The sequence below is a fragment of the Antrihabitans spumae genome (assembly GCF_043944905.1).
Lineage (GTDB): Bacteria > Actinomycetota > Actinomycetes > Mycobacteriales > Mycobacteriaceae > Antrihabitans > Antrihabitans spumae.
In genome coordinates, this window is the sequence record NZ_JBIMSN010000029.1 from 1 (window position 1) to 56,812 (window position 56,812).

The 56,812-nt window shown below is 63.4% G+C and carries 54 protein-coding genes and 4 tRNA genes (1 of these 58 cut by a window edge); 20 read left to right on the plus strand and 38 right to left on the minus strand.

Annotation, left to right across the window (positions count from 1 at the left end; genetic code table 11):
• Positions 1–698 precede the first annotated feature (698 nt).
• From ACHIRB_RS07565 to ACHIRB_RS07585, 5 genes are all read right to left on the minus strand, one after another.
• Positions 699–775 (minus strand) — tRNA-Phe (locus ACHIRB_RS07565).
• Positions 776–829: 54 nt separating this feature from the next.
• Positions 830–903, minus strand: a tRNA-Asp gene (locus tag ACHIRB_RS07570).
• Positions 904–985: 82 nt separating this feature from the next.
• Positions 986–1,058, minus strand: a tRNA-Glu gene (locus ACHIRB_RS07575).
• A 94-nt stretch (positions 1,059–1,152) separates the two neighbouring features.
• A complete protein-coding gene (locus tag ACHIRB_RS07580; RefSeq protein WP_395124680.1) occupies positions 1,153–1,818 on the minus strand; it encodes a TetR family transcriptional regulator in 666 nt (221 codons plus the stop codon).
• A 401-nt stretch (positions 1,819–2,219) separates the two neighbouring features.
• Positions 2,220–3,230: an SDR family NAD(P)-dependent oxidoreductase gene (locus ACHIRB_RS07585; protein ID WP_395124679.1), complete on the minus strand. Its 1,011-nt coding sequence runs from the start codon at positions 3,228–3,230 to the stop codon at positions 2,220–2,222.
• A gap of 134 nt (positions 3,231–3,364) precedes the next feature.
• Between ACHIRB_RS07585 and ACHIRB_RS07590 the strand changes: the two genes are divergently transcribed.
• Positions 3,365–3,440 (plus strand) — tRNA-Lys (locus tag ACHIRB_RS07590).
• A gap of 23 nt (positions 3,441–3,463) precedes the next feature.
• Here ACHIRB_RS07590 and ACHIRB_RS07595 read toward each other — a convergent pair.
• Together ACHIRB_RS07595 and ACHIRB_RS07600 are read right to left on the minus strand one after the other, a co-directional pair.
• Entirely contained in the window at positions 3,464–3,832 is a 369-nt protein-coding gene (locus ACHIRB_RS07595) for an MmcQ/YjbR family DNA-binding protein (RefSeq protein WP_395124678.1), read from the minus strand.
• Between the two features lie 17 nt (positions 3,833–3,849).
• Positions 3,850–4,107 carry an acyl-CoA-binding protein gene (locus tag ACHIRB_RS07600; RefSeq protein ID WP_199705246.1) on the minus strand — a complete coding sequence of 86 codons (258 nt, stop codon included), beginning with the start codon at positions 4,105–4,107 and terminating at the stop codon, positions 3,850–3,852.
• Positions 4,108–4,268: 161 nt separating this feature from the next.
• Here ACHIRB_RS07600 and ACHIRB_RS07605 point away from each other — a divergent pair, with 161 nt between their 5' ends.
• The 5 genes from ACHIRB_RS07605 to phoU all read left to right on the plus strand — a co-directional run bounded on the left by ACHIRB_RS07605 (position 4,269) and on the right by phoU (position 10,474).
• On the plus strand, positions 4,269–4,886 hold the full coding sequence (locus ACHIRB_RS07605) for a DUF937 domain-containing protein (protein ID WP_395124677.1): 618 nt from the start codon (positions 4,269–4,271) through the stop codon (positions 4,884–4,886).
• A 258-nt stretch (positions 4,887–5,144) separates the two neighbouring features.
• Positions 5,145–6,101, plus strand: a complete 957-nt coding sequence (locus tag ACHIRB_RS07610) for an acyl-ACP desaturase (RefSeq protein ID WP_395112481.1) — start codon at positions 5,145–5,147, stop codon at positions 6,099–6,101.
• An 82-nt stretch (positions 6,102–6,183) separates the two neighbouring features.
• Positions 6,184–7,338 (plus strand): tRNA dihydrouridine synthase DusB, encoded by a 1,155-nt coding sequence (dusB, locus tag ACHIRB_RS07615; protein ID WP_395124676.1) that lies wholly within the window; start codon positions 6,184–6,186, stop codon positions 7,336–7,338.
• Positions 7,339–7,813: 475 nt separating this feature from the next.
• Positions 7,814–9,712: an LCP family protein gene (locus tag ACHIRB_RS07620; RefSeq protein WP_417282117.1), complete on the plus strand. Its 1,899-nt coding sequence runs from the start codon at positions 7,814–7,816 to the stop codon at positions 9,710–9,712.
• A gap of 78 nt (positions 9,713–9,790) precedes the next feature.
• A complete protein-coding gene (phoU, locus tag ACHIRB_RS07625) occupies positions 9,791–10,474 on the plus strand; it encodes a phosphate signaling complex protein PhoU (RefSeq protein WP_395124674.1) in 684 nt (227 codons plus the stop codon).
• Between the two features lie 169 nt (positions 10,475–10,643).
• Here phoU and pstB read toward each other — a convergent pair whose 3' ends face one another.
• The 6 genes from pstB to ACHIRB_RS07655 all read right to left on the minus strand — a co-directional run bounded on the left by pstB (position 10,644) and on the right by ACHIRB_RS07655 (position 16,534).
• Entirely contained in the window at positions 10,644–11,420 is a 777-nt protein-coding gene (gene pstB / locus ACHIRB_RS07630; protein WP_199705240.1) for a phosphate ABC transporter ATP-binding protein PstB, read from the minus strand.
• A 52-nt stretch (positions 11,421–11,472) separates the two neighbouring features.
• Positions 11,473–12,381 (minus strand): phosphate ABC transporter permease PstA, encoded by a 909-nt coding sequence (gene pstA / locus ACHIRB_RS07635; RefSeq protein WP_395112476.1) that lies wholly within the window; start codon positions 12,379–12,381, stop codon positions 11,473–11,475.
• Between the two features lie 3 nt (positions 12,382–12,384).
• On the minus strand, positions 12,385–13,431 hold the full coding sequence (gene pstC, locus ACHIRB_RS07640; protein WP_395112474.1) for a phosphate ABC transporter permease subunit PstC: 1,047 nt from the start codon (positions 13,429–13,431) through the stop codon (positions 12,385–12,387).
• A gap of 82 nt (positions 13,432–13,513) precedes the next feature.
• Positions 13,514–14,611 carry a phosphate ABC transporter substrate-binding protein PstS gene (pstS, locus tag ACHIRB_RS07645; RefSeq protein WP_395112472.1) on the minus strand — a complete coding sequence of 366 codons (1,098 nt, stop codon included), beginning with the start codon at positions 14,609–14,611 and terminating at the stop codon, positions 13,514–13,516.
• Between the two features lie 255 nt (positions 14,612–14,866).
• Positions 14,867–15,763 (minus strand): mycothiol synthase, encoded by an 897-nt coding sequence (gene mshD / locus ACHIRB_RS07650; RefSeq protein ID WP_395112470.1) that lies wholly within the window; start codon positions 15,761–15,763, stop codon positions 14,867–14,869.
• The gene (locus tag ACHIRB_RS07655) at positions 15,764–16,534 is read right to left on the minus strand and encodes a winged helix-turn-helix transcriptional regulator (RefSeq protein WP_199705231.1); all 771 of its coding nucleotides are present in this window, start codon (positions 16,532–16,534) and stop codon (positions 15,764–15,766) included.
• 172 nt (positions 16,535–16,706) lie between these two features.
• Between ACHIRB_RS07655 and ACHIRB_RS07660 the strand changes: the two genes are divergently transcribed.
• From ACHIRB_RS07660 to ACHIRB_RS07685, 6 genes are all read left to right on the plus strand, one after another.
• The gene (locus ACHIRB_RS07660) at positions 16,707–17,486 is read left to right on the plus strand and encodes an LmeA family phospholipid-binding protein (RefSeq protein ID WP_395112468.1); all 780 of its coding nucleotides are present in this window, start codon (positions 16,707–16,709) and stop codon (positions 17,484–17,486) included.
• Complete coding sequence (locus tag ACHIRB_RS07665) at positions 17,483–17,920, plus strand: thioredoxin family protein (RefSeq protein WP_395112466.1); 438 nt, start codon at positions 17,483–17,485, stop codon at positions 17,918–17,920. The genes ACHIRB_RS07660 and ACHIRB_RS07665 overlap by 4 nt, the downstream gene beginning before the upstream one ends.
• Before the next feature lie 294 nt (positions 17,921–18,214).
• Complete coding sequence (locus tag ACHIRB_RS07670; RefSeq protein ID WP_395112464.1) at positions 18,215–18,700, plus strand: DUF4395 domain-containing protein; 486 nt, start codon at positions 18,215–18,217, stop codon at positions 18,698–18,700.
• An 80-nt stretch (positions 18,701–18,780) separates the two neighbouring features.
• Complete coding sequence (locus ACHIRB_RS07675) at positions 18,781–19,614, plus strand: sulfurtransferase (protein WP_199705224.1); 834 nt, start codon at positions 18,781–18,783, stop codon at positions 19,612–19,614.
• Positions 19,615–19,616: 2 nt separating this feature from the next.
• Entirely contained in the window at positions 19,617–19,922 is a 306-nt protein-coding gene (locus ACHIRB_RS07680) for a DUF1416 domain-containing protein (RefSeq protein WP_199705222.1), read from the plus strand.
• A 195-nt stretch (positions 19,923–20,117) separates the two neighbouring features.
• Positions 20,118–20,798 (plus strand): heme-binding beta-barrel domain-containing protein, encoded by a 681-nt coding sequence (locus ACHIRB_RS07685; protein WP_395112462.1) that lies wholly within the window; start codon positions 20,118–20,120, stop codon positions 20,796–20,798.
• Here the strand turns inward: ACHIRB_RS07685 and ACHIRB_RS07690 are convergent.
• The 7 genes from ACHIRB_RS07690 to ACHIRB_RS07720 form a co-directional block, all read right to left on the minus strand.
• Positions 20,795–21,646: an SDR family NAD(P)-dependent oxidoreductase gene (locus tag ACHIRB_RS07690; protein WP_395112460.1), complete on the minus strand. Its 852-nt coding sequence runs from the start codon at positions 21,644–21,646 to the stop codon at positions 20,795–20,797. The two genes, ACHIRB_RS07685 and ACHIRB_RS07690, sit on opposite strands and share 4 nt — an antisense overlap.
• Before the next feature lie 57 nt (positions 21,647–21,703).
• Positions 21,704–22,444: a Clp protease N-terminal domain-containing protein gene (locus ACHIRB_RS07695; RefSeq protein WP_395112458.1), complete on the minus strand. Its 741-nt coding sequence runs from the start codon at positions 22,442–22,444 to the stop codon at positions 21,704–21,706.
• A gap of 234 nt (positions 22,445–22,678) precedes the next feature.
• A complete protein-coding gene (gene cydC / locus ACHIRB_RS07700) occupies positions 22,679–24,439 on the minus strand; it encodes a thiol reductant ABC exporter subunit CydC (protein ID WP_395112456.1) in 1,761 nt (586 codons plus the stop codon).
• Position 24,440: 1 nt separating this feature from the next.
• Positions 24,441–26,120, minus strand: coding sequence for a thiol reductant ABC exporter subunit CydD (gene cydD / locus ACHIRB_RS07705; protein WP_395112539.1), 1,680 nt, complete (start codon positions 26,118–26,120; stop codon positions 24,441–24,443).
• 20 nt (positions 26,121–26,140) lie between these two features.
• Positions 26,141–27,166: a cytochrome d ubiquinol oxidase subunit II gene (cydB, locus tag ACHIRB_RS07710; protein ID WP_395112454.1), complete on the minus strand. Its 1,026-nt coding sequence runs from the start codon at positions 27,164–27,166 to the stop codon at positions 26,141–26,143.
• A 35-nt stretch (positions 27,167–27,201) separates the two neighbouring features.
• Positions 27,202–28,656 carry a cytochrome ubiquinol oxidase subunit I gene (locus ACHIRB_RS07715; protein ID WP_199705215.1) on the minus strand — a complete coding sequence of 485 codons (1,455 nt, stop codon included), beginning with the start codon at positions 28,654–28,656 and terminating at the stop codon, positions 27,202–27,204.
• A 105-nt stretch (positions 28,657–28,761) separates the two neighbouring features.
• A complete protein-coding gene (locus ACHIRB_RS07720; protein WP_395124672.1) occupies positions 28,762–29,625 on the minus strand; it encodes an aminodeoxychorismate lyase in 864 nt (287 codons plus the stop codon).
• Between the two features lie 123 nt (positions 29,626–29,748).
• Here ACHIRB_RS07720 and ACHIRB_RS07725 point away from each other — a divergent pair, with 123 nt between their 5' ends.
• From ACHIRB_RS07725 to ACHIRB_RS07745, 5 genes are all read left to right on the plus strand, one after another.
• Positions 29,749–30,813 carry an alpha/beta hydrolase gene (locus ACHIRB_RS07725; RefSeq protein ID WP_199705213.1) on the plus strand — a complete coding sequence of 355 codons (1,065 nt, stop codon included), beginning with the start codon at positions 29,749–29,751 and terminating at the stop codon, positions 30,811–30,813.
• Positions 30,814–30,902: 89 nt separating this feature from the next.
• Positions 30,903–32,030 (plus strand): CAF17-like 4Fe-4S cluster assembly/insertion protein YgfZ, encoded by a 1,128-nt coding sequence (gene ygfZ / locus ACHIRB_RS07730; protein WP_395124671.1) that lies wholly within the window; start codon positions 30,903–30,905, stop codon positions 32,028–32,030.
• A complete protein-coding gene (locus ACHIRB_RS07735; RefSeq protein WP_395124670.1) occupies positions 32,027–32,704 on the plus strand; it encodes an MOSC domain-containing protein in 678 nt (225 codons plus the stop codon). The genes ygfZ and ACHIRB_RS07735 overlap by 4 nt, the downstream gene beginning before the upstream one ends.
• On the plus strand, positions 32,701–33,660 hold the full coding sequence (locus tag ACHIRB_RS07740) for an asparaginase (protein WP_395124669.1): 960 nt from the start codon (positions 32,701–32,703) through the stop codon (positions 33,658–33,660). The genes ACHIRB_RS07735 and ACHIRB_RS07740 overlap by 4 nt, the downstream gene beginning before the upstream one ends.
• Before the next feature lie 142 nt (positions 33,661–33,802).
• A complete protein-coding gene (locus tag ACHIRB_RS07745) occupies positions 33,803–34,012 on the plus strand; it encodes a DUF3073 domain-containing protein (protein WP_199705207.1) in 210 nt (69 codons plus the stop codon).
• A gap of 113 nt (positions 34,013–34,125) precedes the next feature.
• Here ACHIRB_RS07745 and purM read toward each other — a convergent pair whose 3' ends face one another.
• Both purM and ACHIRB_RS07755 read right to left on the minus strand, forming a co-directional pair.
• Positions 34,126–35,223: a phosphoribosylformylglycinamidine cyclo-ligase gene (purM, locus tag ACHIRB_RS07750; RefSeq protein WP_395112442.1), complete on the minus strand. Its 1,098-nt coding sequence runs from the start codon at positions 35,221–35,223 to the stop codon at positions 34,126–34,128.
• A gap of 154 nt (positions 35,224–35,377) precedes the next feature.
• A complete protein-coding gene (locus ACHIRB_RS07755) occupies positions 35,378–36,385 on the minus strand; it encodes an oxygenase MpaB family protein (protein ID WP_395127657.1) in 1,008 nt (335 codons plus the stop codon).
• 9 nt (positions 36,386–36,394) lie between these two features.
• Between ACHIRB_RS07755 and ACHIRB_RS07760 the strand changes: the two genes are divergently transcribed.
• Entirely contained in the window at positions 36,395–37,045 is a 651-nt protein-coding gene (locus ACHIRB_RS07760; protein WP_395124667.1) for a TetR/AcrR family transcriptional regulator, read from the plus strand.
• Positions 37,046–37,049: 4 nt separating this feature from the next.
• Here the strand turns inward: ACHIRB_RS07760 and ACHIRB_RS07765 are convergent, their stop codons facing one another.
• The 5 genes from ACHIRB_RS07765 to purF all read right to left on the minus strand — a co-directional run bounded on the left by ACHIRB_RS07765 (position 37,050) and on the right by purF (position 44,170).
• Entirely contained in the window at positions 37,050–38,711 is a 1,662-nt protein-coding gene (locus tag ACHIRB_RS07765; protein ID WP_395124666.1) for an ABC transporter ATP-binding protein, read from the minus strand.
• Complete coding sequence (locus ACHIRB_RS07770) at positions 38,708–39,670, minus strand: ABC transporter permease (RefSeq protein WP_395112434.1); 963 nt, start codon at positions 39,668–39,670, stop codon at positions 38,708–38,710. Before ACHIRB_RS07770 ends, ACHIRB_RS07765 begins: the two co-directional genes overlap by 4 nt.
• Positions 39,670–40,770, minus strand: coding sequence for an ABC transporter permease (locus ACHIRB_RS07775; RefSeq protein WP_395124684.1), 1,101 nt, complete (start codon positions 40,768–40,770; stop codon positions 39,670–39,672). Before ACHIRB_RS07775 ends, ACHIRB_RS07770 begins: the two co-directional genes overlap by 1 nt.
• A 12-nt stretch (positions 40,771–40,782) precedes the next feature.
• Positions 40,783–42,354, minus strand: a complete 1,572-nt coding sequence (locus tag ACHIRB_RS07780) for an ABC transporter substrate-binding protein (RefSeq protein ID WP_395124665.1) — start codon at positions 42,352–42,354, stop codon at positions 40,783–40,785.
• Between the two features lie 250 nt (positions 42,355–42,604).
• Positions 42,605–44,170 (minus strand): amidophosphoribosyltransferase, encoded by a 1,566-nt coding sequence (gene purF, locus ACHIRB_RS07785; RefSeq protein WP_199705196.1) that lies wholly within the window; start codon positions 44,168–44,170, stop codon positions 42,605–42,607.
• Between the two features lie 195 nt (positions 44,171–44,365).
• Here purF and ACHIRB_RS07790 point away from each other — a divergent pair, with 195 nt between their 5' ends.
• Positions 44,366–45,691, plus strand: a complete 1,326-nt coding sequence (locus ACHIRB_RS07790; protein ID WP_395124664.1) for a YhgE/Pip domain-containing protein — start codon at positions 44,366–44,368, stop codon at positions 45,689–45,691.
• On the opposite strand, the gene ACHIRB_RS07795 is transcribed toward ACHIRB_RS07790, so the two are convergent.
• The 10 genes from ACHIRB_RS07795 to ACHIRB_RS07840 all read right to left on the minus strand — a co-directional run bounded on the left by ACHIRB_RS07795 (position 45,688) and on the right by ACHIRB_RS07840 (position 55,356).
• Positions 45,688–46,080, minus strand: coding sequence for a sterol carrier family protein (locus tag ACHIRB_RS07795; RefSeq protein WP_395112429.1), 393 nt, complete (start codon positions 46,078–46,080; stop codon positions 45,688–45,690). The genes ACHIRB_RS07790 and ACHIRB_RS07795 overlap by 4 nt on opposite strands.
• Positions 46,077–46,724: a CPBP family intramembrane glutamic endopeptidase gene (locus ACHIRB_RS07800; RefSeq protein WP_395124663.1), complete on the minus strand. Its 648-nt coding sequence runs from the start codon at positions 46,722–46,724 to the stop codon at positions 46,077–46,079. Before ACHIRB_RS07800 ends, ACHIRB_RS07795 begins: the two co-directional genes overlap by 4 nt.
• On the minus strand, positions 46,721–48,391 hold the full coding sequence (locus tag ACHIRB_RS07805) for an alpha/beta hydrolase (protein WP_395124683.1): 1,671 nt from the start codon (positions 48,389–48,391) through the stop codon (positions 46,721–46,723). Before ACHIRB_RS07805 ends, ACHIRB_RS07800 begins: the two co-directional genes overlap by 4 nt.
• 142 nt (positions 48,392–48,533) lie before the next feature.
• Positions 48,534–50,828 carry a phosphoribosylformylglycinamidine synthase subunit PurL gene (purL, locus tag ACHIRB_RS07810; RefSeq protein WP_395124662.1) on the minus strand — a complete coding sequence of 765 codons (2,295 nt, stop codon included), beginning with the start codon at positions 50,826–50,828 and terminating at the stop codon, positions 48,534–48,536.
• A 184-nt stretch (positions 50,829–51,012) separates the two neighbouring features.
• Complete coding sequence (locus ACHIRB_RS07815; RefSeq protein ID WP_395124661.1) at positions 51,013–51,597, minus strand: hypothetical protein; 585 nt, start codon at positions 51,595–51,597, stop codon at positions 51,013–51,015.
• Complete coding sequence (locus ACHIRB_RS07820) at positions 51,590–52,123, minus strand: hypothetical protein (RefSeq protein ID WP_395124660.1); 534 nt, start codon at positions 52,121–52,123, stop codon at positions 51,590–51,592. Before ACHIRB_RS07820 ends, ACHIRB_RS07815 begins: the two co-directional genes overlap by 8 nt.
• Complete coding sequence (locus tag ACHIRB_RS07825; protein ID WP_395124659.1) at positions 52,120–52,929, minus strand: hypothetical protein; 810 nt, start codon at positions 52,927–52,929, stop codon at positions 52,120–52,122. The genes ACHIRB_RS07820 and ACHIRB_RS07825 overlap by 4 nt, the downstream gene beginning before the upstream one ends.
• A gap of 72 nt (positions 52,930–53,001) precedes the next feature.
• Positions 53,002–53,319 carry a hypothetical protein gene (locus tag ACHIRB_RS07830; RefSeq protein ID WP_395124658.1) on the minus strand — a complete coding sequence of 106 codons (318 nt, stop codon included), beginning with the start codon at positions 53,317–53,319 and terminating at the stop codon, positions 53,002–53,004.
• On the minus strand, positions 53,312–53,953 hold the full coding sequence (locus tag ACHIRB_RS07835; protein WP_395124657.1) for a hypothetical protein: 642 nt from the start codon (positions 53,951–53,953) through the stop codon (positions 53,312–53,314). The genes ACHIRB_RS07830 and ACHIRB_RS07835 overlap by 8 nt, the downstream gene beginning before the upstream one ends.
• Before the next feature lie 119 nt (positions 53,954–54,072).
• Positions 54,073–55,356 (minus strand): M18 family aminopeptidase, encoded by a 1,284-nt coding sequence (locus ACHIRB_RS07840; protein WP_395124656.1) that lies wholly within the window; start codon positions 55,354–55,356, stop codon positions 54,073–54,075.
• 115 nt (positions 55,357–55,471) lie between these two features.
• On the opposite strand from ACHIRB_RS07840, the gene ACHIRB_RS07845 reads away from it, so the two are divergent.
• Complete coding sequence (locus ACHIRB_RS07845; RefSeq protein WP_199705179.1) at positions 55,472–55,756, plus strand: YiaA/YiaB family inner membrane protein; 285 nt, start codon at positions 55,472–55,474, stop codon at positions 55,754–55,756.
• On the opposite strand, the gene ACHIRB_RS07850 is transcribed toward ACHIRB_RS07845, so the two are convergent.
• A protein-coding gene (locus tag ACHIRB_RS07850; RefSeq protein WP_395124654.1) for an MFS transporter crosses the window boundary here: on the minus strand, positions 55,737–56,812 show its 3' portion. 142 nt of this gene lie beyond the right edge of the window; 1,076 of the gene's 1,218 nt are visible here — the last part of the coding sequence; its start codon lies beyond the right edge, outside the window — the gene reads right to left on this strand; it ends in the stop codon at positions 55,737–55,739. The genes ACHIRB_RS07845 and ACHIRB_RS07850 overlap by 20 nt on opposite strands.

Consider the following 56,812-nt stretch of genomic DNA (forward strand, 5'->3'; position numbering starts at 1 on the left):
GGTGGTCCCATGCACCTGGCAGAAATCAGCTCACAGTGGTCCCATGCTCATGGCAGACGACAGAGAAGCCTCCGCGGCTAACGGGACACTGCCCGAGGTGATTTCGACGGCTGCCGGATCGGCCCCAGCCAGATCGACGGAGCCGGTTCGGACCGAGCCGGTCAGCCAAAAGGCTGGCCCGATCTTCTGGTGCAAACTCAGCCCGAAGACCCCACACCGGTCAGTGCAAACCCGATTTCGACTGACCCTTGATAAGTCGCTCATCCAGTCTCCGTCAGAGACCGGCCGAGGAGCTGTACTGCCTTTCGGTCGTCCGCAGGTTCTCAACGTGCGCGCCGAGCGTACTGCGGGTGTCAGTCGCGCGCCTGAATGCGCCTGATCGAAGGCACCGACCTCGAGACAGTGCTCGCCGAGAAGGGGCCGATGCTTCCGCCCTACGCCGTGTCGCCAAAGGAGTTCCGGGCGCCCGCCCTGTACCTCCGCCTCGAGCAAGACTACAAATCGCCCGAAACTGCGAAACTTCACCGTGTTTCTGGGCAGCCAGGTTGAACTGAGCGTCCGCCCGGAAGCAACGACGAAACCCAAGGTCAGAGCCGTGGAAGCGGATTTCATGCGGCCAAATGCAGCCATTTTCGGGGGGTGGAAACGGCTAGAGGATCATGCCCGACGGGCGGAAACGCTGTGACCTGCGGAAATACTGGTGGCCAGGGCCGGGATCGAACCGGCGACCTTCCGCTTTTCAGGCGGACGCTCGTACCAACTGAGCTACCTGGCCGAACGGCACCGGAACTTCAATGCCAATCGCGTTGCGATGTGACTCGCGATATTGCGACCCTGACGGGACTCGAACCCGCGACCTCCGCCGTGACAGGGCGGCGCGCTAACCAACTGCGCCACAGGGCCTTACATGTACTGCAATACTTCGGAACTTCTCCGAGTTCACTGTCACCGTAAACTCGGGCACAACATCAAAACCGGTCGAACGTACCCCCTACGGGATTCGAACCCGCGCTACCGCCTTGAAAGGGCGGCGTCCTAGGCCGCTAGACGAAGGGGGCCCGCCGGATTTCTCCGGTTCAGTACCTCCAACGGCGTTCCGTTGGGAGCTGGGATAGCTTAGGACAGAACTTGCCGAAATCCCAAACCCGCTGGCTAAGCCTCTAATTTGAGGTCTTCGGGGGATGCAGAGGTCTGCCATCCGACGGCCCGCCACTTAGCGAGCCACTCCGGCGTTGCCATTGCCTCGAGCACCACTTCGAGTGCCTCTTCGAAGCGAGGACGGATTTGCGCGGGCTCGGCGAGCAGGTCCGCCAGATACCGCTGACCGGCCAATGCCGCGGACAGCACGCGCGTGAACTTTGCCGGGTCGGCATCGGCGCGCAGCTGGCCAGCCTTCTCGGCTCGCGTCGCGAGCTCGTTCGCTGCTTTACCGAGGACAGTTCCGCCGCTCGCTTCGATCTCCCCGTAGAACTCCGGTTCGATGATCAGCCGAAATTCGGCTTGGACGATGACGTCCGCTTCGAAGCGCATTGCGATTTCGTCGTTCATGCCGTGCAGACTTTCGTACGGGTCGAGCTCAGCTCGAAGCATCCACCGACTGGTCGTCGCCCTGTACCGCTCGAGCGCGGACTCCATCACGGCTCGGGCGAGATCTTCCTTGGAATCGAAGTGGAAATACATCGCACCTTTTGTGGCATGCGAGCCCTCTAAAATCCGGTTGAGGGAGGCGGCCGCATACCCGCTCTTGCCGAACTCGACAGCGGCCGACCCTATTATCGCCGCGCGGGTACGGCGCGCCCGTTCTTGCTGCCGTGCCATGCGCCCATCGCCTCCGAAGCAGGCGCGACCCCGATTTTCCATCGGCCACAAAACCGAACGGAAGTCGCGTTGTTAGTGTGCTTACAAGCTTAAAGTTGGTTTTGCCTATAAAACAATTACATTCGGTCCGAAACTGCAACATTAACCCGAAACACACCGAGTGGTATAGTTTTGCCTGCTCGGGTGCGCTGCAGGGGGTGCGCACCCGAGCTTTCTTGTGCCTGGAACTGCTCCTCCCGATACGCCCTGCTCGAGTTACGCAGCGACAATAACGCTCGGATGCGCGCCGGGAAACTCGACACTTCAACCAAATCGCACCCGGAGACGGCGCCGGTTCCCAAACAGAAAGCGGCGCCGCCTCGGAAATTTCCGACACGGCGCCGCCAGCAATTTTCCAGCTTCTACCAGTGAGTTCCCGGAGTTATGTCGACGAACAGCCGCTGACCGACCGATTCCTCCGCCGGCGCCTCTGGTGTCGACCCAGGCGTCTGCGCCGCCTGCGAGTCCGCGAACATCTTGAAGCCACGGTTTCGGACCATGTCCATGATCTCCGGCGTGATCGAATCTGCGAGGGAGGCCACTCGCCCGAAGGCGGGACTGTAGCGACGCGGCCGCTCGACAATGGCGTCGCAGATCACGTGACCTGCCTCTTCCGGGCTCAACGTCGGGAAGTTGTCGTACAGCGTGGTCGGCGCGATCATCGGCGTGCGAACCAGCGGCATGTGCACAGTGGTGAACCGAACGCCCTCGTCCTGCGTCTCGGCCTGGAACGCGTCCGAAGCGGTATCCAATGCAGCCTTCGACGCGATGTAGGCCGCGAAGCGTGGCACCTTTGTCTGCACACCGATCGACGAAATGTTGATGACCTGCCCGAACTGTCGTTCCCGCATGCCGGGTAGCAAACCGAGCATCAGCCGCAGCGGCGCGAAGTAGTTCAACTGCATCGTGCGCTCGAAATCATGGAATCGGTCATAGGACAGCGTCAGCGAACGCCGTATCGAGCGACCCGCGTTGTTGACCAGAATGTCGACCTTGCCGTAGCGAGCCAGCACGTTGGACACAAGCGCATCGATCGCAAGGAGGTCGGTCAGGTCACACGGGTGCACGTGCGCAGTGCCACCGAGCGCGGTTACCTCGTCCGCGGTTTCCCGCAATTTCTCCTCGCCGCGTGCGACCAAGACGACTGTGCCGCCCGCTGCACCGATCTCCAACGCTGCTGCCTTGCCGATGCCGGACGATGCTCCGGTGATCAGCACGATCCGGCCGCTGAGCATTTTTTCCAGACTCGGCTTCGGGCTGAAGAAGCGGGCGACGCCACCAGGTGTGGTGCGCGACGTCGGCTTGGTCAGTGCCTTGTTGACGGCCCCGATCGGTCTTCCGACAACCGAGCCGACCGTTTTGAGCGGATTCATATTCGTTTTTCCCATCCGAGGTGCCCCCGCTAGAGTGTTCCCCGTCACACTAGCCGCGTTGTCTCGGGCGCGAAACCAAATGCGTCCGGGTCCTGTTCGGTCCCGCTGCGGACTCCGTTAAACTGACCGACCGCGCCCCTTTAGCTCAGTTGGTAGAGCTACGGACTTTTAATCCGCAGGTCCTCGGTTCGAGCCCGAGAGGGGGCACCATCTTCTTCGCAACGCCGGTCGAGTCAGGCCGAATCTTGTTCCTCGACAACACGAGCCAGCTTGCGTGGCGCGACGAGGGTGTACGACGTCCGGACCCACTCGCGTAGTTGCGCCCAGCGTTCCTCGTCGGCGTCTTCGGCCATGCGGAGATTCACCCAGCCGTGGCGACCCAAGCCGTAGCCTGCCGGCTCGGCCGTCGGTTCGGTCGCGACCACCGCCACGGCCTCGTCCTTGGTCAACTTGAACGACAATCCGACGGCATCGAGATCACTGAAGACGAAGTTCTTGCCGCGCACCCGAAACGTCGGATGCCCGCCCCACTCTTCGATGTCGACGCGCACGGCTTCGGGCAACTCGGCTGCGATGGCTTCGAGCCGCTCCATATTCGTCATCGGAGACCCCGAAGATTTCAGCCAAGCAAGCGCGTGACGAGGTCGACGTAGCGCTGCTTCGCGTCGTCGGTGCTCGTGCCCTTCAGCTTGTCCCACGCGTCGTACTTCGCGCGGTTGACCATGTCCAGCCGACCGGGACGCTTGCCGTCGACGTCACCTTTCGAAGCCTGCTTGAACAACGAGTAGAGGCTGAGCAGGTCGTCGTTGCTCGGCTTGGACGTGAGCTTCTTGACGTCTTCCTGAGCCTGCGTGAACGACTGATCGAGATCCGACATTTTTCTGCACTCCCGGCGATGAATATGCGATGGACGAACTACTGCGAACTCGGCGCAATCCTAGTCCGCACGCCAGGAACCCTCCCGCAAACCAACTTGGGTCATTATTGTCAGCGCCACGGGGCGTTTGACGATAAATGCCCATGAGTAGGCGGGCCCGCATGGCATCACTCGAAGACCTCATGTCTCAGATTCCGATCAGTCAGATCGCTGCACAGCTCGGCGTCGACGAGCAGACCGCAACCAACGCGGTCAAGACCGTCGTCCCGACACTGGTCGGCGGACTGCAGGCGAACACTCAGGATCCGAAGGGCGCGGAGTCGCTGGAATCGGCACTCAACCAGCACGGCGATCTGCTCGACGGTGGAGTCGACATCGACAAGGTCGACGTCGCCGACGGCAACAAGATCGTCAGCAACATCTTCGGAAGTACCCAGAACCAGGTCGTCAGCACTCTCGGCGGTGCACCGGGCGGTGTAGGTGGCGACCTCATCAAGCAGCTGCTGCCGATCCTCGCTCCGATCGTCCTCGCCTACGTCGCCAAGCAACTCACCGGCGGTGGCAGCGCGGCCGCACCGCAGGCTCAGGCACAGGCCCCGGCAGCGACGGGTGGCGGCGCCCTCGGCGATCTGCTCGGCGGACTGCTCAAGGGCGCAACGAGCGGCGGTGGCGGTGCAGCAGGCGGCCTCGGCGGCGTCCTCGGTGGTCTGCTCGGCGGTAACGCCGGCGGCGCGATCGGCGACGTTCTCGGTGGACTGCTCGGCGCAGGCAAGAGATAGCGGTCCTGTAGCGAACACGTTTTCCGGCGGCCGCGGGCAACTTCTGCCGCGGCTGCCGGAGCCGTACACTGGACGTCGCGTGCTGATCCAGGGCCGCCGATCTAGTGCGTGAAATGCACGCACGATGGGCCAGCGACTAGCGCTGACCTGTGCTGGTTGCGTTTCACAACCGACCTACGGTCGCGTAGGCTGACCTAAAATGCGCCAGCCCAGCATGGGCCAAGAAGTACGAAATCTGCGATTTATGAGGGGCAAGTAATGGCGAGGGAACTGACTCAGCTAGAGCTGCTGACGGAGTTGCAACCCGTCGCAGAAGAGAACGTCAACCGACACATCTCCATGGCCAAGGAATGGCATCCCCACGACTACGTGCCGTGGGACGAAGGCCGAAACTTCGCAGCAATGGGTGGTGTCGACTGGGATCTCGAGCAGTCACATCTCGACGAGGTTGCCCGCGCGGCAATGATCACAAACCTGCTGACCGAGGACAATCTGCCCTCGTACCACCGTGAGATCGCCGAGAACTTCTCGATGGACGGCGCCTGGGGTACCTGGGTCGGCCGCTGGACCGCGGAAGAGAACCGCCACGGCATCGTGATGCGCGACTACCTCGTCGTCACCCGTTCGGTCGATCCCGTCGCGCTCGAGCAGGCTCGCATGGAACACATGACCAACGGATTCGCCTCGCCCGCCGAGGTCGACGCAGGTCTGCTGCACTCGGTTGCGTACGTGACCTTCCAGGAGCTCGCGACTCGCGTCAGCCACCGCAACACCGGCAAGGCCTGCAACGATCCGATCGCCGATCGCATGCTGCAGCGCATCGCGGCCGACGAGAACCTGCACATGATCTTCTACCGCAACATCTGTGCGGCAGCGATGGATCTTGCACCGGACCAGGCGCTCAACGCGATCAACCTGATCGTGCAGAACTTCCAGATGCCGGGCGCTGGTATGCCGAACTTCCGTCGCAACGGCGTGCTGATGGCCAAGCACGGGATCTACGATCTGCGCCAGCACCTCGAAGAGGTCATCTGGCCCGTGCTGCGCAAGTGGAACGTCTTCGAGCGCAACGACTTCAGCGCCGAAGGTGAGAACACCCGAGAGTCCCTCGCAGCCTTCCTCGAGAAGCTGGAAGGTCAGGTCCGCAAGTTCGAAGAGCAGCGCGACCGCCTGCTTGCCCGCGAGGCGAAGCTGCGCGAACAGCGCGCATCCTGACCCACACGATTGACGACTGTGCCCGGCGCCGACCATCGGTGCCGGGCACAGTTCGTTAGCCCCTAGTACCTCCGAGGTTGCCGTGAATAACCCTGCTACGCCGTTGCGCATCGGCTCGCTCGAGCTCGCAAGTCCCGTCGTGCTCGCACCGATGGCCGGCATCACCAACGTCGCGTTTCGCACCCTGTGCCGTGAGCTCGAGATCGCCCGAGCCGGGAGTGTGTCCGGTCTCTACGTCTGCGAGATGGTGACCGCCCGTGCGCTCGTCGAACGTCAGCCTGCGACGTTGCACATGACGACCTTCGGCCCGACCGAGACGCCGCGCTCGTTGCAGCTGTACACGGTCGACCCCGAGACGACCTACCGCGCGGCGAAGATGATCGTCGACGAGAACATGGCCGACCACATCGACATGAACTTCGGCTGCCCGGTCCCGAAGGTCACCCGCAAGGGCGGCGGTGCCGCACTGCCCTACAAGCGGACTCTGTTCGGCCGGATCGTCGCTGCGGCGGTCCGCGCGACCGAGGGCACCGACGTCCCTGTCACCGTCAAGTTCCGCGTCGGAATCGACGACGCCAACCACACTCATCTCGACGCGGGTCGAATCGCGGCCGCCGAGGGTGCCGCCGCCGTTGCGTTGCATGCGCGGACCGCGGCTCAGCGGTACTCGGGTTCCGCGGATTGGAACGAGATCGCCCGTTTGAAGGAACATGTGACGGATGTCCCAGTGCTCGGTAACGGGGACATCTTCGCCGCTGCCGACGCGGTCAGGATGATGGCGGAGACCGGTTGCGACGGCGTTGTCGTCGGTCGCGGTTGCCTCGGCAGGCCGTGGTTGTTCGCGGAGCTGAGCGCCGCACTCGCGGGCAGACCCGAACCGGTTCCGCCGACGCTCGGCGAAGTGGCCGTCATCGTTGCCCGCCACGCAGAGCTGCTCGCAGACCACCACGGGGAAGACAAAGGCCTTCGTGAGCTGCGTAAACACGTGTCCTGGTACCTGCGTGGATTCCCAGCGGGATCAGATCTGCGCGTTGCACTCGCACTCGTGTCGAGCCTGGCCGAACTCGACGACCTACTTGCTCAGCTCGACCCGACCATCGCGTTCCCCAAGGACGCCGAGGGTCCACGTGGACGTCAAGGATCACCCGGAAACGTTGCGCTACCCGAGGGTTGGCTCGACGATCCAGAGGACTGTCTGGTGCCCGCCGGCGCGGATTTGATGCACAGTGGCGGATAGCACAATGTAGTAGCTGGCCAATAGCCGGTTGCAATCCGATCTTCACAAGTCGGACGTGACTTCGTGCCACCCGCGTTGCTGGAGTGGACCACGGTCGCCGAGTAACTATCATTGCTGAAATCGTCGGGGACGATTGCCTGTCGTCCGGGACGACGAGCAATACAGATCAATCGAGAGGCGCGGTGTATCGGTGGGTGACAGCCAGACGCCAGGCGACCCCACGCCTGACGGTCGAGCACCCTGGGAGCGGTACTTCAACGAGTCCGGCCAGCCGATCGATACCGACTCACCCCGTGGCCGTTCCACTCGCCGACGCGGATCCAACGAGCGGCCGTGGTGGTCGGCGCTCAAGCGCGAAAACAAGAGCTCCGCACCGGGCAGGGTAAATCGTCAAGACGCCGTTTCGGTGTCCGATCTCGTCGACAAGGTGTCCGGACGACCGTCGCGCGGCGACATCGACGACCCGACCGAGACGATCCCCAAAGTCACCGACACGAACGACCCCTCGACCGGATCCCACCGCGCCTCGAACAAACCGGCACCCGAACGCAGGCCCGCTCCGCAACGAGCGCCGCAGGTGCCCGTTGCCAAACCCGTAGCCAAGCCCGCCGCCGCCGGACGCACCGAGCCTGCGGCACCCGCACCCGCACCCGCAGCGCACGTGCCGAGGCCCTTCATACCGGTGGCCGAGTCGGCACCGATTCCGCTGCCACCCTTCACTCCCCCGGCTGCTGCACCAGCCTCCGACTCCGCACGGATCATCGGTGGTACGCCACCAACTGCCGGACCGGTTGTCGTCGGTACGCCGGGCAAGAACGCCACGCCGCTCACCCGCCTCGCGCTGAGCAAACAACGCCGACGCAAACGGGTGCGTGTCATCGGCCGCACGCTGACCGCGCTCGTCGCGGTGATGGCATTGACCCTCACAGGTCTCGTGTGGGCCTACCTGCGGTCGACGGACAACGCATTTGCACAGGTAGCTGCACTCGACGAAGATTCGACCGACGTCGTCGACCCGATCGGCCAAACCGGCGACGAGACCTATCTGATCGTCGGCACCGACACCCGCGCGGGCGCGAACGCCGAGGTCGGTGCCGGAACGGTGGAAGATGCCGAGGGCGCGCGGTCCGACACGGTCATGCTCGTCAACATTCCGGCGAATCGCGAACGCGTAGTGGCTGTTTCCTTCCCGCGGGATCTCGACGTCCAACGACCCGTCTGCCAGGGCTGGGACAACGACACCGGCAAATACACCAACGAGACGTTCCCTGCCGCGGACGGCGACAAGCTCAACGCCACCTACGCGCTCGGTGGACCCAAGTGCCTCGTCAAGGTCATCCAGAAGATGTCGGGCCTCAAGATCGGCCACTTCGTCGGTATGGATTTCTCCGGTTTCGAATCGATGGTCAACGAGGTCGGCGGCGTCGAGGTGTGCACGACTCTTCCTCTGAACGACTACGAACTCGGCCCGATTCTGACCGAAACCGGCAGACAGACGATCGACGGCAAGACCGCGCTCAACTACGTTCGCGCCCGCAACATCGAATCGGAAGGCAACGGCGACTACGGCCGCATCAAGCGTCAGCAGCGCTTCCTGTCGTCGCTGCTGAGGTCGGCGCTGTCGAACAAGGTGCTACTCGATCCAGGCAAGCTCAACGGCTTCATCAACGCGTTCACCCGCGACACCTTTGTCGAGAAGGTGAACACGAAGGACCTCGTCACACTCGGTCGTTCGCTGCAGAACGTCGACGCCGGCGCGGTCACGTTCCTCACGATCCCGACGGCGGGAACCACCGAGTGGGGCAACGAGATACCGCGCGACGACGACATCGACGCCATCTTCAAGTCGATCATCGACGACGATCCGCTGCCTGGTGAGGAACGCTCCAACAGCGAAGACTCGACGACTTCGAGCACGTCCACGACGACGCCGCCCAACTCGACGACGGGCACTCCGGTGCTGCTGTTGGCCGTCGAACCCAGCGAAATCACACTGCAGATATCCAACGCGTCCGGCATGTCCGGGCTGGCAGCCTCGACGGCGACCAGCCTCGGCGCCTACGGTTTCGGCATCTACAGCGTCGGCAATTACAGCGGCACGTCCACGTCCTCGGTCATCCGGTATTCGGCGGGCCACGAGAGCGATGCCGCGACGGTCGCATCCGCGGTGCCGGGAGCGGTCCTCGAGGAAACAGCGGGCCTCGGCAGCATCGTCGAAGTTGTCATCGGGTCCGAGTTCGCGGGATCTATCAACGCACCGACCCCGAGTGGTTCACCGCTCACCAGCGTCGCGACCCAACCATCCAGTTCGTCGGCACCTGTTCTACCCGCTGACCTCGACGTTACGAACGCGGGCGACGACTCATGCTCCTGAACTAGAGTGGGACCTATTCACCGTCCGTTCACCGAGTGCTCGTCACTTGGACCATGACTCAAAGTAAAGTTTTCCATCATGCGCGTTGCCTATAACGAACAAATGGCCGAGTTGGCGAACCTACTCGGCGAAATGGCCGGCCTTGCCGGCTCCGCGATGGAGCGTGCAACACAGTCGCTCCTCCAAGCCGACCTTGCTCTGTCCGAGCAGGTGATCACCGAATACGACCGAATCTCCGAGCTGAGCGCCACTGCCGAAGAGCGCGCGTTTGCATTGCTCGCACTGCAGGCCCCTGTCGCAACCGATCTCCGTTCGGTCGTGAGCGGAATCCAGATCGTTGCCGACATCGACCGGATGGGCGCGCTCGCCCTCCACGTCGCGAAGATCGCGCGCCGCCGCCATCCCAACCACGTTCTGCCCGAAGAGGTCAACGGCTACTTCGCCGAGATGGGGCGCATCGCCGTCGCACTCGGCGCTGCAGCACAGGAAGTTCTGGTCTCCCGCGATCCGGAACGCGCCGCGCGACTGCGTGACGAAGACGAAGCGATGGACGACCTGCACCGTCACCTCTTCAGCGTTCTCATGGACCGCGAATGGAAGCACGGCGTTGCCGCAGCGGTCGACATCACCCTGCTCGGACGCTTCTACGAGCGCTTTGCCGACCACGCCGTCGAGGTCGGTCGCCGGGTCATCTTCCTCGTCACAGGCAAGCTCCCGTCCGATTCCGACGATGAGTACGGCATCGCCTCCGCGCCTCGCTAGCTTCGGCTACCCTGCACGCTCAACGCTGCCCCGCATCGACCACGAGTCGATGCGGGGCAGCACTTTTTTGCCGAGGCGACGTCAGAAGCAGAGGCAGACATCGGAAACGACGAAAGGCCCCAGCGTCACGCTGGGGCCTTTCGCAGTCGTTGGGCTTACGATCTCCAACTCAGCCGAAGCGGCCCGAGATGTAGTCCTCGGTCGCCTTCTGGGTCGGGTTGGAGAAGATCTTCTCGGTGTCGTCGATCTCGATCAACCGGCCGGGCTTGCCCGTCGCCTCGAGGTTGAAGAAGGCGGTCTGATCACTCACACGCGCAGCCTGCTGCATGTTGTGCGTGACGATCACGATCGTGAAGTCCTTCTTCAGTTCGGTGATCAGATCTTCGATGGCCAGGGTCGAGATCGGGTCGAGCGCCGAGCACGGCTCGTCCATCAGCAGAACGTCGGGCTGGACGGCGATTGCACGGGCGATGCACAGTCGCTGCTGCTGACCGCCGGAGAGGCCGCCTCCCGGCTTGTCGAGACGATCCTTGACCTCGTTCCACAGGTTCGCACCGCGCAGCGAGCGCTCCGCGATCTGGTCGAGTTCCTTGCGGTTACGCATGCCCTGCAGCTTCAGGCCGGCCACCACGTTGTCCTTGATGGACATGGTCGGGAACGGGTTCGGGCGCTGGAACACCATGCCGATGGTCCGGCGAACGCTCACGGGATCGACGCCCGACCCGTAGATGTCGTCACCGTCGAGCAGGATTGCACCCTGGACGTACGCGCCGGGGATGACCTCGTGCATACGGTTGAGCGACCGCAGGACGGTCGACTTACCGCAACCCGACGGACCGATGAAAGCGGTCACCGCGCGCGGCGGCACGGCAAGTGACACGTCGGCGACGGCGTGGAACTTGCTGTAGTAGATGTTGACGTCTTTGATGTCGATACGCTTCGCCATGGCTGGCTCCTGGATCTGCTTCGGTGTGGTTTGTGGTCCGGCGGACGTCTGGTCAGACGCTCTTGGGCGAGAAGAACTTGGAGACGAGCTTGGCGAAGATGTTCAGTACCGCCACGAGCAGGATGAGGGTCAGCGCCGCACCCCAGAGTCGTTCGTCGGCGAGGCCGACGACCGAGCCGCTGCGTTGGTCGACCATCATTCCGGGCAGCGACGCCATCTCTCCGTCGAACAGGTCGAAGTTGACGGTCTTCGTGTAGCCGACGAGCACGAGCAGCGGCGCCGTCTCGCCCATGACTCGGGCCAACGCGAGCATGATGCCGGTGACGATGCCCGAGAGTGCCGTCGGCACGACGACACGAGCGATCGTCTTCCATTTCGGTACGCCGAGTGCATAACTCGCCTCGCGGAGGTCCTGCGGAACGATGCGCAACATCTCTTCGGCCGAGCGGACGACAACCGGAATCATCAGCAGCACAAGGGCGAGCGATACCGCGAATCCCGATCGCGGGAAACCGAAGGTCGTGATCCACAGCGAGTAGATGAACAGCGCGGCGACGATCGAGGGAACACCCGTCAGGATGTCGACCATAAACGTGGTGACTTTGCCGAGCCGTGACCCGTTGGAGTATTCGACGAGGTAGATCGCTACGAACAGACCGATCGGAACCGAGATGATCGCGCACAGCAGGCCTTGGAACAGGGTGCCGATGATCGCGTGGTAGGCACCACCGCCCTCGGTGCGGTTGGTCATCAGGTTCTGCGACTTCTGCCACCAGTCCGGATCGAGCAGCGGATCGAGTCCACGTGACACAACCGAGAACAGCACCCAGACCAGCGGGATGAGCGCGATGAGGACCGCAAGGGTCACCAGCACGGTGGCCGTGGAGTTGACGAACCGTCGCTTGGCGCTGGTCCGACGGAAGGTCGGGTCCTTGACCGGCTTGTCCAGTGTCGTCGTCATGGGTCAGGCCTTCTTTCCGGCGATGATGGCGCGGGCGAACGAGTTGACGATGAACGTCAGCACGAACAACACGAGGCCGGCGGCGATGTAGGCGCCCGCTTCGAGGTTGTTGTTGAACTCGGGTGCGCTGGAGGCGATCTGCGTTGCGAACGTCTTGCCGCTGTCGAACACCGACCAGCCGAAGAAGCCCGGCGTCGAGGAGAGGATCAGGAGCAGAGCAATCGTTTCACCGAGCGCACGTCCGAGGCCGAGCATCGAACCACTGATATAGCCGGATTTGCCGAACGGAATGATCGTCGTCCGGACCATCTCCCACCGGGTGGCGCCGAGTGCGAGCGCCGCTTCGATGTTGGTACGCGGTGTCTGCATGAAGACCTCGCGCGTTACGGCCGCGATGATCGGAAGGATCATGACGGCGAGCACGATGCCGCCGGTGAAGATCGTTCCGCCCGCCCTGACGTCGATGTCGCCGTAAGCGAAAATCGGTATCCAGGAAAGGTTTTCGTTGAGCCACAGTGCAACGGGCGCGATCGCAGGCGCGAGCACGTAGATGCCCCACAGGCCGTAGACGATCGACGGCACCGCAGCGAGAAGGTCGATGACGTACGCCAGCGGCGCTGCAAGGCGCTTCGGCGAGTATTCGGTGAGGAAGATCGCGATACCGAGTGCAATCGGCATCGCGATGATGAGCGCGATGATCGAGACGAACACGGTGACCTGCAACAGGTCCAAGATGCCGAAATGCATTGCGGCCGTGTTGTCGGTCTCCCACGATCCGCGGAAGGTGAGGAAGTTCTCCTCGTTGTTTCGAAGCGACGGAATCGCTCGCCACAGCAGGAAGAACGCCACAGCGCCGATGAGGAAGACGATGAACGTTCCCGAGCCGACAGCCAGGCCGGAGAAAATACGATCCCCTGGGCGGACAACTGTCTTGCCGCTTTTGACCGGTGGCACTGGCGGTTCCTTTCCTTGCTTGGCAGTCACCGTCGCCGCCGAAGTCGCTTCCGCTACTGACGGCATCGTTCGCGGTTGCGGAGGTGCGTCGCTCATCTTCGCTCTCTTAGCTTGTTCGAGAAAACACGGGGCCGACCACCCCGCCCGGCTCTGCGCCGGGCGGGACGATCGAAGGGGGTCACGCGATGGCGTTGATAGCCGTCGTCACGCGCTCTTTGAACTTCGACGGCAACGGCGCGTAGCCGACGTCGGCGAGTTCGGCCTGGCCTTCGTTGACCGAAACGGTCAGGAAGTCTTTGACTGCCGCAGCGGTCTCGGCGTCATAGCCCTTGGAGCACACGATCTCGTAGGTGGCGAGCAGGATGGGGTAGCTACCCGCTTCCTTGGAGCCGTAGATCGACGCAAGGTCGAGCGTCAGGTTGTTGCCTTCGCCCGCGAACTTTGCGGCGTCGACCGACTTGGAAGCCGTATCCGCCGTCAACTCGACCGGGCCGCTGCCGCTGTCGATCTGCGCGTAGACGAGCTCGAGGTCGTCGGCGTAGCCCTTCTCGACGTAGGTGATCGAACCCGAGATGCTCTTGACCTTTTCAGCGACACCCGAAGACTTCTCGGCGCCTTCACCCGCGCCACCCTGCCAAGCGCCGTCGTGGCCCTTGTTCCAGCTCTGCGGGGCAGCGGTCTCGAGGTAGCGACCGAAGTTCTCGCTCGTTCCGGACTTGTCCGACCGGTAGACCGGTGTGACCTTCGTGTCGGGCAGCGTCACTCCCGAGTTGAGAGCGGCGATTGCCGGATCGTTCCACGTGGTGATAGCACCGGTGAAGATCTTCGCGGTGACGTCGGCGTTCAGAACCAGGTTGTCGACGCCGCTGATGTTGTAGGCGAGGGCGACCGGTCCGAAGACGATAGGCAGGTTCCAGGCGTCGTTACCCGCACAACGCTCCTTTGCCTTGACAGCCTCTTCCTCGCTCAGTGCCGAGTCGGAACCTGCGAAGTCGACGTTCTTGGAAAGGAACTGCTCGCGACCCGCACCGGAACCGGTCGGGTTGTACGCGACGGACTTGCCCGAGCATGCGGCGCTGTATGCGGCGCTGAACAGGTCGAATGCGTTCTTCTGTGCCGAGGAACCCTCAGCACTGAGCTTGTCCTTGCCCTCGCACTTCACGTCGCTGGACGATGCGGTGGTTGCGCCCTCTTTAGTGTCGTCGCCGCCACATCCGGCTGCGGTCAATGCCACGACCGCGAGTCCGATAAGGACGCTGCTGCGCTTACGGTTCACCTAATTCCTCCAGGAATCTCGATCTACCGCGCTCTCTAGACAGTGCTAGCCGGGCGGCGAGTTGTGGATGCCGGAGCAAACCCGGCACCAGGCAGCGTGACGCCGCCCATCGAGAAAGGTAAAGGCACGTGGTGGACAGCTGGTCCCAGTTCGATGAACGGGAGGTGAACAGGCTGGTGGTTATGTCCGGTTCGGAGTATTCATCGCGTCGTCGAGTCGCGTACGTCGGAGACTGTCTTCACAGGTAGACGACGTTCACTCACCAGCGGTATAGGCAACGTCTGTGTAGTGCGTCTCGAAACCGAGCTTGCGATAAACGTGCACAGCCGCAGCGTTGTCGGCCTCGGTGTAGAGCAGCACATTGGCGAGACCACGGTCGCGGAGATACCGCAACCCCGCGACGGTGAGCAATCGACCGAGACCCTTGCCATGGATATCCGGGTCGACGGCGACGACGTACACCTCGCCGATATGCGGCTCGACCTCGGTATGCACCTTGGTCCAATGAAAGCCGAGGACCCGATCGGCCGAGTCCACAGCGAGGAACAACCCGTTCGGGTCGAACCAGGGTTCAGCTCTTCTGGCGGAGATGTCTTCCGCGGTCCAGCTGCCCTGCTCCGGATGCCAGTCGAAAGCCGCATTGTTGACCCGCAGAATTTCGGCGTCGTCGGCGTTGCGGCGATAGGTACGAATCGAAACATCTTCGCGCACATCGAGTTCCGGCAAAGGTGTCGACCAAAGGGAGCGGCGCATCTGCAATAGCTCGCGTGCGGTGCTCAGCCCGAGGCGAGTCGCAACGGCCTGAGCGGGCGCGAGATTGCCGTGCGCCCAAACCCGTGCGCCGGTTCCGCCCGCGCCGAGGGCTGCGGTCACCAGGTCGCCACCGACGCCGTTGCCGCGCGCATCCGGCGCCACGACGACCTCGGTCATCGCGGGGTGGTCGGCGGTGCCTGGAACGAGGTTGGCGTAGCCGACGATCCGGCCGTCGACCGACCTGACGAGGTGGCGGGTGTCGGACGTATGCGCCAACGACAGCACCACCTGCTCCGAAACAGGTGCTGTGCCATCGGCCTTCGATGCGGCAGCGATCAGTTCCCGGACCCGAACGACGGCGGCGTCGTCCAGGGTTGTCGTCCAGTCAGCAGCGGTCACTCAGGGTGCCGATCCGTTCGCAGGTGCGTATTCGGCGTCTTCCGGTCCGTCGTAGTCGTCGACGTCGTCGGCTACGGCGACAGGATCGACCCTGCTGGCGTTGCGGGAAGGACGGACGGCCTTGTATCCGACGTTGCGGACGGTTCCGATCAGTGACTCGTACTCGGTGCCCAACTTCGCGCGCAGGCGTCGGACGTGCACGTCGACCGTCCTGGTGCCGCCGAAGAAGTCGTAGCCCCAGACCTCCTGCAGCAGCTGCGCGCGGGTGAACACACGTCCGGCGTGCTGAGCGAGGTATTTGAGAAGTTCGAATTCCTTGTAGGTGAGGTCGAGCGGACGCCCACGCAATCTGGCGGTGTAGGTGCCTTCGTCGATCACGAGTTCGCCGAGTGTGATCTTGCCGGTGTTCTCGGGACTTGCGATGCCACCGCTGCGACCCACGAGCAAACGCAGCCGCGCATCGAGCTCGGCGGGGCCGGTCCCTGGAAGGAGGATGTCGTCGAGGCCCCAGTCCGCGTTGACCGCGACGAGGCCGCCTTCGGTCAGTACCGCAACCACTGGTATCGCCGAACCTGTGGTGCCGAGCAGCCTGCACAGACCACGCGCAGCAGCGAGATCGATCCGTGCGTCGACAAGAGCAACGTCGGCCGTGCCTGCCTCGAGTAGCGACGACACCTCGGTCGGCGCGGGCCGCACTGTGTGCGACAACAGCGCCAACGAAGGAAGCACTGCCTCGGGATTGGAGTCGGAAGTCAGTAGGAGTAGTTCCATGAAACCCTCCCTCTCGCCGTGACGCATTGGATTTTCGGCCGCACGTCGATGTGACAGACATTTGTACTTTGCGTGACAGACTAGCGCGCCGACGTGCGTTTCCGTGTCCTGGCGAGGGTGCAGGGGCATCGTCGTGGCAGATGAGGTTCGACGTTTCGGTAACAATGGTGTGGTGCGGAAACTCATCATCGGGCTCGTGTGCCTTCTCGGCCTCGCCGTCGTCGTCGACTTCGGCGCGGCGGCGTACGCGGAGTACAGCGTTTCCAGGGCCATCCGCGACGGCGCCGAGTTGAATTCCGATCCCGAAGTGACGATCCACGGTTTTCCGTTTCTCTCCCACGCTGCCAACGGCAAGTACAAGAGTGTCGACATTCGGGCGAACGGCGTACGCGCCGACCTCATCGGCAACACAACCGTCGAGGCGACACTCACAGGTGTGTCAGTACCCGTCAGCGATCTGGTCGACGGCAATGTCCACCGAATCCCGGTCGATCGTGTCGAGGGCCGCATCCGCATCGACGCCACCGAGCTCGGCAAGCTATTCGATATCCCTGACCTGCAGGTTTCCGCCGCACCCGCCGACAAATCCGACGGTACGGGCGGTTCGGGCGGAAGCGGGTTGTTCACAACCGGCGGCGTTGTCCTGACCGGCACGGTTCCGATCGGCCCGATCGAGACCAAAGTGAGCGTCGAGGCCGAGCTCGTCCTCGACGGCGACAAGCTGCGGGTCCAGGCAACGGACTTCTACGTCGACGCCGGGGCAGGCATCGGTCTGAACATTCCGATTCCCGATCGCGACGGCGTACTCGGACTGTTCACCCGGACGATCGACACAAGTCAGCTTCCGTTCGGTGTGCTTCCGACCAAGGTGACGGCGATCGGATCGCAGATCGTCATCGAGGGTTCGGGTAACAATGTCATCATCAACCTCGACGACCTCCAGAAGACATGACGCAGATCACAGTACTGATTCTCACTCTCCTCGTCGCAACGATTGCCGGCGTCGCATTGCAACGCCGAGCAGGCAAAGTCCGTGCGACCAAGGCGTCCGACAACACCGACAGCGAGCGGATCGAACTGCTTTCCGGCGTCGGCGTCGGCACTGCCGGGCCGACGGTGTTGCACTTCTCCGCCGATTGGTGCGGTCCGTGTGCGGCTGTGCGACGGGTCGTCGGTCAGGTTGTCGCCGAGCTGGAACGGTCGCCGAAGCCGCCGGCCGAGGTCGAAGTCGATATCGACGAGCACCCCCGTCTTGCTAAGGAACTCGGCGTCCTCTCCCTACCGACGACCTTTATCTTCGACAGTCCAACTGCGGAAATGTTCCGCATTTCGGGCGTACCGACCTCCGCCGATCTGCGGACCGCACTGGTCCCGCTGAGTAGCTGAAAACTGCAGGTCAGGCCGCAATCGAACACCGAGGATTCAACTTTGCCCAGAAAAGGGTAAACTCCGCCACGTGCAAACCTGCCGCGAGCTGATGCTCACCCGTCGCCGCACAGTTGACCTGTGCCGCCTCGGCGGCTGTTGTTGTCGCCCCTGCCTCTAGATCACCAGGCCAGGTCTGCTGCTCCCTTTCTTGGGCGAGCGATAGCTGACGTCCACGCTGTTCGGCCGATTCGGTGCTCTACATCGCCGCGATGCCTCGCATCCCCTCGCCCACATCCTGCGCAGGAGCACGTCATGTCAACAACCTCTCACACCTCGTCCACCCCCACCTCGACCGTCGCCGTCGATCAGGTCGACGTCCGCGGGCCCCGATTCGCCGCCTGGATCACGACTGCTGTTCTGGTCGCCGTTCTGGTCACCGCGGCTTTCTCACCGGTCGTCGCGGGCGTTCTGCTTGCACTGCAGGCCGTCGTTTTCGCGATCGGCGCCGCAGTGGGGCCACGTAGGAGCCCATACGGCCAGGTGTATGCCAAGTTGGTTGCACCACGCGTCGGCCCCCCGACCGAGCGTGAACCAACCGCACCGCTGCGCTTCGCGCAACTGGTCGGGTTCGTCTTCGCAGCCGTCGGAGTACTCGGATTTGCCATCGGAGCGCCGCTCGTCGGTGCTGTCTTCGCCGGGTTCGCTCTTTTCGCCGCCTTCCTCAACGCAGCTTTCGGAATCTGCCTCGGCTGCCAGGTCTACCCACTAGTCGCCCGCTTTCGTCCGGCGACTGCTTGAGCAACCCCCACTCTTTTCCCCTGCTCGAACAACCCGCACGAACAATTCGAACGTCACAAAGAAAACCCGAAAGGAACAACATGGCTCGCTCCGACGTCCTGGTCTCAACTGACTGGGCCGAGCAGAACCTGAACGCACCGAAGACCGTTTTCGTCGAGGTCGACGAAGACACCGCCGCATACGCGGATGGTCACATCGAGGGTGCGATCAAGCTCGACTGGAAGACTGATCTGCAGGACCAGGTCCGGCGTGACTTCGTCAACCGCGAGCAGTTCTCCGATCTGCTGTCGGCACGTGGCATCGCGAACGACGACGAGGTTGTCCTCTACGGTGGCAACAACAACTGGTTCGCCGCGTACGCGTACTGGTACTTCAAGCTGTACGGCCACGACAACGTCAAGCTCCTCGACGGTGGCCGCAAGAAGTGGGAACTCGACGGTCGTCCGCTCTCGCGTGACGAGGTCACCCGCGAAGCGACGCAGTACAAGGCAGCCGAGCCGGACCTGACGATCCGCGCGTTCCGCGACGAGACCATCGAAGCAATCGGTGTGAAGAACCTGGTCGACGTGCGTTCTCCCGACGAGTTCTCCGGCAAGATCCTGGCACCGGCTCACCTCCCGCAGGAGCAGAGCCAGCGTCCGGGCCACATCCCCGGTGCAATCAGCGTGCCGTGGAGCAAGGCAGCCAACGAGGACGGCACGTTCAAGTCCGACGAGGAGCTCACCGAGATCTACGGCGAAGCCGGCCTCGACGGATCCAAGGACACCATCGCCTACTGCCGGATCGGCGAGCGCTCCAGCCACACCTGGTTCGTGCTCAAGGAACTGCTCGGCCACGAAAATGTCAAGAACTACGACGGCAGCTGGACCGAATACGGCTCACTCGTCGGCGTACCGATCGAATTGGGAGAATAGATATGTGCGCAGCACCAACACAGGGCCAGGCCATTCCGGCCGGCGTCGATGTCGAGAAGGAAACTGTTATCACGGGCAAGGTCGTCGCCGGTGACGGGCAGCCGGTCGGTGGCGCGTTCGTTCGCCTCCTCGATCGGTCCGGAGAGTTCACGGCCGAGGTCGTCGCTTCCGGCACAGGCGATTTCCGCTTCTTCGCGGCACCGGGCGACTGGACCGTGCGTGCGCTGTCGTCGTCGGGCAACGGCACTTCCGCTGTGAGCCCGGAGGGCAACGGCGTGCACAAGGTAGACGTCACCGTCGGCGTCTGACGTACCTGCCGAACGGGCGGTTGTCGCGCAATGTCTTCGGGCGTTGCTGCGATAACCGCCCGTTCGTCGTTTCCGATACGGCGGGGCTAAACTACTCCTCGTGGTCCTATTCTTCGAGGCACTCCTCGCGCTGGCATCGGTGTTGATCACCTGGTTCGGGCTGTATGTCATCTATCGACTGGTGACCGACGAGTCGTGAGCCAGGACCCTTCGGAGACATCCGCTCAGGGGCCTGACGATCACGTTGCGCGTCGCAGTGGCGATCAGGCTGTCGCCGACGCTGCCGAGCGTGCGCGGATAACGGCGACCCTCAACATCGCGACGCTGCCAGACCTCCCCCTGCCGGAGGACACAGCGAATTTGCGACTCGGTCCGGACATCAACCCCGCGATGCTCGCGCTGCTCCCCCTGGTCGGTGTCTGGCGCGGTGAGGGTGAAGGCAACGATCCCGAGACCGGCGACTACCGCTTCGGGCAGCAGGTTGTGGTGTCCCACGACGGCGGCGACTACCTCAATTGGGAATCTCGATCCTGGGTCCTCGATGCCGACGGTGCCTACGTGCGCCCCGACCTTCGCGAGACCGGTTTCTGGCGCGTCAGCGGTGACGGCACCAAGGAGAACGAGGTCGTCGAGCTGCTACTGACCCACAGCTCGGGGATCGTCGAGTTGTACTACGGCCAGGCGCTCACGCAGTCGTCGTGGGAGTTGGCGACGGACGTGGTGATTCGCAGTCAGTCCGCCGCGGTTGTCGGCGGCGCGAAGCGGCTCTACGGCATCGTCGAAGGCGGTGACTTGGCCTACGTCGAGGAACGTGTCGTAGCCGACGGACCGCTCGTGCCGAGGTTGTCTGCTCGGCTCGCGCGCTACATCGGCTAGCTCTGGTCCGTTACCGACAGGACTCGGCTTTCGTACGCAGCCCGTGCCGAATGATCGACGCCTGTGAGCGCACGGTTTCCGTCCGCAAGGCTGCGAACCAGGTTCAGCAGTCGCTCGGGCGCGACCGCGAGGCCGAGGTCGATCGCCGAAAGATAGCCCGGCACAGGCGTTTCCGCCTTACGTGAACGACAGGTCGCGACGATGGCAGCCGCAACGTCCTCTGGATCGACGGTAGGCATACCGTGGCCGAGTTCGATACCGGAGGACAGCATGGTCCGAACCGCCGACGGCAGAATGGTGCTGACGCTGACGCCGTGCGGCGCGAACTCGAGTCGGGCAGCGGCCGAGAGTCCGACGGCTGCGAACTTGCTCGCGTTGTAGGCGACGAGCCCGGGGATCGGAATCTTGCCCGCAAGCGAGGCGACGTTGACCACGTGTCCGTAGCCTCGATCGATCATGCCGGGCACCACGACGCGCATGCCGTGGCTCAGCCCGAGCACGTTGATGTCCATCGTTGCTTCGATGATCGCGTCCGTCTCGTCGAGAAACGCCGCCACCGGCATCACACCGGCGTTGTTGATGAGCACATCGACCCGACCGAGTTCGGCAACAGCCTTCTCCCAGTCGTCGCGGGAACGCACATCGAGCTGCAACGCTGTGGCCGAACCGCCGATTGCGCCCGCTGCGACTTCGGCCGCTGCGAGATCGACGTCGGCGAGGACAACTCTCGCGCCTTTCGCTGCGAACAGTTCCGCGGTTGCGCGACCGATCCCCCGGCCACCACCGGTGATCAAAACGATCGAGTCCGACAGATCGATGCGTGGATAGCTGTTTCCGAATAGCGTCATGGTTTCGGATACTAGCGGTATTTCAACGCGAAATGAAAGAGAGCCTCGCCGACGAAGTCACTCGCCCGCGTTGCGACTGCTCACGATCAGCGCGTTCAGCGTTTCGACAATGTCCGACTCGACCTTGGCCTTGGCCACACCGAGCTCCGAAAGTGGCCCGCTGCCGTTTTCGAGTTCGAGCAGCGCAAGCAGGATGTGCTCGGTGCCGATGTAGTTGTGCCCCAACCTCAATGCCTCGCGGAAGGTCAGCTCGAGCGCCTTCTTGGCCTGCGCGTCGTACGGAATCAACTCGGGAACGTCTGCAACGGCAGTCGGCAGCATCGCCGTGGCCTTCTCGCGCACTGCCGCCAGGGTTGCACCGTGCGACTCGAGGAGCATTGCGGCGAGGCCTTCCGGCTCGGCAAGTAGGCCGAGAAGAATGTGCGTCGGGCCGATGTGGTCGTTGCTTGCTGCGCGCGCTTCGTTCTGCGACGCCATCACCACGTTCTGCGCGCGCGGAGTGAACCTGCTGAAGCCCTGCTTCGGGTCGAGGTCCGGCGTCTCACCTTTGGCAACAAATCTCTTCTGAGCAGCCTGCTTGGTGACGCCCATACTCCTGCCGATGTCGGTCCACGAAGCGCCGGAACGCCTGGCCTGGTCGACGAAATGGCCGATCAGGTGGTCGGCGACATCGCCGAGGGCGCCCGCCGCAATCACGGCATCCGACAGTTGATCGAGCACGTCGTCATGGATCTGCTTGATGGCCTCGATCAGATCGTCGAGGCGGACCGGATTTGTCATCTTGATTGGCTTCGTCATGCGTCAACCATAAGTTGACGATCCACCAATCGTCAACCCTTTGTTGACGAGCAGGTGTCGGAAATGCGAACGACCCCCGAGCCATACCGACGAAGACGTGAACGTCGTTCGCAGGTTCCGGTCTGGACAAGACCGGAGGCTCGGGGGCCGGGTAGCTGCCTTGGATTCGCTAGCCGCTCGCGCGGAGAAGAATCCGTCAGCGGTAGCGGCTAGCTGACAGCCACCTCACGCGTCCTATGGATAACCAACTCCAGACCACCTCCTCTCTTGTGTACTCACGAAAGTACGTGCCTCCGCCGCGTTCGGCAACGTATTTTCGCGGTCCGCGAAATCGAGAGAAAGCACCTGGTCAGGGGTGCAATCCCGGGGAAGGTGATGGGTCACGACGACGACGGTGCGACGGGGGTGCACCAATCCGGAACCGCGCTGCAGCAAAGCGGTCAGCAGGTCGGCGCCGGCCTTGGCATCGAGGTGCTCGGTCGGCTCGTCGAGTAGCAGCACCTCGGCGGGCGAGCAGATCGCACGGGCAAGCAAGATGCGGCGGCGCTCACCGCCGGATACGGCCCGCTCGCCACCGGTCAGGACCGTATCGAGACCGTTCGACAAGCCGTCCAACCAGTCACCAAGGCCAACCGAACGCACTACCGTCTCGGCCTCGTCCGCGCTCAGCTCACCTCGCGCCACACGCAAGTTCTCCAGCACAGAGGTGTCGAAAAGGTGGGCGTCCTCCGCGAAAAACGTCGCAACGCGTCGCACGCTCGCTGCCTCGAGGTCGGTGATGGGCGTGCCACCCAACGTGAGCCGACCTTCGACGGGAGGCAGCAATCCCGCGAGCGTCATCAGCAACGACGTCTTGCCGACTCCGCTTGGGCCGGTGATCGCGACCCGCGCGCCGCGGGCGAGATCGAGATCTATTGCTCTGGTGGACTTTTCGGGACAGGTCGACCAACCTGCACGCAGCCCGCGAGCGCGCAGGACCCAATCGTCGACGGAAGCTCTGCTGGTGCCGACCTTCGTCGTCGACGCAGTATCGATGAGGGCCGTGTCGATAAGGGCCGTGATACGTCCCGCCGCTATCCGCGCTCGGCTGACCGCCTGCGCGGCGACCGGGAGCGGTCCGACTGCCTCGAACGCGGCCAAGGGCAGCAACACCAGTATCGCAAGCGCCATCGGCGTCATCGTGCCGCCGTCGTAGGCAACAACGCCGATGAGCAGCGATCCGAGCACGCTCACCCCGGTCGCCAACGGTGTCGCGGCCGCCGCGAACGCCGCGCGTGGCGCCGCTCTGTCCGTGGCCGCAGCAACCTCCGCACTCGCTGACCGCGCCGCTTCGACGACGGCGTCCAACCTGCCCGCAACCCGCAACTCGGCACCATGGTCGAGTGCGGCGACAGCGTGTTCGGCATACTCCGCGGTCGCAGCCATGCCCGCGAGTTCCGCAGTCCGGGCTGCGCTGGTCGCCAGCCACGGCGCGACGATGCCCGCGACGGCGAGAGACACAGCGAGAATTCCCGCTGCCGCCAAAGAGATGGTGGCCAGCAATCCGATTGCGGCGAAGGACAATACAACCGCAACAGCCATGGGGACGATCCCGCGCACGACGACCGCGCCGACCGTATCGATGTCCTCGCCGGTTCGTGAGAGCAACACACCGCGTCGCACACCCGTCACCGCCGCAGGGTCACCAGTCGCCAGGCGGCGATAGATGTTCGTTCGAGCAGCAGTCATGCCACGAAACGCGGTGTCGTGACTCGCCAGTCTTTCCAGATAGCGAAACACCCCTCGCGAAATTCCGAGCGCACGTACCGCAACGACGGCCACCGTCAGATCGAGCACCGGCGGCATCTGCCAGGCTCGTGCGATCAACCACGCTGCCAAAGCCGCCAACGCCAAGCCACTGCCGAGTGCGACCGCTCCGAACACCACCGCGGTCGCGATCCGGCGAGGCTGCAATTGCAGCAGAGCCAGAGCGCGCCACAGCGGGTCGGTGCTCATGTCAGATCCCTTCCCCTTGGAGCGTGGACTCCGCATTCACGGTGTGCCTGCCTACCTCGACGATCACGTCCGCGGCGGCAAGTACGGACGGACGGTGTGCCACGACGACGACGGTCGCGCCGACATCGGCGCACCGAACGATCGATTCGAGTACCGTTGCCTCGCTTGCACTGTCGAGGTGCGCCGTCGGCTCGTCCAGCAGCAGAATCGGTTTGGCCGACACGAGTGTTCGGGTGAGCGCGAGCCGTTGCCGTTGCCCGAGCGACAGCCCGACCCCGCCCGACCCGACAACCGTGTTCCAGCCGTCCGGCAACTCGGCGAGGACGGCGTCGAACCCTGTTGCCGCACATACGCGATCGAGGTCGACGCCGGGTTCACCGACGAGCTCGAGGTTTTCGCGCAACGTTCCAGGCACAAGTACCGGACGCTGCGGAAGCCATGCGATGTGGTCCCACCACCACGCCCGATCGAGTTCGCCGACGTCGATACCGTCGACCGTAACCCACCCGCGGTCCGGTGCTACGAGACCCAGAACCGCCTGCAGCACTGTCGATTTACCGCTGCCGTTGGCACCGGTCAACACCGTCACCGAACCTGGGCGAAAGACAGCACCGAATTCGTTCGGCGCGAAGCCATCGCGGGAGCGCACACCGAGCCCGCCGACCTCGATGATTCCGTTCAGGCGAGCGGGCCTGCGCTCGCCTGCGCTCGGTGTGGCTTCGCGCGCAGCGAGAACTCCGAAAACCTTTTCTGCCGCAGCCATTCCGTCTTCTGCAGCATGGAATCGTTCGCCTACCGACCGGAGTGGGTGATACACCTCCGGTGCCAGGATCAGAGCGATGATCGCGGCCTGCAGTCCCATCTCGCCGAAGACGAGCCGCAAGCCGATGCTGACCGCAACGAGGGCGACACACAGGGTCGCCAGCAGCTCGAGAACCGCCGAGGACAGGAACGCAATTCGTAACGCCGACATCGCAGTTCGCCGATGTGCGTCGCCAAGTTCCTCGACCCGGGCCTGCGGTCCCTGTTCGCGACCGAGTGCGCGAAGGGTCGGCAGGCCTGCAAGCAGGTCGAGCAGTTGGGACGACAGCGTCGACATCGCCTCGAGCGTAGAGCGCGACTTACCGCGGGTCAGCAGACCGATCAGGATCATGAACAGCGGAATCAGTGGCAGCGTCACACCGATGATCGCAGCCGAGATCAGATCCTGCGTCGCGATGACGACGAGCACCGCAGGCGGAACGATGACGGCGAGGATCAGTGCAGGCAGGTAACCGGACAGGTAGGGCCGTAGATCGCCGATGCCGCGGGTCAGCACCGTCGCGAGTTCGCCTCGCCGCGAATCGAGTTCGCGAGGCTCGAGGCCGACTGCAGCGGCAAGCGCTTCGCCTTCGAGGTCGGCGACGACGTGCGATGCGGAGCGGTGTCCGAGACGGGCCTGCAGCCACACCCCGACGACTCGTATCCCGAACGCTGCGCCGAGAATCGACAGCAGCAAGGTCCACGACTCGGCCGTCCGCTCACCTGGTTCGGTGATGATTCCTGCGAGCAGTGCACCGATCACCAAGGCCGAGACGATGATTGCCGCGGTGATCAGCACCGACAGCGCAACGCTCAGCACCAAGTACTTGCGCGCCGCGTGCGAGTACCGCCACAGGCGCGGGTCGATCGGACCGCGCATGCGACTCTCGACGGCGGCGGTCACTTCCCGCTACCCAACTTCAGACCGATCGACGGTGGAATCTGCTCGGTCGAGATCCGTTGCCGGAAGACCCAATACGTCCAGCCCTGGTACAGCAGCACGACCGGCGCGGAAAAGGCTGCGGCCCAACTCATCACCTTCAGCGTGTACGGACTGGACGAGGCGTTGTAGATCGTCAATCCGTACTCGGCTGCGGTGGTGGACGGCATCACGTTCGGAAAGAGCGAAGCGAACAGCAACCCGATGAAGCCAAGTATCACAATGGCATTGAACGTGAAGGCCCAGCCTTCACGATTTGCCCTGATTGTCGCGATCACGCCGAGCAACGCTGCGAGCACGGCCGCTACCAACGCCCACGTCCAGGTCTTGCCGTACGCGGTCTGGGTCCAGATCACGAAGACACCGATCACCGCCAGAGTTGGAAGAGTCAGTCGCTGTGCGACTTTCATGGCATCGGCATGAACTTCGCCGCTGGTCTTGAGCGCAATGAAAACGGCACCGTGCAGCGCGAACGCAAGTGCGAACGTCATACCGCCGAGCAATGCGTACGGACCGAACATATCGAAAAGGCTCGACGTCATCTGCTTGTCGGCGTCGATAGCTACGCCGCGAACCAGGTTCGCGAAGGCGACGCCCCACACGATCGCAGGCACCCACGACCCGATCATGATGCCTAGATCGCATCGCCGACGCCAGGTCGGGTCGTCGATCTTGCCGCGCCATTCGATGGCGCACACCCGCAGGATCAGCGCGACAAGGATGAGCAGCAGCGGCAGATAGAAGCCGGCGAACATCGTTGCGTACCACTCGGGGAAGGCCGCGAACAGGGCGCCACCAGCGGTGATCAGCCACACCTCGTTGCCGTCCCACACCGGTCCGATGGTGTTGAGCAGCACCCGTCGCCGGGTGTCGGTTCGACCGAGCACCGGGAACAGCATGCCGACCCCGAAGTCGAATCCCTCCAGCACGAAATAGCCGAGAAACAGTACGGCGATGACGACGAACCACGCCTCTTGTATTCCCATCACGGCTCCTTTGCAGTGCTGTGGACCAGCAGTTTCTAGTACGCGAACGAAAGTTGTTTCGGCCCATCGGGATCGGCCGGTTCGGGTGCGCCAGGGTGTTTGTCGTGCTCGGACGGACCTGCGGCGACGTAACGTTTGATCAACGTGAACCAGACGACAGCGAGTCCCGCGTAGATCACCGTGAACGTCACGAGCGACGCGATCACCGTCGCGGACGAATGCCCCGACACCCCTTGGGAAACGGTCAACCGGATCTGGTCGACCCCTGTGGGATTGGGCGCAACAACCCACGGTTGGCGGCCCATCTCGGTGAACACCCAGCCTGCGCTGTTGGCGAGGAACGGGGTCGGTATCGCGGCGAGGCTGAGCCAACCGAACCAGCGCTGATGGGGGACGCGCCCGCCGCGGGTGACCCACAGGCCGGCGAGTGCAAGCAGGAACGAACCTGCCGACAGGCCGATCATCATTCGGAAAGACCAATAGGTGACAAAGAGATTCGGCCGGTAGTCGCCAGGACCGTATTTCTCGGAGTACTCCTGCTGCAGCTCGTTGACGCCCTTGAGATCGACGCCCGAGAACTTGCCCTCTGCGAGCCACGACAGGACACCGGGTACTTCGATCAAGTGCGTCACGCTGTCGCAGTTGTTGTGCGTTCCCACCGTGAGAACCGAGAAATTCGGATCGGTCTCGCTGTGGCACAAAGATTCTGCCGACGCCATCTTCATCGGCTGCTGTTCGAACATCAGCTTGCCCTGCACGTCACCGGTGTAGATGAGTGCGCCACCCGCGACGACGATGACGCCCATCGCAAGGCGAGCGACCGGGCGGAACATCGTCGCACCCTCGCCGTCGGGGTGCTTGAGGCCGCGGACCATCCACCACCCGGCAACGCCTGCGACGAAGGTGCCTGCCGTGAGAAACGCACCGGCGACCGCGTGCGGAAAGGCCGCCAGCGCAGTGTTGTTGGTGAGCAATTCCCAAATGCTGGTCAGTTCCGCCCGACCGGTTTCCGGGTTGTACCGCGCACCGACGGGGTGCTGCATAAAGGAGTTGGCCGCGATGATGAAGTACGCGGAGGCGTTGACTCCGATTGCGACGAGCCAAATCGTTGCCAGGTGAACAAGTTTCGGGAGTCGGTGCCAGCCGAAGATCCACAGACCGAGAAACGTGGACTCGAGGAAGAAGGCGACCAGACCTTCGAGAGCGAGCGGAGCGCCGAAGACGTCACCGACGAATCGGGAGTATTCGCTCCAGTTCATGCCGAACTGAAACTCCTGCACGATGCCCGTTGCGACGCCGAGAGCGAAGTTGATGAGGAACAGCTTGCCGAAGAACTTGGTCAGTCGGTACCAGTGATCCTTGCCGGTCACGACCCAGGCCGTCTGCATCACCGCGATCAGCGGGGCGAGACCGATCGTGAGCGGGACGAAGATGAAGTGATAGACGGTTGTGATGCCGAACTGCCACCGGGAGATGTCCAAGGCGTCCATGCCTGCTCCTGCCGTCGTCTACTACACACAACGTACTACAGGCAGTAGCAGGCAGGAACCCTTTTCGACGAGAAGCGGACGTGATCCTTACCGCACAGATCAGGCCTACTTCGATGCCCCAATCGACTCGACAGCCACGTCGACCAGTGAGACGATCTCGTCCGCCCGCGCAGACCGTCGCATCACCAACCCGTCGAGGGTGTGCACGCGTGCGGCGAGGGTCACGCTCGACAGCAACCACACCCCGTCCGAGGTGATGAGGTCGGCAGGGAACAGCGGTGCGTACTTACACGCGAAGCCCGCGTCCCCGGCCACCTCGAACAGCGCGCGTTGGGTAGTGCCAGGAAGAATTCCCTGCGTTGCGGGCGGCGTGATCAACGTCCTGCCTCGCTCGATCACGACGGTCGACCGCGGACCTTCCAGAACGCGACCCTCACTGCTCACGAAGATCACGTCGTCGGCCTCGTAGCGAGCCGCGAACCGCAGTGCGGCCATGTTCGTCGCGTAGGACAGCGTCTTGGCACCCAACAGCTGCCACGGCGCTGTCTGACCGAGCTCGGTCGAATGGCCACGCGCGAGCGTCATCACCGAAATGCCGTCGGCGCGAGCCCGCTGCACCCGCTCGGCAAGCGGTCCAACGGTGACGAACGCGGTCGGGTCGCCCCCGGATTCGCGACCTCGGCTGTAGACGAGTCGCATCGCGCCCTCCGCCTCGGTCCCCCACTGCTTCGCCGCAAGCTCCGCGGCGTTTCGCCACTTCACGACGTCGGGCTCGGGCAGATCGAGCGCCTCGGCCGACCGCTGCAGGCGCGAAAGGTGCAACTCGATCGTGCACGGTCGGCCTGCGCGCACGAGGAGTGTCTCGAAGACCCCGTCGCCGCGCACAGCGGCAAGGTCGTCGGCGCACAGCAGCGGAGCGTCGGGGTCTCGGACAACACCGTCCAGAGTCACTAGTACTCGATCAGCCATAAGCCCAAGGGTAGAGGCGTGGTGCCGCGACCCGCTCGCGCGTTATTGACCGTACGATGCCAAGCGGAGAAGGTCGGGTCGTGTTTACTATCCGGCAAACCAAAGGTTAGGTGGACTCAGCAGATGTATGGACCGATCCGACTATCGTCGATAGCCGCAAAGCTCGTGGTCGGCGGCGCAGCGTTGGCGCTGCTCCCGCTGGCGGGCATCGGCACAGCAGCGGCCGATCCGGTAGCCGACGGCACTCTCCTCGCCAAGGTCACCTCAGCGAATGGCTCCTACGTCGAGAAGGTCGAGTCCAAAGGACCGCAAGACCTGATCATCTACGTGCATTCCGGGTCTATGAACAGGACCTTCCCTGTCGAGGTCCAGCGACCACACGACACCAGCGTGCCGCGGCCGACCCTGTACCTGCTCAACGGCCTCGACGCCGGCGTCGGCGACGCGTCGTGGCAGGCTCGGACGGACGCCTTCGATTTCCTGTCCGACAAGAACATCAATGTCGTCTCGCCGATCGGTGGCATCGCGAGCTACTACGCGGACTGGCGTAATCCTGACCCGGCTCTCGGCGTCAACAAGTGGAAGACCTTCCTCACAGCAGAACTGCCCCCGATCATCGACGCGGCGCTCGGCACGAACGGCAAGAACTCGATTGCCGGCCTTTCGATGTCGGGAACGTCCGTACTTTCGCTTGCCCAGTCCGAGCCGACGTTGTACGAGAGCGTCGCCGCCTACAGCGGGTGCGCACAGATCGCCGACCCCCTCGGCCAGCAGTTCTTGAAACTCACCGTCGAACGCGGTGGCGGCAACTACGAAAACATGTACGGCCCACCCAACGACCCGATGTGGGCCGCGAACGACCCTCTTATCAACGCCGAGAAGTTGCGAGGCATCGATCTCTACATCTCGAACGGAAACGGTCTGCCAGGCGCGCACGAGACGCTGACCGATCCACATCTTTTGGTGCAGAACGGAAATGCGCCCGCATCGCTGGCCAATCAGGTCATCGTCGGCGGCGTCATCGAGGCGGTTGTCAACTACTGCAGCCACAACCTGGAGAACAAGCTGAACCAGCTCGGTATCCCGGCAACGTACAGCTTCCCCCCGAGCGGAACGCACTCGTGGGGGTATTGGGAGGACGAGCTGAAGAAGTCGTGGCCGGTGCTGTCAGGCCGGCTCGGAATTTAGGCGGCTCCGCCGCTCGTGAGTCTTTTCGGCGGTCCCGCCCTCCGAAAGGACTCACGAGCGGTAGGCCTGCGCACCTCTACAATGGAGAGGTGGTGGAATCGTTGTTAGTCCCCCCGAGTGTTCTGCTCGTGGCACCAGGCGCCGTCCCAGGCGCACCGGAAACACCCGACGCCGCAGTCGCCTGGCATTACGGAGATCCTTTCGCCGAGCAGCGGGCGGCTGCACAAGCTGTTGCTGTGCTCGACCGATCGCATCGCTTCGTGCTCACGATCACCGGCGCCGAGCGGCTGACGTGGCTGCATACGATCTCGAGCCAGCACGTTGCCGCCCTGCCGGATCGCAGAACGGCCGAAAATCTCAGCCTCGACCTCAACGGTCGTGTCGAGCAGCACTTCGTCATGACCGACCTCGACGGCACCCTGTGGATCGACACCGAAGCCGAGACCGGACCCGCGTTGCTGGCCTTCCTGCAGAAGATGGTGTTCTGGGCGAAAGCCGAACCGTCCGGAGCTCCTGATTTCGCCGTTCTGAGCCTCATCGGACCCGATGCCGCAAGCCCGGCGATCACCGCTGCGCTCGGCATCGACGCGTTGCCTGGCATCTACGAAGCCACTGCGCTGCCGGGCGGTGGCTTCATCCGCGCGATGCCGTGGCCGACCCCCCATTCCTACGACCTGATCGTCCCGCGTGGCGACCTTGCGCAGTGGTGGAGCCGATTGACAGGAGCGGGTGCTGCGCCTGCGGGTATGTGGGCGTTCGAAGCTCTTCGCGTCGCAGCATTGCGACCACGCCTCGGCATCGACACCGACGACCGCACGATCCCGCACGAGGTCCGCTGGATCGGCGGCGTGGACGCCGGCGGCGCTGTGCACCTCGACAAAGGCTGCTACCGAGGTCAGGAAACCGTTGCCAGGGTGCACAATCTCGGCAAGCCGCCACGGCACCTGGTGCTGTTGCACCTCGACGGTTCGGCAGATGGTCGCCCTGCGCCCGGTGACGCGGTGACCGCAGGCGGACGCAGCGTCGGACGAACCGGCACGGTCATCGACCACTTCGAACTCGGCCCGATCGCGCTGGCACTGATCAAGCGTTCCGTGCCGGTCGAGACCCAACTCGACGCGGGTCCGTGTGCAGCGTCGATCGATCCCGACTCCGTTCCGGCTCATGACGAGGTCCAAGCGGGACGCGCTGCGATCGATCGGCTCCGCGGACGGTGACTGCGCGGGTCAGAAGCGAAGGAAACGTCGGAAACGTCTTGGCCGTCTGCGTCGTATTCGCCGACATCCCGCAGCCTCGTGCGATTCCGATCACCGCCATCGACAAGCGGCCCGTAGCCGGCCCCGTGCGGATCGAACCGCTCGGACCCGAAGGCGACCACGTTTGCGACACGAAACATCACGGTGGGCTCGATCAGGCTGTCTACGTGTACGGCGAGGACGAGGTGCAGCGCTGGTCCGACGAACTCGGCAAACCGGTACCTCCCGGCTGGTTCGGCGAAAATCTGCGGGTCAGCGGAATCTCCGTCACCGACGCTGTGATCGGTGAGCGGTGGCGGATCGGGAACGTCCTGCTAGAGGCGACGGCACCGCGGATACCGTGCGTGACCTTTCAGATCTGGACCGGGGAGAAGCACTGGGTGCGGCGGTTTGCCGAACGCGCGGACGTCGGCGCCTACTTTCGTGTGCTCGAACCGGGCACGATCTCGGCGGGCGACAGCATCGAAATCGTCGACATCCCGACACACGGGGTCACCGTCCGCGATCTGTTCGTGGCGACCGACGCGGACCGCCTCGCGCGCCTGCTCGACGAACCGTCGTTGTCCGATGGGTCTCGCTACCTGGTCGATGCGGCACTGCGCCGGATGGACAGGCGGAAGGACCGATCCAGATGAGCGTCGAACTTGTGGAAGTCGTCCGATCCGGCTTCAGGGAATGCGTCCACCGGGGATCGTTCGTCGTGCTGCGGCCCGACGGCGAGATCGACATCGAGGTCGGTAGGGTCCACACGCCGATCTTCCCGCGATCCTGCAACAAGCCGATGCAGGCCGTTGCGATGCTGCGTAACGGGTTCGTCCCGAGCAGCACCGCCGAGCTCGCCATCGCGTTTGCGTCGCACACAGGGGAGCAAACCCACCTTGCCCTCGTCCGCGGCCTGCTCGCCAGGCACGGACTGCGTGAGGACCACTTGCAGTGCCCTGCAGACCTGCCGACCAACGAAATCGCGCGTGCCGCTGTCCTGACCAACGGCGCCCGCTCCAAGCGGATCTACATGAACTGCTCGGGCAAGCACGCCGCAATGCTGGCGACCTGCGTAGCGAACGACTGGCCGACCGACAGTTATCTGCAACCGGGGCATCCCCTGCAGCAGGCGGTTGTCGACACGATCGCCGAGCTGACCGGTGAACCCGAGACCGAGCTGGGAATCGACGGGTGTGGGCTGCCGATCGTGCCTGTGTCGTTGGTCAATCTCGCGAGAGCTTTCGCGGCGCTCGTCACAGCTGCGCCCGAAAGCAACGAACGAGCCGTAGCCGACGCGATCCGCGCGCATCCCGCTGTTGCGAGCGGGACCGACGAGGACGACCTGACGTTGATGTCGGCGGTGGCCGGACTGTTCTGCAAGGCGGGTGCCGATGGTGTTCATGCAGGTGCACTGCCCGACGGGACCGCGTTTGCACTGAAATTGGACGACGGTGGCGAGCGTGCGCGGGTACCGATGACCGCAGCGATCCTTGGCAGAATCGGCGTCGACGGCGGTGACGTGCTCACCGACCTCGCAGCCCGGCCGGTACTCGGTGGCGGGGCCAGGGTCGGCACGATCAGGGCAATTCCTGGCGTGTTGGACCTGTGACACGCGGGCGATCCAGCCGACCCGAGCAGTCGTGGAAGCGCGACTGCGATTTGCACGCTAGAGTGTGTCTCAGGAAAATACACACTCAAACGGGGCCGCCAAATTCCCCAGGCCGCCCCGCAAAGGCGCGAGGGGGTTAGCCATGGGCCGCGGCCGGGCTAAGGCAAAGCAGACCAAGGTTGCACGTGAGCTCAAGTACAGCTCACCATCCACCGACTTCGACAGCTTGCAGCGAGAGCTCTCTGGAGGAGGTTCACCCATCTCGCACCGGAATACTGTCAGGCCGCCAGACGAGCCCGACACACGTTCCCGTTGGGACGACGACGACGCGTACGAAGAGTGGCGTCGCTGACCTTCGAATGAATGAGGGGGAAGCCGACTACGGTCGGCTTCCCCCTCATTTCATCTCTGGACTCTCTCGAGCACATCCACCGTGATCGAACTCTCGATCTGCGGCGAATCTTCTCAGAACCTCGGGTGGTCTCCGACGAGCAGAGCGCGGTCGCCACCGTCAGCCTTTTCCGGTGTCTTGGTGTTCGCCTTCTTGACCGCTCCCAGCGTCCAGCACTTGATGTGTCGTGCCGTCAGAATTGCCAGGGCCCGGTCGACATCCTCCGGTGCCACGACGGCAACCATGCCGACGCCCATGTTGAACGTGCGTTCCATCTCTGCGCGCTCGACGCGACCACGCTGCGCGATCATCTTGAACACGGGTGCGGGATTCCAGGTGCCGCGGTCGAGCTCGGCGACCAGACCCTTCGGCATGACCCTGGCGAGGTTGGCGGCCAGGCCGCCGCCGGTCACGTGCGAGAACGTCCGAACGTCGGTTTCCGCGATCAACGCGAGGCAGTCCTTGGCGTAGATCTTCGTCGGCTCGAGCAGTTCCTCACCGAGCGTGCGACCGAATTCTTCGACGTGGGCGCTCAGCGACATCCTGTCGATCTCGAGCAGCACCTTGCGGGCAAGGCTGTAGCCGTTGGAATGCAGTCCCGACGATCCCATGGCGATCACGACGTCGCCGGGACGAACGCGGTCGGGCCCGAGTACCTGGTCGGCCTCGACAACGCCGACGCCCGTTGCGGACAGGTCGTAATCGCCGTCTGCCATCAGGCCTGGATGTTCGGCCGTTTCGCCACCGAGCAACGCACAGCCTGCCCGCACACAGCCCTCAGCGATGCCTCCGACGAGTTCCGCGACCCTTTCGGGCACAACCCTGCCGACAGCGATGTAGTCCTGCAGAAACAGCGGCTCGGCGCCGCAGACGACGAGGTCGTCGACCACCATGGCAACGAGGTCGAGGCCGACGGTGTCGTGTTTGTCCATCGCCTGCGCGACCGCGATCTTGGTACCGACACCGTCGGTCGATGCAGCGAGCAAAGGTTCGCGGTAACCACTCTTGAGTGCGAACAGTCCGGCGAAGCCGCCGAGACCACCCTGCACCTCCGGACGACTTGCCTTCTTGGCGAGCGGAGCGAACAGTTCGACAGCCCGATCGCCCGCCTCGATGTCCACACCCGCGGCTGCGTAGGAAGCGCCTGTGCGGCGGTGGGTCTGGTCGTTCATGGGGTCGGCGCTCCAACTGTGGTTCGCGTGCAGATGCGGCCTCACGCTACCGGAGTCGGGTTTCGGGACAGTAATTGCAGTGACCTGTACGAGACCTGGACGGAACCGTGACGACGCCCGCAACGACGGTCCCAACGCACTTCCAACGCCCTCGTCAGGCCGTTTCTTGTGCTCTTCTCGTCGTGTCGACACCGGGCATACTCGGCCGTCCGCTCCGGATCAGTTCACGTTCACCGCGGGCAAGGGTCGCGTAGCTGGGGGCGCTCGGTCCACGCAGAGCAATGCGCAACGGACCCGCGGGGGCGAGTCGCGGTCGAAAGTGCACTGCGCGCATCGTGCGGACCGCGATTCGGAATGCCAGTTCGTCGGCCGAAGACCAGCGCAGACCGTAGATCTCGCGAATCCGCGACGGCAGACTCCCCTGCACGATCAGGGCAAGCACCGGTGCGCCGTGCCGCAACGTACCCGGCAACGGGTACTTCTGCTTCTCCGCACCTGCGAGATGTGCGCCGACCAGGCGTGCTTCGGCGGTGAGGAACAGTTGGTCCGAGGCGAGGTAGGTGTCGAACGAAGCCCGAAACTCACGGTAGGTAGCCGGCGCGGCGGATCTCGGCATGCCGAACAGTTCCGCCCAGCGCACGAAGTCCTGCCACAGGCCCTCGCGCTCACCGTCGGTCAGCTTGCGGACCAGCAGATCGTGCATCGCCTCGGCGGAATCGAAGGTGAACGCCATCGTCATGTACATCAGATGGGGATCGCGAGCGCTGTAGCGCGTGCCCGCCGGATGGTTGGGCCCTGCTGCTTCGGAGAGACCGCCGACCACACGTTCGTGCTTCTTGCGGGTGAATTGCAAAGCCCTGTCGGCCTCGGCCTTCGTCCCGAGAAACACGGCCTCGAACAGTCGACCCGTCAGCGCCAACCGGTTGTACGGCGTCTCGCGGTGACTCGTGTTCTCGGCCGTTCCGACGTAGAGCAGCGGGTTGGTCGCACCGACCACCAGAGCACGCTCGCCGTAGGTCAAACCAACGGCTCGTTTGCTCATGACCCGAACGGCCATCGAGTCGGCGGGGAAGTAACCCTGCTTACCAGGCATCATTGCCTCCTGTTCGATTCTGGCAAGGGCATCCCCCAGAATTGCAAATCTGGCAAGAGAATGTGCCACAATTGCGTCGTGTCGACCACGAAGCGTGCCTACGGTGGGGTTTCTGCTGCCGATCGCCGCGCGCAACGACGCGACGCCCTGCTCGGCGCAGCGCTCGAGATCGTCGGCACACGCGGTTTCGCGAAACTCACGGTCAGCGGACTGTGCGCCGAAGCCGGCCTCAACGAGCGCTACTACTACGAAAGCTTCGGCGACTTGGAGGCCGTGCTCACCACGCTCTTCGATCGGATCGTCGGCGAACTCGGCCGCGTGATCCTGGAGGCGGTCGCCTCGGCGCCCGACAACGCCGACGCCAAATCGAAGGCGGCAATCGGTGCGGCCGTCGACATGTTGATCGACGACCCTTGCACTGTGCGCATTCTGTTCACCGAGGCGCTGATCCATCCCACACTCGCTGCACGCCGCTCGGAAACGATGCATACCCTCGCGAGCCTCGTCGTCGCAGCGGGCCAGCAGTACTACGGTCCTGCGACCGCCCTACGGGTAGGCGATCGCGCACACTTTGCGGCCATGCACCTCGTCGGTGGGCTGCACGAGACCATCACGGGCTGGATCGACGGCACGCTTCCGATCAGCCGCGACGAACTCGTCGACCGCTCGACCGAACTGTTCGTGCTCGTCGGCGGGTACCTCGCAGGCGAGACCTACCCAGCGCGGTAGGCACTCACGTGATCGCGCCGAACAGCGCGGCGTTCTGCGCACGCCGTGCCCGCTGCACGACGGGATCCGGAACCGGTACTGCCGCAACGAGTCTGCGCGTGTATTCCTGCGTCGGGCTGCGCAAGATCTCCGAGCGCGTACCCAATTCGACGAGCGCCCCGTTGCGCAGGACCGCCACTCGGTCGGCAAGCAGGTCGACCACCGCGAGGTCGTGACTGATGAACAGACACGCGAACTTGTTCTCCTGCTGCAACTGCTCGAACAGCTCGAGCACTTTCGCCTGGACGGACACATCGAGGGCGCTCGTCGGTTCGTCGGCGACGAGCAGGTCGGGATTGAGTGCCAAAGCCCTTGCGAGACTGGCACGTTGACGCTGACCGCCCGACAGCTCGTGGGGATACCTAGCCGCCGTCGCCCGCGGCAACTGCACGTCGTCGAGCAGTCGATCGACCTCGTCGCGCAGGGCTTGCCCTTTCGCGACCTTGTGCACGATCAGCGGCTCCGCAACACACTCACCGACGGTGAGACGCGGATTCATCGACGTCGCGGGGTCCTGAAAGACGAATCCGAAGCGACGCCGAATCGGCCGCAGTTCACGCTCGCGCATCGCGGTGATGTCCTGGCCGAGCACCTTGATAGTTCCGCTCGTCGGCCGTGCAAGCGCGGCGACGCATCGACCGATCGTCGACTTACCCGAACCCGACTCCCCTACCAAACCGACGGTCTCGCCACGCGCGATGCTCAGGCTCACATCGTCGACCGCCTTGAATGCGGGACGACCGATCGCTCCCGGAAACTCGACCGTGAGATGCGAGATCTCCAGCACCGCTTCGGCTTCCGACTCTGCCACCGCCGGACCTTTGTGCAACTCGTCGCCGGTGCCGAGGTGCGGCACAGCTGCAAGAAGCGCCCGCGTGTAGTCCTGTGCCGGGCTGGCGAACAGCTGATCCACCGGTGCCTGCTCGACGACGCGACCGTCCTTCATGACGACGACCCGGTCGGCAAGATCGGCGACCACGCCCATGTTGTGCGTGATCAACACGATTGCGCTGCCGATTCGATCGCGCAGGTCCCGAAGGAGTTCGAGGATCTCGGCCTGCACCGTCACGTCGAGTGCGGTCGTCGGTTCGTCCGCGATGATGACTTTGGGTTCGCACGCGATCGCGATCGCAATGACGACCCGCTGTTTCTGACCACCGGACAGCTCGTGTGGGTAGAAGTCGACCCGCTGCTCCGGATCGGGCAACCCGACCAACCGCAACAACTCGACGGCCTTTACCTTCGCAGCCTTGCGCCCCATATCTGTGTGCGCACGCAACGCTTCGCCGATCTGGAACCCGACGGTGAACAACGGATCGAGCGCGCTGCCGGGCTCTTGGAAGACCATCGAGATGGCACCGCCACGAACGGCGGTGAGCTCACGTTCCGACATCGACGTGATCTCGTTGCTCCCCAGCCGAACAAGTCCTCGCACTCGTGCGGTCGGCGGCAAGAGTCCCATCGCGGACCGAGAGCTCACCGATTTGCCGGATCCCGACTCGCCGACAATCGCAAGCACTTCTCCGGGAAACACCTCGAACGAAACATCGGAGACAGCATCGACCGGGCCGGAATCGGTTGCGAATACGACGGATAGCGACTCGATCGTCAGTGCTGCATCGGTCATTGGACTGCCCGCCGAGTTCGTAGTATCGGGTTGAACACTTCGTTGAGGCTCTCCCCGACCAGCGTCATTCCGAGCACGACCAGCACGATCGCAACACCGGGAAAGACTCCGGTCCACCAGATTCCGTTGGACACGTCTGCCAGCGCCTTGTTGAGGTCGTAACCCCACTCTGCCGCCGACGTCGGCTCGATTCCGAAGCCGAGGAAGCCGAGGCCGGCGAGCGTCAGGATCGCTTCTGCGCCGTTGAGGGTGATGATGACTGGCAGCGACGCCGTGACGTTGGCGAGGATGTGCTTGAACATGATCCGAATCGTCGACGCACCGGTGACGCGCGCCGCGTCGACGTACGGTTCCTGTTTCACCGCGACGGTGGCATTGCGGACCACCCGAAAGTACTGCGGCACAAAGACGGCGGTGATCGCAACGGCGGCCGACAGAACGCCGCCGAACGCGCTCGAATTGCCGCCGGCCACCACGATAGAGACGACGATCGCGAGCAACAGCGACGGAAACGCGTACATCGCGTCCATGAACAGGACAAGCACCCGATCGATCCACCGACCGATGTAACCCGAGAGCAATCCGAGTGGGACACCGATGATCAGAGACAAGACGAGCGACAACGCTATGACGAGCAAAGCCGTTCTCGCACCGAAGATCACGCGGGACAACACATCTTCGCCGCGGACCGAGGTGCCGAACCAGTGCTCCGCCGACGGTGCCTGCTGCCGAGCGAAATCGACTCCGTCAGCCGAGCTCTGAGCGAACCCGTACGGTGCGATCAGTGGGGCGAAGACGGCTGCGATCACGAACGCGGCGATGAGGATCAGCCCGAAGATCAACGTGATCCGTTGCAGCCCATGGGTCGAGCGCAGGAGTGCGACACCGGGTACGCCTCGCCGTTCGACCCGAGGGGGCGGCGGTAGATCGGGCTCTTTGGCGAGCGCTGCGGCGGTCATCAGAACCTCACCCTCGGGTCGATTATCGACACGACAACGTCGACGACGAAGCTCATCACCGCGACGAGCAGGGCGACGAAAGCGACAATCCCCTGCACCGCAATGAAATCGCGGGCCTTCAGATACTCGGCGAGTTGATAACCGAGGCCTTTCCATTCGAACGTCGTCTCGGTCAGTACCGAGCCACCGAGATGCACGGCGATATACATCCCCATCACCGTCACCACCGGAATCAACGCATTTTTGAAGGCGTGGCGACCGGTGACGACACGAGCCGAAAGTCCGCGCGCACGAGCAGCTTCCACACTTCCGCTACGCAGTGTCTGCAGCAGGTTGATCCGGACGAGTCGCAGGAACACACCTGCCGTCAGCATCCCGAGCGCGAAGGACGGCAGTATCGCGTGTTTCAGCACGTCGCCGATGTAACCGATGTCGCCGTAGAGAAATGCGTCGATGATCATGATGTTGGTCTTCGGCGACACATTCTGCAGCGCGAGTTCGACATTGGTGCTCGCCCGACCAGATCCGGGCAACCAGCCGAGCTTCACCGAAAACAGCAACTTGAGCAGCAGACCGACGAAGAACACCGGCGCTGCGTAGGCAAGTATCGCGAAGAGTCTGAGCACGACATCGGCGGGCTGGTCCCGATGTGTCGCGGCGTAGCGACCCAACGGGATACCGATGGCGAAGGCGATCAGCAGAGACCAGAACACCAACTCGAGCGTCGCGGCACCGTAGACGGTGATCACTTCGCTGATTTCGCGATTGTCGGCGGACCGGCCGAAATCACCACGCATCAATCCCGACAGATACTCCCAATACTGCGTCAGGATAGGGCGATTGAGGCCTGCGGCTCCCTTGCGCTCGTTGATCTGTTCGGCCGTCATGCGTCCACCCATGGCCGCGGTGATCGGATCGCCGACCACCCGCATCAGGAAGAACACGACGGTGACGAGGATCCACGCCGTCGGAACGATCAGTGCGAGTCGGACCAGGAGGTAGCGGGCGAGCGCGGCTCGTCGTGAGCGCGCGCCCGCCCTTCCTTTACGGCTACCTGGTGGTGGACTGTCCGAAACCTGTACTGGCGCAGGCTCCACCATCTCGCTCATCTGTCAGTTCTTGCTCAGGACGGTGTAGCGGAACTTGAACGACGCGTCGAGCGTCTCGTCGACACCGGCGATGTTCTTACCGGACACCGCGAACTGCTTGCCTGCGAGCAACGGCAGCATCGAAATGTAGTTGCGGGCAAGCTCGTCCTGGACCTGACGCAGAATCTCTTCACGCTTGGCCTTGTCGGGTTCCGTTGTCTCCTTGACCAACAGATCGGTGATCACCGGATTCTCGAAGTGGTTCTGCAGGAAGTTGTTCGGCGCGAAGAAGGGGGTGAGGTAGTTGTCGGCGTCGACGAAGTCGGGGAACCAGCCCAACTGATAGAGCGGGTATGCGTCCTGCACCCGTTCCTTCTGGTAGGTGACCCATTCGGTCGACTGTAGATTCACCGTGAACAACCCGGTGGCGTCGAGTTGCGACTTGATCGCGGCATATTCCTCGGAGCTGCTGCCGCCGTAGTGGTCCGGGTTGTATTGCAGATTCAGCACGACGGGCGTCGCAACTCCCGCGTCCGCGAGGAATTTCGCGGCAGCTTCCTTGTTCGGCTTTTCGCCGTAGATCTCTTTGTAGGACGGCTTTGCGCCTGGAAGTCCTTCGACCACAGACGAATACGCGGGCAGATAGTTTCCCTTGTAGACGTCGTTGGAGAGTGCGTCACGGTCGACCGACGACGCGATCGCCTTGCGCACAGCCAGCTTCTGCTCCGGCGTATCACCCGGCATCGTATTCATGTTGAACACGATGTAGCGCAGTTCGCCGCCGATGCCCTCGTGGACGACGACGTTGTCCATACCTGCAAGCGACTCGAGATCCGTTGGGCTGTAGGAACGGAAGCCCACATCGATGTCGTTGTTCTGTGTGTCGATCTTGAGGCTGTCGGTCGTCGCGAAGTATCTGACGGTGATCGCATCGGTCTTCGGCTTGCCGAGAATGCCGTTGTAGTCCGGGATCGCCTTGTACTCGACGAGCTGATTCTTCTGGTAGCTCTCGATCGAATAGGGTCCGGCGAACGGCTTCTTCTCCACGATCTCGGCATCGTCGAGGATTTTGTCCGCGGGGAACACCTTCTCGTCGACGATCGGACCAGCATTGGTCGCGAGCACGAGCGGGAACGTTTGGTCGTTTGCGGCCTTGAGCGTGAATGCGACCGTGAGATCGTCTACCACATCGGTCTTTTCGAGCTGGCCGAGCAACGACGCCGGACCGTTCGGATCGTTGATCTTGGTGATTCGGTCGTAGGAGAACTTCACGCTCGTCGCTGTGAGCGGATTGCCGTTCGCGAACTTCAGTCCCGGCTTGAGCTTGCATGTGTAGACGGTCGGCTGCGAGAAGCCGCAACTTTCTGCGGCGTCCGGAGCGAGCGTCGGATTGCCGGGTGCGAAGTTCATCAGGAACGGATAGACCTGATTCATGGGCGTGAACGAACCGTTGTCGTAAGCGCCCGCAGGATCGAGTGTGACGATCTTGTCCGTCGTGCCGACGACGATCGCATCACCCGTGTCGGCCGCGCCGGAACCCTCGTCCGTGCGGCCGGAGCCACACCCAGCGGCGACCAACGCGACGACGCCGAGCATTCCTACCGTGGATATCGTGCCGTGGCGTCGCCGCCTGCCGCCATGCTCGGCAGTACGTGTTCTGCCCGTACCGATCAGAGGTGATTTAGCCTGTCCCGACCCAGCCATGCGGTGCCCCGATCCCCGAGCCCGCTCAGTCGCAGAGGTACCGGCGTCGACTCGCTCGATTGCGGTTGAATTTCAACTCTGCGCAATCTACCGATGAACCGTTTCCTGCGCAGCGCAAACGAAAAAGGAAATAAAACGGGAACTAAGGCCTGCTGAGCGCACTCACGTTGTCGTCGGCGGGTGCAACTTTACGAGGCGTCGACGCCGTCAGCACACCCTCGAGCAGATTCTTACCGATCGCTTCCTCGTGCGGCAGCGCGATGGGGTATTTACCGTCGAAACAGGCCGCGCACAACCGAGATCGCGGCTGTTCCGTCGCGGCGATCATGCCGTCGATAGAGATGTAGCCGAGCGTGTCGGCGCCGATCGAACGACGGACACCTTCGAGCATTTCGTCGATCGTGTCGGCGCCGTTGGCAATCAGTTCGGCAGGCGACGCGAAGTCGATGCCGTAGAAGCACGGCCACTTGACGGGCGGCGACGCGATCCGCACGTGGATCTCCAACGCTCCGGCCTCACGCAGCATGCGGATGAGGGCGCGTTGGGTGTTCCCGCGGACGATCGAATCGTCGACGACGATCAGCCGCTTACCGCGGATGACTTCCTTCAACGGATTGAGCTTGAGTCGAATGCCGAGCTGACGAATCGTCTGCGACGGCTGAATGAAGGTGCGCCCGACATAGGCGTTCTTCATCAGGCCCTGGCCGTACGGGATGCCGGACCCTTGCGCGTAGCCGACCGCGGCGGGGGTACCCGATTCCGGGACGGGAATGACGAGGTCGCCCTCGGCGGGGTGCTCCTTGGCGAGTCGACGGCCGATCTCGACTCGAGCGGCGTGTACGGACCGACCCGAGATAACGCTGTCGGGACGAGCCAGATAGACGTATTCGAAGACGCAGCCCTTGGGCTCGGGATTGGCGAACCGGGAAGACCGGACACCGTCTGCATCGATCGCAAGCAGTTCGCCGGGCTCGATCTCGCGAACGAACGACGCACCGACGATGTCGAGCGCGGCGGTTTCGCTGGCGACAACCCAACCGCGGTCGAGCCTGCCGAGGCAGAGCGGACGAACGCCGTGCGGATCGCGAGCCGCGTACAGGGTGTTCTCGTCCATAAACGTCAAACAGAAGGCGCCGCGGACCGTGGGGAGCAGCTCCATCGCTGCCTGCTCGATCGTGCGATCGGCGGCGGCGTGTGCGAGGAGTGCGCCGATCACGTCGGAATCCGACGTCGCGGCCATCGCTCTACGCGAATTGATCAAACCTGCTGAGCGCGCGCGGTCGGCAAGTTCACCGGTGTTGACCAGGTTGCCGTTGTGCCCGAGCGCCAAGCCGGTCCCGACCGCGGTCGTCCGGAAAACCGGCTGCGCGTTTTCCCAGCTCGTGGACCCGGTGGTCGAGTAGCGGCAGTGGCCGATGGCGACGTGGCCAGGCATGGCGGCGAGGGTCTGCTCGTCGAAAACCTGGCTGACCAACCCCAGATCTTTGAACACGAGGACCTGCGACCCGTCGGCGACTGCGATGCCAGCCGCTTCCTGGCCACGGTGCTGTAGCGCATAAAGACCGTAATAGGTGAGCTTGGCAACATCTTCCCCGGGAGCCCAGACGCCGAAAACTCCACATTCTTCGCGGGGTTCGTTCTCGTCCTGGTCCGGAAGATCGTTCGCTTGGTGAAGTGGACTGTCGACCGATGTATCGGCTGTAGTCACCGGGGCGCTCCCTTTGCGGCTGGGTGAGGGGTGCTTGCCTAGTCTACGGGTGATCCGCGCCACTGCGAGCCAACCAATCGCGATGAACCCGGTGTACCTGGGCGTTCGTCCCGCGAATGTCGGGCAAATCACGCTCTGGAGAACACCCTGTGGAACGTCGGGCCGCCATCTACGTCGAATGCTAGCGTCACGCCCGTGACTAGCGACGACTCGAGCGTTAAGGCCGCAACAATTGCTTCGATCCGCAACCCACGAGTGTGGCTGGCACCGGTCGTCGTCGTCGGACTGGTGATGTCGCTGCTCGCGGTGCTCTATCTGGACAGCATTCTCGACCCGCAGAAGAACCTGCACGACTTCCCGATCGCCGTCGTCAACCAGGACGAAGGCGAGAACGTCGTCGCACCCGACGGGACGACTCAGCGTCAGACGTTCGGTGACCAGATCGTGCAGGGACTTGTCGACGGGATCCCGAAGGACAAGGTCGACCTGCGTCAGGTCGGTATCGCCGAAGAGCAGACGCTGCTGCGCAAGGGCGAAATCTACGGCTCGATCGTCATTCCGAGCGACTTCAGCAAGCGGCTGCTCATCCTCGCGCAGGCAAGCGTCGTCGACGGCGACGTCGAGAAGCCCGTCATCACGGTCAAGACGAATCCACGAGCTGGCACGTTCGCGATCAGTATTGCCACAACGATCTACGACCAGGCAATGGAACAGGTCAATACGACGGTCGGCAAGCAGTTGACCGAGCAGGTCATCGCGCAATTGAACGCGGGCCCGACACCGACCCCCATCTCCGGGGCGAGTCGATTGGTGCTCGCCGAACCGATCCAGATCGAGACAGCGCAATACAACCCACTGCCCGCGGGTTCGGGCAACGGACTTGCCGCGTTCTACTACGCACTGCTGCTCCTGCTCGCAGGGTTCACCGGAGCGATGATCGTCAGTTCCCTCGTCGACGCTCAGCTCGGTTTCGCACCTGCCGAATTCGGCCCCTGGTACATCTACAACCCGTCGGTCCACGTGTCGCGGTTCCACACGCTGGTCGTGAAGTGGGTGATCATGATCGTCGTCGGAATAGTTGTGTCCGGGCTCTATCTGGGCATCTCGACGTTCCTCGACATGCCTGTGACCAGACCCGCGACGCTGTTCGCCTACGGCGCCTTCGCCATTGCGGCAGTTGGCATTACAGCGACCTCGATCATGGCGGCGTTCGGTACCGCCGGCCTCGTCATCAACCTGATTCTGTTCATCATTCTGGGTGTGCCTTCGTCGGGCGGTACCGTCCCGCTGGAAGGTCAGCCGCCGTTCTTCGCCTGGCTCGCCAATTTCGAACCGCTGCACCAGGTGTTCATCGGCGTGCGCGCCATCCTCTACTACGACGCCAGATACGACTCCGGTCTATTGCACGCGTTCTGGATGACGGTCTTCGGCCTCATCACCGGCCTCGTCGTCGGCACCGTCGCAACGCGCGTCTACGACCGAAAAGGCTTCCACCGCAAGGCAGACGACGTAACGGCCTAGGGCTGAGGCGGCCGTGGTAGCGGCACGAGCGGTAGCCACTGACCGACCTCGGCCGCACGCCCACCCGACGCGGTGAGCGCGCCCGAATCGAGCGCGGTACCGAAGTCCAGCAGGCCTGCGACGAGGAGCAGCCAGGTCCGCGAGTCTGTCTCGACGACGTTCGGTGGGGTGCCACGGGTGTGCCGTGGACCGGTAATGCATTGCACCGCAACAAAAGGCGGAATCCGCACCTCGACCGACGACCCAGGTGCATCCTTGGCAAGCGCTCGTGCCGACACTCGAACCGCCGTCGCGAGGTCAGCGCGCGGGGGCTTGGGCAGAGTCTCGTCGTGCAGCCAGGCGGCGACGGCCAGCAGGCTGGTGCGCAGGTCGGGTGTCGCCGGCTTCATCTCGCGTCCGAACCGAGGCGCGTCGTGAAGGCACCGACGACGTTGATCGCAAGATGTACCAACGCGGGTGCGGCAAGGCTGCCACCACGGCGACGCAGAAGCCCGAAACCGTAACCCGCAACGGCGGTAGCTACGACCGTCGCCGCGACATTGTCACCTGCCGCACGTGCTGGGTGAATATGCCACAGCCCGAAGATGAGCGCTGCGACCGCGCTGCCGATTTCGACTCCGAATACGTTCTCCGACAGCGGATCCAACGTTCCGCGGAAGATCGTTTCCTCCGCGTACACGGTGCCGACCGGGATGTGCAGCCCGATCCATTCTGCGAATTCGAGCGGAGTCCGGCGTTCGCCGGCATGCCCTGCGACCGCCTCCCGCAACGTTGGGACCGAAGCGATCACGCCGTACCCAGCGACGGGAACGGCAGCGACCGCGACACCGAGTGCGGTCCCCTCGCGTGAGGTCCATGGCACTGGGGCGAGGTCTGGGTTGGTTGCGTGGATCGCTCGATCGAAGGCAGTGGCAAACACCGCATTTGCAGCCGTCCGTCCGCGACTTCCCAGTCCGAGACGTGGCAGCACCAGGTTGCTCCACGTCAACGCAGTTGCCACTGCGACAAGCGCCTCCGCCCGATCGCGGCTCACTTCACGTCCTGCTCTCGGTCGGCGAGCATGACCAGGATTGCCCGGATCTGCTCCATGCGTTGTGCCGACCAATCCGGCGGCGTCGCGACGGCAGCCCACGCATCGAGGACCAGCGTTCCGTAGTTGTGACCGTGCCCGTCGGAGACACCTTGCGCATTCGTGAGGTCAGCGGCGACCTGCCAGAACGTGACGAACGGACGCCATGTCATGTCGGGTGAGACGTCCGAACCACGGTCCTCACTGAGCCAGTCCGGTCGTTCGAAGAGCAGGTCGGGCGACCACCACACGATCGGGTCCGACGCGTGCTGCAGGTACGCAACGCGAGGGGCGAGCCAGGGACCCGCGGGGTGCGAGAGGTCGCCGGCATCGCCCGCGAACCGCACGACCAAACCGTCGGCATACACAGGCTCGGCTTCCGGAGAACCCGGATCACGCCGCGAAACGAATTGCTCCCAAATGCGATTCGAGTTCGGCGGGCCGACCCAAAGCGCACCGTCTACCTTGGTCCGCAAATCGGCGATACCGTCGAACGCCGCTTCCGAACCCTGCGATCCGAGGCTCTCGCCGTAGACGTACAGCTTCGGTCGTTGCCCCTCCGGCCGGGCAGCCCAGTGTTCGTGCACCTTGTCGAACAACAGCTTGCCCGCGTCGGCAACCTTGGTTCGGTCGGCGAGAAACGACAGCACACTCGGCAAATACGAGTACTGCGTCGCCACGATCGCCGAGTTGCCGCCGTACATCAATTCGATCGCCGAAGCCGAGTTGGTGTTCACCCACCCCGTTCCGGTGGTGGTCACGACCACGAGCACAGCCCGATCGAACGCGCCTGTTCGTTCCAACTCCGCGACGGCCAACTCGGCTTGCGCTTCGGGGTTCTGCGCCGACTCCAATCCGGCGTAAACCCGAATCGGTTCTTGCGCAACGCGACCGGTCAACAATCCGAGCTGTGCGGCGTCGAGTCCCTGCGAGACGAACCATCGCCCCTCCGAACCGAGCGTCTCCCATTTCGCCAGAGAGGCCGGGCTACCCGACCGTTCGGGAAGATCCGGCTGCACCGCGGCAGGTGAGGTCAGGTCGTTGCGGACGCTGAAGGCCGAGTTGGCCACTGCGAACAACGCGGTGGACAGGACACCGTTGACCAATGTGACCGTGAGAAAGACCATGATGACGAACCCGGCCGTCGGGGCGAGCGCCCGCGGGATCCGAACCCAACGGTTCAGCGCTTTCGCTGTCCAGCGGACCATTTCGCGCACTGTGCGAAACGCCGCGACGACGGCGGCGGCCACCGCGAAACTCAGCGCACCGGTCCGCAGATAGGCCGGTGTGGTTGTGCCTTCCATACCCATAAGTGCGGTGAGTTCACGCTGCCAATGCGCCGCCTGAATCAGCATGTAGGCAGAACCGGCCACAACTGTGACGACGACCGCTAGCCGGACAGAGTTCGAAACCCATTGCGGCGGATCGGATATCCGTAGTTTCGGCAACACGAGGCTACGGAAGAGCCATTGCAGAACACAGCCGAAGCCGTAGCCCATCGCGGCGTTGATTCCGCTGATCAGACCTTGAAACATCCAGTCGCGCGGTAGCAAAGACGGGGTGACCGACCACGCGAAGAACAACCCAGCCACCACAAGACCGACGAAGTTCAGGTCGATGACGCGCCACATCCGTTTGGCGGTGCGGGTCAGGTCGAATCGCCACGAACGATGGTGCGGCGCTTCGTCGCTCGTGTCATCCGCCGACCCACCCGCGGCTCTCTGCGGGTCCTCACCCACGAGCGCGGATTCGGTCAAGTCGTACTCCCCTGTCTCAGCTGACGTGCGCACCGAAGATCGCGGGAAGCGTCCCTTCGAACGTCGAGCGCAGCTCGTCGAGTGTCACCGAGAATTGATCCTGCACCTCGACCGAGTCGGAGCCTTGATCGACCACACCGATTCGTACCCAAGGCAATTCGCGCGCCGAACACATATTGGTGAACCGCGTCTCCTCGGTACGCGGTACGGCAACGAGTACCCGTCCAGACGATTCGGAGAACAACGCGACAAACGGGTCGGCGCCTTCGGGAAGCAGGATTCGGCAACCGGTCTCGCCCGCCAACGCTGCTTCGACGACCGCCTGGGCAAGCCCACCCTCGGACAAATCGTGTGCGGCGCTGATCATTCCGTCACGCGAACCGGCGAGCAGGACGTCGGCGAGAAGCTGCTCGCGCGCGAAGTCGACCTTCGGCGGAACTCCACCGAGGTGGTCGTGCACAACCTGCGACCAGATCGAGCCACCGAACTCGTCGTGTGTGTCGCCGAGCAGAATCAGCGATTCGCCGGGTTCAAGTCCGAGACCGGTCGGGATGCGACGACGTACATCGTCGATGACGCCGAGCACACCGACGACCGGGGTCGGGAGGATCGGCGTCTGTCCGGTCTGGTTGTAGAAGCTGACGTTGCCGCCGGTTACCGGGATGCCGAGGGTGACGCAACCGTCGGCGAGACCACGGACGGCCTGTTGGAACTGCCACATCACAGCGGGATCTTCCGGCGACCCGAAGTTGAGGCAGTTGGTGACCGCCTTCGGCGTCGCACCTGTCACGGCGACGTTGCGGAACGCCTCGGCAAGTGCGAGCTGTGCACCGACGTACGGGTCGAGCTTGGTGTAGCGGCCCGACGCGTCGGTGGCAAGTGCAATGCCACGACCTGTCGTCTCGTCGATGCGAATCACGCCTGCGTCGGCGTGCTCGGCGAGAACGGTGTTGCCACGCACGTAGCGGTCGTACTGCTCGGTGATCCACCGGCGGCTGCACAACTGCGGGCTGCCGATCATCTGCAGCAGAGTCGCGCGCAGTTCGTCGGGGGTCTGCGGTCGCGTCAAGTGATCAGGCGTTGCGGCGATCAAGGCGTCTTGATCGTCCGGGCGCTGCACCGGGCGTTCGTAGACGGGTCCGTCGTGTGCGACGGTCCGCGGCGGCACGTCGACAACGGTCTCGCCGTGCCAGGTGACAACAAGGTGCTCACCGTCGGTCACTTCGCCGATAACGGTTGCCAGCACATCCCACTTGCGGCACACGGCCATAAACGCGTCGACGTTCTCGGGCGCGACAACGGCGCACATACGCTCCTGTGACTCGCTCGACAGCACCTCGGCAGGCGTCATGCCTGTGGCACGCATCGGAACCTTGTCGAGCTCGATGTGCATGCCGCCGTCGCCTGCCGCGGCGAGCTCGGACGTCGCGCACGACAGGCCGGCTCCGCCGAGGTCTTGAATGCCGATCACGATCTTGGCTTGGTAGAGCTCGAGACAGCACTCGATGAGTACCTTCTCGGTGAACGGGTCGCCGACCTGAACGGCCGGGAGCTTCTTGCGCCCGCCGCCGGTCTCGTCGCCGTCGAACGTTTCCGACGCGAGCACCGACACGCCGCCGATGCCGTCGAGGCCCGTCCTTGCGCCGAACAGAATGATCTTGTTTCCGGCACCCGACGCGAAGGCGAGGTGAAGGTCTTCGGTCCGCATGACACCAGCGCACAAGGCGTTGACCAGCGGGTTGCCCGCGTACGACGGGTCGAACACGGTCTCGCCGCCGACATTGGGCAGGCCGAGCGAGTTGCCGTAACCACCGACGCCACGCACGATCCCGTCGACCACCCGACGCGTATCCGGCGCATCCGCTGCACCGAAGCGCAGTTGATCCATCACCGCGATCGGACGCGCACCCATTGCCATGATGTCGCGGACAATGCCGCCCACGCCGGTAGCTGCACCCTGGTACGGCTCGACGTAGGAGGGATGGTTGTGGCTTTCGACCTTGAACGTCACCGCCCAGCCGTCACCGACGTCGACAACACCAGCGTTCTCACCGATGCCTGCCAGCATCGACGACCGCATCTCGTCGGTAGTCGTCTCGCCGAAGTAGCGCAGGTGCACTTTCGAGGACTTGTAGGAGCAGTGCTCGCTCCACATCACCGAGTACATCGCCAGTTCGGCATCGGTTGGACGCCGGCCGAGGATCTCCTTGATACGCGCGTACTCGTCTTCCTTCAGACCCAGCTCTTTGAAGGGCTGCGGGGTATCGGGATTCGCGGTGGCGGTGGTGACAGTATCGACGTGCGTAGACACGGAGGGTGGGTGTCCTTTCGACCTGAGCGAGCGAAGCGACGTTGGGTGTAGCAGCGACGCAATGCCGGCGATGAGGGGGCGAAGAAAGGCGTCGCCGCGGTGAGAAGCCTGTGTCGAGTCTAGACGGGTACCACGACACCTCATGCTTCGCCAGTACGCGGGCGTGACACCCGCCACCTGTGCACTATTCGCGGAGGTCCTCGGTCAGCTGGATCAGGAGGTCGGCCGCCTCGTCGATGCGTTCGGGTGTGGCGCCGATTTCTGCTTCGGGATAGATCGTGACGTCGACGTCCCACGAGTCACGCACGGTCTGCAACGAGAAGCCCCGATGTCGGTCGATCGTGATCGTCGGAGAGTAACTGCCGAACACCTCGTCCCCGATTGGAGGCCACGTCCGATCCTCGAACGACGGCGGCGAACTGTATACCGACATGCTTCCGATCTGCTCGCTGCCAGCGAAGAACAAGCAGCCGGCCCGTGCGTCGACGCGATCGTTCAAACCTTTGTCGTCGTATTTGCTGACCTCCGCCCTGACCAACGGTAGGTCGTTGGACCGCGCGTCCTCCAAGAACGTGAGCATCGGATTGCACAGGTCGCGAACGATTTTCGACGACCGCGGCGCGGGCACGGACGGGTCGTTCGAACTGGTGACCACCCACACCGTCCAACCGACCAACGCGACCATGATCGCTGCTCCTAGCGCAACGAGCACGACGAGTGCCGCAGGTAATTTTGTAGCCGACCTTCGATAGCCTCCGTCGTTATTCATGCAGGTCCTCGGTCAGCCGAATCAGTAACTCGGCAGCTTCCTCGATTCGCTCACGGGTCATGTCGATTTCTGCCTCGGGATCGATGGTGAACCACGCTTTCCACGGGCCCAATACTGTCTCCAGCTTGACCCCGCCGAAGCGAAGGTCGAGGGTGACCGGCTTGGAACTGCCGAGCACTGTTTCCTCACCTGGCGGGGGGAACACCCGATCCGCCGATTCCGATTCGCTGAGCAGATGCACAGACGCATACGCCTCGTCGCGGTCGTTCATGAAGTAACAAGATCCAACCCTGCCGATCGGTTCGTTGCCATCTGCGGGCGTGGAGATCGTCGTCGGCCCGCGTCCGCGTCCGTCTTTCAAGAAGTTGGAAACCGCGGCGCACAGTTCTTTTTCTGCATGTGGCGACTTGGGTGCTGGGTCGGACCTGTTGATCGATAGAACGGCCCAAGCAGCCCACGCCACAAATACGGAGAAGATCACGGTGACGATCGCGAGGCCTATAAACAGCTGCGACGGTCGCTTCATCGCGGCGTCCTCTCGGACAGACGGATGTCGGTGTTGACGGACCATTCGTTGGAGCCATCTGCAACTGACGCATCATCGTAGGCAGCGCCCGGTGCAACGGCGGGCGGCCATTGATAACCGAGCCCGATGTTCGACCCCACTGCGGATCCGAGTTGGTTGCCGGCGATCAATTCTTCCTGGCCCAATTGTCCGAGTTTGAACACCACGTCGATAACGAGATCCTTGACGCTGTTTACCAGCCTCACAATCTCGTCGGCCTCGAACACTGCGAGTGGACCTTTCCCGACGATGGCAGCAAGACTGGTCGTGACGTTTGTGATGAACGTGGCCAAGCTCTCCGCCACCGTGGAGTAGAACTTCAGGATGTTGCCAGCGAGCGTTTCGAGGGTGCTTGCAATCGACGTCGCCAACGCCGGCACCGCGTTCAATGCCTTTTCCTGCCGCGATGCGGCGTCGAAGTATCGATCGGCGGCGATACCGGACCAGTCGGATCGCAACGACGTGCCGCTCTGAAAGTTGTATGCCTCAGCGGCTTTCGCGCTGATGTCTCGCCACACTGCAGCCTTGTCGATGAAGGTGACCGGCGCGAAGATGCCTTCGGCGATCTCACCGAGCTTCTCTGTTACCTGCGACAGCACTTCGTGAATCTTGTCCCGACGCTCCCACAGCGCATCCGCGATCTCGTTGGCTGCGGCGAGGCCGGCAGCAGCGCCGAAGACGCCGCCGAATGACAGGCCGCCGAGACCACCGCCCCAGCGGATTGCAGAGATAACCTCTTCGAACTTCTCTTGGACATCGTCAGGCATCGTCCGCACAGTCTCTGTCTCTGCGTTTATCGATTCGATCGCAGCTATCAATTGCTCGCGAGTATCCATGACTCACCACATCCTGTTGAGTTCGTGCAACAGCAGCGCCTCTTCGATTGCGTACGCGTTTGCGTTGTCGGAGAGCGTTGCAGCGATCTGGCCCATGACGGCAGTGCCCTCCGCAAGCCGATCACGGAAATACCTGGGCGCCTCGGCGTATTTGTCGAATGCGATCTGAAACAACCCGGCCTGCAGTCGAGTCAGCTCGGTGTCGTCGGTCATTGCGGCGGCCTCGGCAAGTGCGCTCGCGACCTGTCGCCACGCACTCGCGACATGCCGCATCCGTTCGAGTGCGGCGCTGACCTGTTCTCCGCTGGGTGGCTCAGCCATTGATCGGCCTGCTCCGGATCAGTGCGAATCGATGCTCGGAATGCTGAGCGGCCAGTTCTTCGTCGGAGAACGGCGTGTAGTCGCCGCGCACGGCGAACACGGGCTGCTGCTGGCGCAATTGGTCTGCACACCAGAGTATTTCGGATTTGATGTCGCCTGCTCGTGCCGTCTGCGCCCATTCCGACCACACGGTGATCCGCAGTATCGACGTCCTGTCTGCCATGACCGTTACGGCTGGTTCGCACCGGTCGGTGGCGTGGCCGTGCACGGTCACCGACCGGTGGTCGAACATCGCGTCGCTTGCGGCTGCGTACTCGTCCCAGGTTGTGGTCTCCAGCAGCACCATGTGCTGCGTGCGGCGCGGCGGTATAGCACCTCGATGCTCCAGCTTGCCTGCGCTGAGCGAGTCGACGACAAATTGTGCGACGGCCTGGTTGTAGGCCGCGAAGATCTCGCGTCCTATCTCCGCCGCTCCCACGAGTTCGTGCCAGTTGCGGCTGATCTCGACCGCGGTCGGCAGCAAAAAACCGTCGAGTTCGATCCGCACAGCCGACGACCCGATCGGCGCGCTACCGACCTCCGAATCGACCTCGTCGAGATCGTCCCCCCGATACCCGAATTGCAGGTCCGTCATCACTCCCCCTCGTAAACCGTTGTCCTCTACTCAACTTGGACGCGGGAGAACGAGAAACGGTTCCAGGAGGCAGCAAGCTGCTCGTGAGTCCTTTCGGAGGGCCCGACCTCCGAAAGGACTCACGAGGCCGAAGGCCCTAGGAAGGCTGCGAGCGCGTTCGCATAGCCGGCAACGTCGTGGGCACCCATCAGCTCACGAGCCGAGTGCATCGCGAGCTGCGCCGCACCCACGTCGACAGTCGACAGACCTGTGCGCGCTGCGGTGATGGGACCGATCGTCGAACCGCACGGCAGGTCTGCTCGATGTACATAGCGCTGCAACGGAACTCCCGCCTGCTCGCAGGCCAAGGCAAACACTCCGGCCCCGGAAGCGTCTGTCGCATAACGCAAATTCTGGTTCACCTTGAGCACCGGACCGCCGTTGATCGCGATGCGATGGGCAGGTTCGTGCCGATCCGGATAGTTCGGATGCGTCGCGTGCGCCATATCGCCTGAGGCGCAGACGGATTCCGACATCGTCCGCAGAAACTCCTCCCGCCCGCCACCGCCCGCAAGGACGACCCGCTCCAGCACCGTGTTCAACAGATCGGATTGCGCGCCACGGTCGGAGGTACTGCCGACCTCTTCGTGGTCGAACAAGGCCAACACCGGAACGACCGATCCGGGCTCCTGCACCGCGGCGAGCAACGCTTGCGTTCCCGCATAGCAAGTGCCCTGATTGTCGAGTCGCGGCGCGCTGACCAAGTCTGATTCCACACCGATCACGCCACTGGGCGCCAAGTCGTGCGTCATCAATTCCCAACCGAGGACGGCATCCGCATCCTCGCCGACCTCAGCGGCCAAGTACTCGATCAACCCAGGCGACGTGCCGGTTCCCCACACCGCGTTGATGTGGCGCTGCGGATCGGGGTGCACTCCTTTGCGGTCTTCGCTCAGGTGGATCGCGAGTTGCGGCACCCGCAAGACCGGCCTATCGACCCGAACCAGCTTCTGCTGCACAACATTTCCGACGCGAACCGCGAGCCGTCCCGACAGACCGAGGTCCCGATCGAGCCACGAGTTCAGCCACGCTCCGCCATAGGGTTCCAGTCCGACCAACTGCCACCCGGCCGAGGTCAGATCGGGATGTTGTTTGACGCGCAGGTTCGGGCTGTCCGTGTGGCCACCCACGATCCGGAACGGAGCAAGCGGTGCCACACCCTCGGTACTCCATGCAACGAGTGACCCGCCTCGGACGACGAAGTACTTGCCCTCGGCGACTGGCCACGCGGCCGACTCGGCCAACTCCACGAAACCGGCGTCGGTCAACTGGGCAGCGACCGTCTCGCAGACATGGAACGGTGACGGCGACGCGTCGATGAACGTGCACAGTCGGGCTGCGGTCGCGTTAGTTGTCGGCGGCATGCACCGAGATTATGCCTACAGCGGTGCAGCTCGCCCCCTCGCGGCGGAACTACCCAACCTTCTCGAGTAATCGTACTCACGTGTCGATCAGCCCCGATCGGCACAATTCTGAGGCATGACAACCCCAACTGCGAAGTCCCGCAACACCACCGCCTTCTACATCCAGGCAGTCGTCGCGTTCGGCGTCAGCCTCTTCGGCACGCTTGTCGGCGTCTACTACCTGCCGATCGATCCGTGGCAGAAGGGCTTCTTGATCATGACCGCCTTGTTCCTCGTGACCAGCTGCTTCACGTTGGCGAAGGTCGTCCGCGATCAGCAGGAGGAGGCGATGCTGCGCGAGGCCCGCATGGAACGGTTGATCACCGAACACGATGCGCCGTTCAAGATGTCGAAGAACTGACACGTCGCAGCGCGAGAGCCGTCACCACGGTCACCAGCAGCCCACCGACGCCAGCGACCACGAAAGTCGTTCGAGCGTCGGTCAACTCGAGCAGGATGCCTCCGAAAAGATACGAAAGTCCTGCCGCGACGCCGACCAAACCGTAGAGCGTGCCGAACACCCGGCCAAGTACCTCGCGGGGCACTGTTCGCTGTAAGTGGGTGTTGATTGCGACATCCAAGGCCGTCAGCCCGAGCCCTCGAACGATCTGAATCAGCAACGCCGTGATCACGACACCGGCGAGTCCGGTTGCGAGATTGCCGAGGCTACTGATGCCGAACCCCACGATCAATAGAGCGACCGTGGGGAAGCGGGATGCGTAGCGCGCCAGCAGCGGATAGCCGATCGCCAGTCCTATGCCGACACCCGCGTACAGCGCTGCAGCCTCCGAATCACTGCCGTGCAGTGAGTCTTTCGCGAGAAACACCAAGGCCACATCGTCGACGCCGTTGAATGCGACGATCGCGAAGAAGCCGACGGCGATCACCCGGATCGCCGGTGCCGACCAGAGGAAGCCGACCCCCGCCCGCGTCGATGTGAATAGTCCTTGCTCGATATCTACGTGAGCGGACGGTAGTTTCGGGAGTGCAACAAGAACGACTGCAGCGATCAGATAACTAGTGGCGGTGATCAGCAGTAGTTCGCGAACATCGAGCAGCCCGAAAAGTGCTGCAGCGACAAGTGGTCCGGCTGCTTCGAGTCCGTAGGTTCCTGCGCCGAGTGTCGAATTCGCCGACTCGACGTCTCGATCGTCGACGAGACCGGGGACGGCACTGCGAGATGCTGGCAGATAGATCTGTGCGGCAAAACCTCGAATTGCGACGAGCAGAAGCAAAATTGGCAGTGCCGGCAGCCAGATGGCAATGACCGCGGTCAGCAACGCCTGCGCGACCTCACATCCGATCATTACGCGACGCAGATCGAACCTATCGGCGATTGCACCCGCCAGCGGCCCGAACAGACCTGGCACGAAGTCGCATGCGACAAGCAGCATTGCTGCCGCGATCGCTGCGCGCG

Bases quoted from the DNA above. Each gene is read 5' to 3' on its own strand.
- ACHIRB_RS07580 (WP_395124680.1), bottom strand. From the start codon at position 1,818: ATGGCACGGCAGCAAGAACGGGCGCGCCGTACCCGCGCGGCGATAATA.
- ACHIRB_RS07585 (WP_395124679.1), bottom strand. From the start codon at position 3,230: ATGAATCCGCTCAAAACGGTCGGCTCGGTTGTCGGAAGACCGATCGGG.
- ACHIRB_RS07595 (WP_395124678.1), bottom strand. From the start codon at position 3,832: ATGACGAATATGGAGCGGCTCGAAGCCATCGCAGCCGAGTTGCCCGAA.
- ACHIRB_RS07600 (WP_199705246.1), bottom strand. From the start codon at position 4,107: ATGTCGGATCTCGATCAGTCGTTCACGCAGGCTCAGGAAGACGTCAAG.
- ACHIRB_RS07605 (WP_395124677.1), top strand. From the start codon at position 4,269: ATGGCATCACTCGAAGACCTCATGTCTCAGATTCCGATCAGTCAGATC.
- ACHIRB_RS07610 (WP_395112481.1), top strand. From the start codon at position 5,145: ATGGCGAGGGAACTGACTCAGCTAGAGCTGCTGACGGAGTTGCAACCC.
- phoU (WP_395124674.1), top strand. From the start codon at position 9,791: ATGCGCGTTGCCTATAACGAACAAATGGCCGAGTTGGCGAACCTACTC.
- pstB (WP_199705240.1), bottom strand. From the start codon at position 11,420: ATGGCGAAGCGTATCGACATCAAAGACGTCAACATCTACTACAGCAAG.
- pstA (WP_395112476.1), bottom strand. From the start codon at position 12,381: ATGACGACGACACTGGACAAGCCGGTCAAGGACCCGACCTTCCGTCGG.
- pstC (WP_395112474.1), bottom strand. From the start codon at position 13,431: ATGAGCGACGCACCTCCGCAACCGCGAACGATGCCGTCAGTAGCGGAA.
- ACHIRB_RS07655 (WP_199705231.1), bottom strand. From the start codon at position 16,534: ATGGAACTACTCCTACTGACTTCCGACTCCAATCCCGAGGCAGTGCTT.
- ACHIRB_RS07665 (WP_395112466.1), top strand. From the start codon at position 17,483: ATGACGCAGATCACAGTACTGATTCTCACTCTCCTCGTCGCAACGATT.
- ACHIRB_RS07670 (WP_395112464.1), top strand. From the start codon at position 18,215: ATGTCAACAACCTCTCACACCTCGTCCACCCCCACCTCGACCGTCGCC.
- ACHIRB_RS07675 (WP_199705224.1), top strand. From the start codon at position 18,781: ATGGCTCGCTCCGACGTCCTGGTCTCAACTGACTGGGCCGAGCAGAAC.
- ACHIRB_RS07680 (WP_199705222.1), top strand. From the start codon at position 19,617: ATGTGCGCAGCACCAACACAGGGCCAGGCCATTCCGGCCGGCGTCGAT.
- ACHIRB_RS07690 (WP_395112460.1), bottom strand. From the start codon at position 21,646: ATGACGCTATTCGGAAACAGCTATCCACGCATCGATCTGTCGGACTCG.
- ACHIRB_RS07695 (WP_395112458.1), bottom strand. From the start codon at position 22,444: ATGACGAAGCCAATCAAGATGACAAATCCGGTCCGCCTCGACGATCTG.
- cydC (WP_395112456.1), bottom strand. From the start codon at position 24,439: ATGAGCACCGACCCGCTGTGGCGCGCTCTGGCTCTGCTGCAATTGCAG.
- cydD (WP_395112539.1), bottom strand. From the start codon at position 26,120: ATGCGCGGTCCGATCGACCCGCGCCTGTGGCGGTACTCGCACGCGGCG.
- cydB (WP_395112454.1), bottom strand. From the start codon at position 27,166: ATGGGAATACAAGAGGCGTGGTTCGTCGTCATCGCCGTACTGTTTCTC.
- ACHIRB_RS07715 (WP_199705215.1), bottom strand. From the start codon at position 28,656: ATGGACGCCTTGGACATCTCCCGGTGGCAGTTCGGCATCACAACCGTC.
- ACHIRB_RS07720 (WP_395124672.1), bottom strand. From the start codon at position 29,625: ATGGCTGATCGAGTACTAGTGACTCTGGACGGTGTTGTCCGAGACCCC.
- ACHIRB_RS07725 (WP_199705213.1), top strand. From the start codon at position 29,749: ATGTATGGACCGATCCGACTATCGTCGATAGCCGCAAAGCTCGTGGTC.
- ACHIRB_RS07740 (WP_395124669.1), top strand. From the start codon at position 32,701: ATGAGCGTCGAACTTGTGGAAGTCGTCCGATCCGGCTTCAGGGAATGC.
- ACHIRB_RS07745 (WP_199705207.1), top strand. From the start codon at position 33,803: ATGGGCCGCGGCCGGGCTAAGGCAAAGCAGACCAAGGTTGCACGTGAG.
- purM (WP_395112442.1), bottom strand. From the start codon at position 35,223: ATGAACGACCAGACCCACCGCCGCACAGGCGCTTCCTACGCAGCCGCG.
- ACHIRB_RS07765 (WP_395124666.1), bottom strand. From the start codon at position 38,711: ATGACCGATGCAGCACTGACGATCGAGTCGCTATCCGTCGTATTCGCA.
- ACHIRB_RS07770 (WP_395112434.1), bottom strand. From the start codon at position 39,670: ATGACCGCCGCAGCGCTCGCCAAAGAGCCCGATCTACCGCCGCCCCCT.
- ACHIRB_RS07775 (WP_395124684.1), bottom strand. From the start codon at position 40,770: ATGGTGGAGCCTGCGCCAGTACAGGTTTCGGACAGTCCACCACCAGGT.
- ACHIRB_RS07780 (WP_395124665.1), bottom strand. From the start codon at position 42,354: ATGCTCGGCGTCGTCGCGTTGGTCGCCGCTGGGTGTGGCTCCGGCCGC.
- ACHIRB_RS07795 (WP_395112429.1), bottom strand. From the start codon at position 46,080: ATGAAGCCGGCGACACCCGACCTGCGCACCAGCCTGCTGGCCGTCGCC.
- ACHIRB_RS07805 (WP_395124683.1), bottom strand. From the start codon at position 48,391: ATGTGGCGCGTCATCGACCTGAACTTCGTCGGTCTTGTGGTGGCTGGG.
- ACHIRB_RS07815 (WP_395124661.1), bottom strand. From the start codon at position 51,597: ATGAATAACGACGGAGGCTATCGAAGGTCGGCTACAAAATTACCTGCG.
- ACHIRB_RS07820 (WP_395124660.1), bottom strand. From the start codon at position 52,123: ATGAAGCGACCGTCGCAGCTGTTTATAGGCCTCGCGATCGTCACCGTG.
- ACHIRB_RS07825 (WP_395124659.1), bottom strand. From the start codon at position 52,929: ATGCCTGACGATGTCCAAGAGAAGTTCGAAGAGGTTATCTCTGCAATC.
- ACHIRB_RS07830 (WP_395124658.1), bottom strand. From the start codon at position 53,319: ATGGCTGAGCCACCCAGCGGAGAACAGGTCAGCGCCGCACTCGAACGG.
- ACHIRB_RS07835 (WP_395124657.1), bottom strand. From the start codon at position 53,953: ATGACGGACCTGCAATTCGGGTATCGGGGGGACGATCTCGACGAGGTC.
- ACHIRB_RS07840 (WP_395124656.1), bottom strand. From the start codon at position 55,356: ATGCCGCCGACAACTAACGCGACCGCAGCCCGACTGTGCACGTTCATC.
- ACHIRB_RS07845 (WP_199705179.1), top strand. From the start codon at position 55,472: ATGACAACCCCAACTGCGAAGTCCCGCAACACCACCGCCTTCTACATC.